We start from the raw sequence: 56775 nt of genomic DNA on the forward strand, positions 1-56775 counted from the left end.
AACGGACTTGTCCCCGCGGGGACAACCCGAAAATCCGGCGGCGCAGGTGCGGGTCAAAAACGCACCTCCAACCGCCGCGGCCGCCCCTTGCCCGCGCGCCCCGGACGGCTCGACGGCACGTCTCGCATCGACCTCATCTCAACCCTCCGCGCCGCCGCCCCCTGGCAGCCCCTGCGGCGCCAACAGCAACCCAACCGCACGAGCCTCCTCATCCGCCCCTCCGACATCCGACTCAAACGCTACGCGGAGCAATCCGACCGCCTGCTGATCTTCGCCGTAGACGCCTCCGGCTCCGCCGCCATGTCCCGCCTGAACGAAGCCAAAGGCGCCATCGAACTCCTCCTCGCCGACGCCTACGCCAGCCGCGATCACGTCGCCCTCATCGCCTTCCGCGGCAGCGAAGCCGAAACCCTCTTGCCCCCCACCCGCTCGCTCGTGCAGACCAAACGCCGCCTTTCCGCCTTACCCGGCGGGGGCGGCACACCGCTCGCCTCGGGCCTGCAACACGCCCTGCTCCTCGCCCAGCAAAGCGGCACTAAAGGGCTCACACCAACGATCATCCTGATCACCGACGGGCGTAGCAACATCGCCCTCGACGGCAGCGCCAACCGCGCCCAAGCGGCTGAGGACGCCACCGCCATGGGCACCGCGATCCGGGCCTCCGGCACAGCCGCTTTGGTCATCGACATGTCTAACCGCCCACAACGCGCGCTGCAGGATCTCAGCCGCGCTCTGAATGCCCCTTACGTCCCCTTGCCACGTGCCGATGCGCAGCGTCTCAGTGGCGCTGTGACGTCGGCTCTGGATGGCTAAAACATGGACTGGGCGCAGATCGACACCTGGCCAAACGCCCACCTGTCCCGGCGGGGACAAGGGCCGGTTCACCGCTGGCATATCCAGGAAGCGGGACGAGGCGAAACCTTGCTGTTGCTCCATGGCGCAGGCGCCTCATCGCACAGCTACCGCGACGTGATCCCCCAACTTGCGAAAAACTTCCACGTGGTGGCCCTCGACCTCCCCGGCCACGGCTTCACCCAACTGGGCGCGCGGCATCGCTGTGGCTTGGACACCATGGCACAGGACATCGCCAAACTGTGCGTGCATGAAGGATGGAACCCCGCCGCGATCATCGGCCATTCGGCAGGCGGCGCGGTGTCGCTAAGACTCGCCGAAAACGATCTGTCCCCGCGGGGACAAGCACCTGTCGTCATCGGAATCAACGCTGCTTTGGAACCGTTCAAGGGGCTCGCCGGGATGATGTTCCCAGCGATGGCGAAGGCTCTAGCCTCGGTGCCATTTACTGCTGCGCTTTTCTCTGGCACGTCTTCAAAACCGGACCGGATCCGGGCGCTGATTAGCGCGTCGGGTTCCCAACTGGACACCGAGGGTCTGGACCTGTACCGCCGTCTTGTAGCCGATCGAAACCACGTCGACGGCACGCTTTTAATGATGGCGCAATGGCAGTTGAACCCGCTGCTTAAGAGGCTGGGAGATCATCCGTCGCGGATGCACTTCATCATTGGGGACAGGGACAAGACGGTGCGCCCGGATGTGTCCGTCAAAGCTGCTGCGCTATTACACAGCGCGCAGGTGCATCAACTGCCGGGTCTGGGGCATCTAGCGCATGAAGAGCAACCGGCAGAAACCGCCGCGCTGATCCGAGATATTCTGCAGAGAGAATAGTGTGAAAGATGGTTTGTCCCCGCGGGGACAGACCAGAATTCAGAGGTCGAGTTGGTCCAGCAAGGCACGCACGGCAGCTTCGAGCTTGCGCGGATCGACAGCGCCGAAGTCGCGGTTCATTTGAAGTTCGATCTTACCCTTCGAGCCGATGACCTTCGCCGCGCCGGACTTGCGATTGAGCTTGATGGTGGTCTTGGAGGACGTAGAGGGAGCGGCCTGTTCGCTGACAGGCTTGGGAGCGACGACCTTGTTCAGGACGGCAAGCTCGGCGACCGCATCGTTGGGCTTTTGGTGCTCAAGTAGGGCGCTCAGATGTTGGGCCGCGCGGGGTTGATCTTCGAGCGTCTTGACGAGCTTCAGGCCGAGGGCGCGAGGGATCGCTTCGGGGTATTGGAGCAGATGGCCCAGTTTGTCCATTAAGAGACTGAAACTGCCTATGTAGTGACGCTTTTGCCGTCCAGCAGAGGCGAAGAGAACGGCGATGGCGTCATTCACTTCGAGGTCCATCTGGCGGGCGTAACTGGCGGCGAGTTGGCCCATTTCCGCAAAGGAGATGTCACGGCGGACCATGTTTTCGTCGACCATGCGGCGGTAGAGTTTTTCGAGAGCTTCACCCTTGGCGACCAGAACGGCGGGGATGGTCGCGTAGCGCTCGTCTCCGGTTTCCTTGAACAGGGACTTGTAGGCACTGAGGCGGCGGAAGCCTTGGATGAGTTCGTAGCCGTCGCCGGTGTCTTCGACCTGGATCGGGTTCGACAGGCCGAGGTCGCGGATCGAGGTCTTGAGTTCTTCGAGGTCCGGGTCGCGGGTGGTGCTGCGATCGCGGGTGAGTTTGCGCATGGCCACGTCCCCGAGGGGAACGCGGGCAACGATGGCACCATCCCTTTTTAGAGACACATATTCGTGCGCGAGCCGGTCGTTTTCGGCGCGGATTTCCGCCTCGGCAGACTGGCGTTCGGTGAGCGCGTCGGCGTTTTCCGAGATGGCGGCGGCCATAGGGCCTCGTCGCGTTTGCTCCTCGGCTGGGGCAGGGGCTTCGCTGGTTTCTTCGGGCTCGAAATTGATGTCGAATACGCGGCGCTTGCTCATGCCTCATCCTCCAGTTTGTCCCAGGCCTCGCCCAGATTTGTTTTGAATTCTTCGTAAGCCCGGTCGAAGGACGCGCGGGCGCGGCGCCAGGTTTCACGGGTCATATCTCGGTAATCTATTTCGTAGATGCTGCTGAGGAATCGCCCGGATTGTTCGACGGCCCGGGTCATTTCGATGGGGTGTTCGCACACGCGGTCGCCGAAGACTTTTTGGAAGGCGCCCTGCATGGCGCGGTGCAGGTCATTGCCCGGCTCGAACCGGGTGAGCAGGAAGCGGAGGTCGAGGAAGGACTTGGGAAGCGTCATTGTCCCCGCGGGGACAAGTCCGTTGAAGCGGCTGAGGTCTTCGAGCGCTTCGGAGAGTTGGCCGATGAAGGACGTGGTCGAGTCGTATTCCCAATAACCGGGGCCGGAGGGGATGTAGAGCACGTCGGCGGCAAAGACGGCGTTCATGGACTGGTAGCCGATGGCGGGCGGGCAGTCGAAGAGGATCAGGTCGTAGGTGTCGGGCGCGATCTGGTCAAGGAAGCGCGAGACGGCGGCGAAGAAGGACCATTCGGGGTTGATGTGCCGGTATTGGGCCGAGGCGAATTCGACAAAGGCGGCATTGGCGCAGCTGGGCACGATGTCGATGGTGGGCCAGTTCGTGGGCTTGATGAAGTCGCTGGCGCGCAGGTCATTGAGGCCCATGTCGGTGATCGCGGCGGGCAGTTTGCGTTGGGGCAGGGCGGTGCCGGATTCAGCACCCCGCAGGGCGGAGTTCATACGGTCGGTTTCATGCCCTAGATCGCGGGCCATGATGCCCCAGACGGTGTATTCCTCGGCCACGTCGGAAAGGCCCATGGAGTGGCTGAGCGTGGCCTGCGGGTCGAAGTCGACGCAGAGGACGCGGTAGCCGTCGAGGGCGGCGGCGTGGGCGAAGTGGAGGGCGGTGGTGGATTTGCCTGCGCCCCCTTTGAAATTGGCGATGGCGGCGCGGATCGCGCGCTTGTTTGCCGGGCGGTAGGGCATCAGGGACTTGCGGTTCACCTTGATGCGGCGGCGCAGCTCGTTGATCTCTTCGAGGGAGTACCAGCGTTGGCGGCCGTCTTCTTCGACCGTGCCCTGGGGCAGGGAAGGATCGGCGGCGAGGCGGCCGCGCAGGGTGCTTTGGTTGGCTTTGAAGATGAGTTCCGCCACCTCCCAGCTTGAGAAGCGACGGAGCGTCTTTTCGCTTTCGGGGGAGTAGGTTTGCTGGCGGATGAAGGCCTGCATCTTGAGGGATTGCGCCTGAAGCTGGGCGAGGTCTGTGTGCGTGAACATGCGCTGCCTGTGGTTTGTCCCCGCGGGGACAGTTGGTGTTTTTGTCCCCGCGGGGACGTTAATTCTGCTCATTTCCAGATTTACGCTGATTTTGCGGAAAAAGCAAAAGCGGATTAATGTTGTCCCCGCGGGGACAGATCAGGGTCAGTGGGCGCGATCAGACGTGAATGGTTGTGATTCTGTGAACGCGGTGTGCGTTGAGGCATAGGCCCAGATTTAGGGGGACAGTTTTTCCGACACCCCCATCTATTGGGTGACAGAACTGCCGAAATAGGGGACACACAAGCTGTCCCCCAATACCATATCTACCTGCTTTTCTTTTGATTTGGGTTTGGGTCTGGCAGGTTATCCACATCTACCCTTGACAGAATCGCGGCTTGGGACGCAAATCGGGGGCAGAGACGAAAAAGCGGCCAGAACCGCACAAAACAACCGTCGGCAGGTGATGTTCGGACTTCCGGACAGTTTCGAGAAAATGAGGGCAGGGATGCAAACGCTGAGGCCGGTGGGCCGGGGCGCGTCTGCGCGCAAATACGATATTTTGACAGCCTTGGGTGCGTTCGCTCTGGCGCAGGGCAAGCATGAGCAGCGGCGGGTGCTGCGCCTGATAACGCTGATCACAGCGCGCTACAATTGGGCGCGGGACGAGCTGGCCGTGGGGCAGCGCGAGATTGCGCGGCTGTGGTCGGTGGATGAACGGACTGTGAAGCGGGAGATGGCGCTGCTGCGGGCGCGGGGTTGGCTTGTGGTTAAGCGGCAGGGTGCGCGAGGGCGTGTGTCCGAGCATGGGTTGGACCTGGAACGGGTGCTAATCGATACGGAGGCGTATTGGGCAGCTGTGGGGCCGGATTTCGAGTTGCGCATGGGGGCCAGTGAGGCGGAGGCGCCGAAGGTCGTGCCTTTGCCAGTGAAGGGGGCTGTTGTCGCGCCGGATGTGTCCGAGGGGACGGAGTGGGCTTTGGCTCAGGCGATTTTGCATGCTGAGGATGCGGGGATCTATGCGTCTTGGTTGGCTGGGCTGGAGCGCGTGGAGCGGGCAGGGGGGCGGTTGACGTTGAAGGCGCCGTCGCGGTTTCACGGGGCCTATGTGCAGACGCATCTGGAGCGGCGGGTGCTGGCGGCGTGCCGTGAGGTAGATGGGGATGTGACCGAGGTGCGGATTGTTGTGTGAGCGCCGGTGCGCAGTGAATGCGCACCCTACGGGTCGGTGGGCAGGTGGTCGGTGAAACCGGCCTCGACCAGCAGATCGAAGGCGTCCTGGACGGTGTGGGGCAGCGGCACGGCGATTTGAAAGCCGCGGGCGGCGTAGGTGGGCATGCGTGCGATGTCGGCGACCATTTCGCAGATGAGCGCGCGTGCGTCGTGATGCGTAAGGGGCTGGTCATCGAAAGAGGTGGCCGGGGCAGTGACCAGTGGTTTGATGCCCGACCATTGACCGAGGGCCGTGGCCTGGCAGCGGCGTTGGGTCTGGGGTTTTGTGACAAGGATGACCTGTTTCGCGTCCGGCAGGCGGGCGGCGGAGAGGCGCATGTTTTCGCCGATATTGGTCGCGTGCGGCTCGAGCGTGATGGCGTTTGGGGGGACGCCGTTTTGGATGGCGTGGTCTTTGAACGCTTCGGCTTCGGTGGTCTGGAACATGTCGCGCGTCCAATTGCCTGACGCGCCGGTGAAGAGGATGCGGGGGGCGAGGCCCCGGTGGTAGAGGTCGGCGCAGTGGCTGGCCACGCGCAGGTCATAGGAGCCGAGGCCGACGATGGCGTCGGAGGGGCTGAGGTCATCGTAGACGCAGTGAAACTGCCAAAGCGTCAGGGCTGCGTCGCGTGTGTCGGTCATTGTGGCTCTCCGATTTCGAGGATGTGCCTGTCGGGATCGAAGAGGCGAAAGACGCGCTGGCCCCAGGGTTCGCACCGGATGGGGTGGATCAGATCGACCTGGGGTGCGATCCGGGTGAAGGCGGCGTCGAGGTCCACCTCTTCGAAGTAAAGCACGAGGTTTTCGCGTCCGTAGGGCGGTGCGCTGGTGTCGTCCGTGCCGAAGGTCGTTCGAAAGAGCGATGCGCCGTCGTGGAGCGCGAAGCCGCCGGTGAAGGTGACGAAATTGCCGTGGTCTTCGGTGATCGAGAGGCCCAGGATCGTGGTGTAGAATGCCTTGGACCGGTTGATGTCGGTCACGAAGGGGAGGGGGTTCACAAATCGCATGGGTTTAGGACATCACAGATTTTAGTCGATGTCTTGGTGTGGGTGGCCCTCCGGTGGCGGTTTTAGAGCGGTTTGGTTGAGTGCCGGATTTTCGCTTGGGGTTGGTGCGCAGTGAATGCGCACCCTACGGGCTTTGCCAAGATATGTTGGGCCGCGTTTGGATAGGCGCATGTCGGGTGGGGGCGCTGCCCCCGGCCTGCGGCCTCCCCCAAGGTATTTTCAGCCAGAAGAAAGAGGGGAGGGGCGTCAGGTGGGTGCGGTGTTGCGTAGCCATTGGTAGAGCCAGGTTTCTGACAGCCGGGTCGTGCCGTCGGTGATGTGGGCGGTGAGTTCGATCAGATCGTGATCGCCGCCGTCGATGTCGATGAAGAGCCGCCAGGTGGGCTTTGCCGCGCCCTCGACCTTGTGGAGGACGTGGCCTGCGATCTCGCCTGCGGAGTGGGTGATGACGGGGATGAGGTCGGTGTCTGGGTCCATGTCGCCCAAAGCGCCACCTTCGAAGTCGATGACGAATTTGCGCAGGTTGGGGTTTTCGAGCGGCACGCCCGAGGGGCCGCCGACGCCTGCGAGCGTGCCCTGGACCCATGCCAGATCACCGGAGGGGGGCAGGGCGCCCCAATGCATGCGCCAGGCGTAGGTGCGGCTTGTCCCCGCTTGTGGCGCGTCTTTGGGCACCCAGAAGGCGACGATGTTGTCGTCGATTTCGAGCTCAGCCGGGATTTCGACCAGACGGACGGTGCCGGGGCCCCAGTCGTTCAGCGGCTCGACCATCACCGAGGGGCGGTCGTGGTAGCGCGCGCCTGCGTCGAGGTAATCCTCGTACCGACGATCGCGCTGGATCAGGCCGAATTGGGCCATGTTGGGTTCGTTGAAGTACGAGCTTGAGACCCGGTGCGGGTTGTTGAGCGGGCGGAAGAGCGTGTTGCCGTCCTTGCGGATGATTTGCAGCCCCTCGCTGTCGTGGACCTGGGGGCGGAAGTCGTCGAAATCGCGTTCGGTGTGTTCGGCGAAATAGAACATGGAGGTGAGCGGGCCGAGCCCCAGTTGCGGAACGCTGTCGCGGAAGAAGAGCGTCGCCTCGACATCCATGGTGGTGTCGTCGCCGGGGGTGATCGTGATCTTGTAGGCCCCGGTGACGGACGCGCTGTCGAGGGCGGCGTAGAGGGTGAGGGACGTGTCGAGCGCCTGTGGCCGTTCGACCCAGAATGCGGAGAAGCGGGGGAACTCTTCGGGCCCTTGCAGCCACGTGTTGATGGCAAGGCCGCGGGCCGAGAGGCCGTAGCTGTTGCCGCGCCCAAGCGCGCGGAAGTAGCTGGCGCCGAGGAAGGTGACGACTTCGTCGAACTTGTCGGGGCGGTTGAGGGGGTGCGTGAGTTTCAGCCCCGCGATGCCCGGCAGTTCCGCATTGTCGGGGACGCGGTCGCCTACATCGTTACGGTATTCGAAATCATCCGTGGTGAAGCTGATGGGGGCAGCTTGGCCGTTGTGGACTTCGTGGATCTGGACCGGATCTTTGAACAGCCAGCCAGGGTGGAAGGGGGAGGCGTGGAAGGGCAGGGTGGTGTCGGACCAGTGCGCTGCGACAGGCCGGAAGTAGATGTTGCGGTAGTCGTCGTAGGTCAGGTTTTGCAGGAAGCTTTCCAGCGGCGCGGGGGGCGCATCGGGCGACTTGGCGCGGGTTTCCATCGTGGCCTTGAGCCAGTCGAACGAGAACGGTTGCGTGAGGCCTTGGGCCAGTGCGGTGCGGGGCAGGGCGGCGCTGGCCAGAAGCGTTGCAAGGGCGCTGCGGCGGGTGATGGGGGCGGAGAGGGGCATGGGCGTCCTTGGGCGTGCGTGTCAGCCCCAGAGATGCGGGTTCCGTGCGTGTGCGTCCAGTGCCGGGATGTCACTTTTGCGCTGGAATCTTGACATATTGGGGAGTTGTTCAACGAAAAAGGCCGCCGGAATGTCCGACGGCCCTGATCGCGTGTGACTGCGAATGGGTTAGCTGCCGCTGTCCGCCTGAAGCGAGGCGAGGTAGGCAAAGAGGTTCACGGCGTCTTCTTCCTTGCGGACCTTGTAGGTCATCTTGGAGCGGCCGTTGTCGCCTGTCAGCTCACGCAGGTAGCCCGTGGGGTCCTGGACGTAGGCCACGAACACCTCTTCGGTGATGGTGGTGTCGGCGTCTGCGGCCAGTTGGTTGATGTCGGAATAGCGGAAGTCTTCGACCTGGCCGAACTTGCCGCCCACAATACCGTATAGGTTCGGGCCGGTGCGGGCGTTGCGGCCTGCCAGCGTGTCGCCTGCTTCGTTTTGGACGACGTGGCACGAGACGCATTGGCGGAATGCCTTTTCCCCTTCGGCGGGGTCACCGGAGGCGGCGTGGCCGTCGGCGAATGCGGGCACGGCCAGCGTGGCGGTCGCTGCTGCGATGGCAAATGTGCGGAACATGTGGGTCTCCTTCCTGAGTTCTTGGCACAGAACGTAGTGGGTTCGCGGTCAAGTCAACAGTAACTTTGACTTGACCTGCATGTCGGCGGGAAATGCTTGGGTGTTTTCCCCTGTTCAGGCAACCGCGTGGGCAATAGCGCACTGTTTCCATAGGTCTTTCAGTGCCGTGACGAGGTGCTCGATATCCTCTGTCGTGTGGAGCGGTGAGGGGGTGAAGCGCAGCCGTTCGGTGCCTTTGGGCACGGTCGGGTAGTTGATCGGTTGGACGTAGATTCCGTATTGCTGCATCAGGTAATCCGACAGCATCCGGCATTTGACCGGGTCCTTGATCATCACGGGGATGATGTGGCTGGGGTTGTCCATGTGCGGGATCCCCTCCTGGTCCAGCCGCTTGCGCAGGTAGGCGACGCGCTCGCGCTGTTGCATCCGTTCCTGGTCCGACTGTTTGAGGTGCCGGATGGAGGTGCGGGCCGCAGCCGCCACTGCCGGGGGCAGGGCGGTGGTGAAGATGAAGCCGGAGGCGAAGGAGCGGATGAAGTCGCAGAGCGCTTCGGAGCCGGTGACGTAGCCGCCGACGACGCCGTAGGCTTTGCCGAGCGTCCCTTCGATCAGGGTGATGCGGTCCATCAGACCCAACTCTTCCGCGACGCCGCCGCCGCGGGGGCCATACATTCCGACTGCGTGCACTTCGTCGATATAGCTCATTGCGCCGTGCTTTTCGCAGACGTCGATGATTTCGGCGATGGGGGCAATGTCGCCGTCCATGGAGTAGACGGATTCAAAGGCCACGATCTTGGGCGCGTTGGCAGGCAGGGCCGCCAGCTTGCGGTCGAGGTCTTCGGGATCGTTGTGTTTCCAGATGACCTTGGACGCGCGGCTGTGCCGGATGCCTTCGATCATGGAGGCATGGTTCAGCTCGTCCGACAGGATCACTGCGTCGGGGAGGCGGGAGCCAAGGGTGGAGAGTGCCGCCCAGTTTGAGACGTAGCCGGAGGTGAAGAGGAGGGCCGACTCTTTGCCGTGGAGGTCGGCGAGTTCTTGTTCCAGCAGCTTGTGGGCGTGGTTTGTTCCGCTGATGTTGCGCGTGCCGCCTGCACCTGCGCCGCATTCGTCGATGGTGTCCTTCATCGCCTTGGTCACTGACGGGTGCTGACCCATGCCGAGGTAGTCGTTGGAGCACCAGACCGTCACCTGGTCAGGGGCGTCGTCGTCATGGCATTTGGCCCGTGGGAAAGCGCCGGATTGGCGTTCCAGTTCGGCGAATATGCGGTAGTTCCCTTCCTCTTTCAGTGCGTCGAGTTGGGTTTGGAACAAAGCATCAAAGTCCATGATGTCCCCCTGTTGGTGTCGTGTTCTTGGTTGGTTTTGCTTCTGGCAGCATCCAGCGCCAGAGCCGTTCGTCGGGGATGGGGAGAACCATCACCCAGTGTTCGAGGGCCGCGAGGGCCGTGAGGGCGGTGAGAAGCGCAAAGCCCGTCACTGCGCCTGCGGTGTCTGCGGCATAGAGCCGTTCGAGCCAGCAGGCGGCGGCGAAGGTGAGTGCGGTCACGGAGATCGGGAAGAGCCAGTTCATGCCAGCGATGCGGAAGTGGCTGGGCAGGTGTGCCAGTGCTTCGGGCAGGAAGTCGACATTGATGCGGGGGACGCCGAAGAAGAGGTTCAGCTTGGCCGAGATGCGGGCGAAGAAAAGGACGGCGAAGGTGTAGAACGCGAAGGGGTTGTCTGCGGTCCAGAGCACGATGCCGAGGATCATCAGTGTCACGGTCAGCAGCATCTCGTGATAGGCGACGGTGCCCCAGGCGCGGATGAACCGTTCCCATTCGGGGCGGTGGGGCGGCAGGGCGCGGCGGTTGGGGCCGGTGATCATGCCCGTCAGGAATGCCAGTTCGATCCAGCCCCAGAGGGCGAGAGCGGACAGGAAGGCCACGTAAATGCCCATGATGTCGGTCTGTGTCATGGACCAGTATGTGCCGTAGGCGCCGAGGATTATGAGTGGAAGGCCCGCCCATGTGGTGGTGCGCCGCGCCCGTTCGCCCGCGCGGTCGGCGTATTTGACCGCCATCAGGATGGTGCCGGTGGAGAACCACCAGATGAAGAGGGCGATGAGGGCGGCGATCCAGGGGGTCATTTTGGCCCCCCGGTTGCCGGAAACCGGCACGGTTTCCGGGGATTTTCCGACGCGGAAAATGGGCACTGTCCTGAGGACGGTGCCCCTGGACCGCGCGTCGCGGTCCAGACGTTTTCTGCGTCAGAAAACGGCATCAGTAGGCAGGCTCGAGACGGGTCGAGGCAGGCACCACGTGCTTTTTCGCCGGGATTGTGTAGAGCGACACGAAAGCCGCCGCTGCCCGGATTTGAGCGCCGAGCTTTTTCAGCCCCTTCGCCTCTGCCATGTCGACATTGGCCTTTTGCAGCCGTTCCAGCCCGCGCTGCCAGCGGGGGTGGTCGATGTCGAGCGTGATCGGGAAGATCTGTTCCGACAGCTTGGAGGTCTTGGTGAAGACCTCGTGCGCGTACCAGTCGGGATCAACGCCAAGGGCCTTGTGGAAGGCCGGGCGCTGGTGGTCGCGGACGTACATCGTGGCATAGACCGCCGTGAGGAAGAACTTGATCCAGTAGACGTTGAGACCGGAGGTCAGTTTCGGATCGGTCTTCATCAGCAAGGCGAAGGCCTCGCCATGGCTGAACTCGTCATTGCACCACTCTTCGAACCATTTGAAGATCGGGTGGAAGCGGTGTTCGGGGTTCGCCTCAAGGTGCCGGAAGATGGTGATGTAGCGGGCATAGCCGATCTTTTCCGACAGGTAGGTCGCGTAGTAGATGAACTTGGGCCGGAAGTAGGTGTATTTCTTTTTCTGTGTCAGGAAGCCGAGGTTCACGCGCAGACCGGCCTCGCGCAGGGCGTCGTTGATGAAGCCCGCGTGCCGTGCTTCATCCCGTGCCATGAGCTGGAAGAGTTGCGTGATGTCCTTGTTGGCGCCGCGGCGTTTCATTTCCTTGTAGAGGACGCAGCCCGAGAACTCAGCTGTGCAGGAGCTGATCAGGAAGTCGATGAATTCCTTTTTCAACTCCGGCTCCATCCCGTCCCAATCAACGTGATCCCAGTCTTCGTTTTTCTTGAAATGCCCCTTGTTCGGGTCGCTTTCCATCTGGTCGATCAGCTTGTCCCAGTCTTCGCGCACGCTTGAGACGTCGATGGCGTCAAGCTCGTCAAAGTCGGTGGTGTAGAAGCGCGGGGTCAGCAGAGTGTTCTGCATCGCCGTTTCGGTGGCGAACTCGGACGTGAACTTTTCGTCCTGGGCCTGGGCGATGGCCAGCCCTTCTTCGACTGATGTTGCGTCTGCCGTGTGTTTGTCTGTGTTCTGGATATTCATAGCGTCACCTCTTCGGAGAAGGAGAATTCGCAGAGTTCCATGACTTCGAAATCGCCGGTGAGGCGGGTCCAGAGCCGTTCGAGTTTCGAGGCGCGGACAATCACGGCCTCGCGGTCTTCGGTCACGATTTCACCGAAAGGGGCCATAATTTCGGGGCCCTGTACCTGCACTTCGTCACCCGGATAGACGACGGCGCCGTTGTTGAACCTCACATGCGCGTGCAGGCTTTCGAACTTGTGGCTTATTTCGACCGTGCAGGGGGCACGTTCGACGTCCTTAGTCAGTAGTCCCATGGTGGCTTCCTCCCTGGGTCTGGTTGGGGGCCGAAGTGTTGGCCCGGGGTGGCTCCAGCAACCTGGCGAAGGTGCGGAGATTGTCGGCGCCAAAGCCCATAAGCTCGGCTGACCAATTGGTTTCGGGGTCGTAGATCGACAGGCGATTGCCTGCGCGCAGGCGCAGGATCACCGGGGCTGTCGCGTCTATGCGCGCCTTGGCCCGTTCGCGGGCGATCACCCGTTCGATGCCGGCGACAAAGCCGCCCTTGTCGGACGGGAAGTCGGCGAGGATTGCGCCGTTGAGGTCCATCACCCGCGCCGCGCCCGAGGCGTCGCCGGAGAGGAAAATGGCGCGTTCGGCAATCACTTCGGTTTGTGGTGGCGTGCTTTCCAACGGGCGGTCCGTGAGCGTGGCGATGGTCACAAGCGACAGGACAATCAGCAGGAGGGCGAGGACCGCGCGGATGAGGACGCGGGGGACGAGCTCGTCTTCCTTGGCGTGGATGCGGGGGCTGTGTGCGTCGGACATCTGCTTACTCCGCCGCCACAGGGTCGGTTGTGGGCACCCGGGTCACTTCGGGCATGTTGATCCGCGCCTCTGCCGCGTCGGCGAGGATTTGGGCCACGTTTTCGGCGTCCGGGATGCAGCGCAGAGCCGGTTGGGTTTTGCCGAAGGTCCAGGGGCGGGCATGTGGCCAGAGGACCAGATAGCTGATCTTGGTCTTGCCCGTTGTGTCGAGTGCGATGGTGCCAGTGCCGTTCTTGCGCAGGTCGAGCGCTGCGTTGCCCAGCTCTTTGTACGGCAGATTGATGGTCATCGTGAGCGCCGCGCCGATCCGCATGGCGATGCGCGATGTGGTGATCGTGTAGACCGTGGCGCGTGCTTGGATCAGTGCAATGGCGTAGAGCAAGGCGCAGACGACCGCGCCCAGGATGAAGAAGGGAAGGGTGGCGCCGATCGCTTGCCCGATCGGCATCAGGTCCACCACCGAGATGAAGCGCCACGCGGCCAGGACCGCGAAGTAGCCGATGACCCAATTGATGTTCAGCGCCTCGCGCGCCAGCGCGCGGGTGTCTGGCCTGCCTTGCCACAGGATCTGTTCGCCCTCGGGCGGGGCTTCGGGGAGCCCTTTGACCGGCTCGACTGCGAAATCATCATGGGACATGGCGCACGTTCCCTTTCCTTCGGTTTCGGATCATGCGGGGCGAACCATTGGGCCCGCCCCGCGGTTCATCAGAGTTTCGGCTCTTGCCGTTTGCTGTCGGCGTAGAGGACGCCGCCGCCGTAGTAGGCGCTGATCTTTTCCTCTTCGAGCATGGTCACCTGGGTGGCGCTGGCGTGTTGCGGCACGGTGGCGAAGTGCTTGCCATAGAGCGTGCGCACCACGACGCGGTCGGATTTGATCCGTGCGAGCGTCAGCGGCACCAGCCGGTTGCCTGTGCCCCATTTGGCGTCGAGCGTGTATTCTAGGTAGCGGACCAATTGTTCCGGCTCGTCGATCCACATGTCGACGACCTTGCCCACAACTTCCCCGTCACCGGACACCAGCGGCAGCCCGCGCGGGTCGCGGCCCGTGGCGAAGCGGAAGCTGTCATTGGCCGACATGGGGATGATCTTGGGGTGGCCGTGGCCGTCCAGTTCCGGCACGTCGCGGCGGGGTGCCCAGCTGGCCGGGCCAACGCCGTCAAGCATCGGATCGCCTGTGGGCTCCAGCGGGTAGCCGTTTCCGGGGCCGGTGCGTTTCATCGGGATGTCTTCGCGCTCGGGCACCTGGCCGGAGGGCACTGTCACTTCGCCGCGGCCGTGCGGCAGCTTGAACGTCTTGTCCTCGGGCAGCGGGAAGAGGCTGGGGTTGGACGATTTGTTCCCCTCGTCATCTTCGAGCGGGTAGCCTTCGCGCATGTTCTCGCGCTGGATCCAGACCACGAGGGCGAAGAAAAAGAAGTAGAACAACCAGAGCGACAGGGACGCGAGGTCGAATTCGCCAAAGAATGTTGAGGTCATGACGGGTGTCCTTTCCAAAGAGCGGTCATGTGGGGAAATCCGCGAGGCCCAGAGGCTTCGTTTCTTTCCGTTCGGTGAGAGGACCCGAAGTGCGCACGAGCGGTCCCAGGATGGCGAGAGTGACGAAGAGGAGGCCAATCTCGAGATGGTAGACGAAGGAGTATCCGGTGGCGGGCGTGGCGAGCCCTTCGCCCCAGGCCCCGGACATGGCGATGGCATCGACCCAGTCGCGCAACGTACCGCCAAGGGCGATGGCGACGCCTGCTGCTGTCGCTTGGGCCGCGCCCCACGCCCCGAGGGCCAGCCCGCGCCCGGCGACCCCTTGGGCGGGCATTGCCATCGCGGCTGTGAGGGTTGAGACGGCGAAGAGGCCGCCGCCGAAGCCGATCAGGGTGGCGCCTGCGTAGAACAGTATGTTGGCTTGCATTGGTGCTGCGAAGATCACCAGTGAAAAGGCCCAGATGCCCGCGAGGATGCCGCCCCCTGCGAGGCGGTAGGAGTTGGAGCCTTTGGCGAGGCGGCGGCCAGCCCAGATAAACCCGGCCAGTGCCCCTGCGGCCCAGAGGGCGGTGAGGACCGTGGTGGCCGAGACAGACAGTCCGAGGATTTCGCCGCCATAGGGTTCCAGCAGCACGTCCTGCATGTTGAAGGCCATGGTGCCGACAAAGACGCAGGCGAGGAGCCGTCCGGCCTTGCCGCCGCTTGCGTAGTCGTTCCAGGCGTCGCGGAAGAGCGGGCGGGGTGCCTCGCGTTCTTCGCGGCTCATTGGGGTCACGCTTTCCTGCTTCCAGAGCGCGATGAAAGTGAGGATGGCGCCCACAACGGCGGAGCCTTGCACCACGCGGATCAGGGTCAAGCTGCTGTAATTGCTGAGTAAACCGCCAATGATGAGGGCCGAGATGCCCATGCCGACGAGGAACATGACATAGAGCATTGCCACCACGCGCGGGCGGGTTTCGTCGGTGGCCCGGTCGCTAGCCAGCGCAAGGCCTGCGGTCTGCGTCATGTGGATGCCGAGGCCGGTCATGAGGAAGGCGAGCCCTGCGAGGACTTCGCCCGCGAAGGGGACGTCGTGGACTGTGTCGCCCGACAGCACGAGCAGGGCGAAGGGCATGATGGCGAGCCCGCCAAACTGCCAGAGCGCGCCGAACCAGATGTAGGGGATGCGCTTCCACCCGATGGCGGAGCGGTAGGTGTCGGAGCGGAAGCCCAGAAGGGCGCGGAAGGGGGCCGAGAGCACCGGCAGCGCGATCATCACCGCAACGATCATCGCAGGCACCGACAGTTCCACGATCATCACACGGTTGAGCGTGCCCAAGAGCATGACCGTTGCCATACCGACCGATACCTGGAAGAGCGACAGGCGCAGAAGCTGGCCCATGGGCAAGTCTTCGGACGCTGCATCCGAGAAGGGCAACGCCTTCAGCGAGAGATGCTTGAGCGCGTTCACGGGCGCAACTCCATCGCTTCGGAGATGTAGAAACCCGAGGTGATCCGGTCGATGGGGCGCAAGAGGCGGTGCGTGCCTGCGGCTTTGGCGGCTTGGGCCAGTTTTGGGTGCGCGTGCGGGATCATCACGGGCGAACGGTCGGAGCGGGGGAACGCCTTGCCCGCGTACCACATGGCCATGAGCGCAGGGGTGCGCGGGGCCACGGTGAAGACGATGGGGCCACCGACACGGGGTTCCAGTTTGGCCAGCGCGTCCCCGATGTCTGGCGCGGTGTAGTAGATCAGGCTGTCCATCGCGATGACCGCGTCAAAGGTGCCAAGTTCGGGGTCGAGCATATCGCCCGCGTGGAAGGTCACCTGTTTTTGCAGGTCATGCGGCAGGCGCAGTTGCGCGATGTCGATCAGTTGGGGCGAGATATCGGCGGCCACGACCTGTGCGCCGCGTTTGGCGAGTTCGATGGTTGCCATGCCCGGCCCGCAGCCCGCGTCGAGGATGCGTGCGCCGGTCAGGTCATCGGGCAGACGGCTGAGCATCAGGTCACGCATCTGGTCCCGCCCCGCGCGCACGGTTTCCCGAATGCGCGACACCGGCGCGTCCGAGGTCAGACGCTCCCATGTCTGGGTCGCCGTACGGTCGAAATAGTCTTCGACCCGGGCGCGGGTTTGGTCATATTGCATCAATCAAAGCCCAAGAGTTCAAAGATATCGCGGTCTTCCATAGGTGCGGGGGCGAGCCCCTCGGTCCCGTTCCAGAGGGTTTCCGCGAGGCGGATGTACTCGGCGCGGCAGCGCACGATGTCTTCCTCATCATCCATCTCGAACAGGGTCTTTTTCTTCAGCCGCGAGCGCCGGATGGCGTCCACGTCGGGCATGTGCGCGATGCGGTTGAAGCCGACGGTTTTGCAGTAGCGGTCAACCTCGTCCGTCTCGCGGCTTCGGTTGGCGACGCAGCCGGCGAGCCGCACCTTGTAGTTGTTCGATTTGGCCTGCACCGCGGCGATGATGCGGTTCATCGCGTAGATGCTGTCAAAATCGTTGGCCGTGACGATCAGCGCCCGGTCGGCATGTTGCAGCGGGGCCGCAAAGCCACCGCAGACCACGTCACCCAGCACGTCAAAGATCACCACATCGGTTTCTTCGAGCAGGTGGTGCTGTTTCAGCAGCTTGACCGTCTGGCCCACGACGTAACCACCGCAGCCGGTGCCCGCGGGCGGACCGCCTGCCTCGACACACATTACCCCGTTGAAGCCGGTGGTAACGAAATCTTCGGGGCGCAGCTCTTCGGGGTGGAAATCGACCTCCTTCAGGATGTCGATCACCGTGGGTTGCAGGTGGCCGGTCAGCGTAAAGGTGCTGTCATGCTTCGGGTCGCACCCGATCTGCAGCACACGTTTGCCCAGCTTTGAAAAGGCTGCCGACAGGTTCGACGAGGTGGTCGACTTGCCGATCCCGCCTTTGCCGTAGACGGAAAACACCTTGGCCCCTTCGATCTTGGCGTCGGCGTCCTGATGCACTTGAACCGATCCTTCGCCGTCTTGCCCGCGCAGGATGGGTGGATTTCTGTCCAGTGGGCTCATGCGCCCCTCCTTTCGAATGGGGAGAGATCCCCTGCTTCATTTCGCAAAGAAAACCGCCGCCGGAGGCTCCTGTCGTATGTGTTTGCGGAACGGATCATTCGGCTGCGATCCCTTCGAGCTTGTCCTCAAGCGCATCGGCGGCGTCTTGCAGGGCCGCCAGAGTTTCGGCATCGGGCGCCCAGTAGTCGCGGTCCGAGGCTTCCAGCAGGCGGTTGGCCATGCGGCTCGAAGCCGTCGGGTTCAGGTCCGCGATGCGCTTGCGCATCTCTTCGTCCAGCACAAAGGTTTCTGAGATGCGCTGGTAGACCCAGTCGTCCACCTGGCCGGTCGTGGCCGACCAACCGAGGGTGTTGGTGACAGTTGCCTCGATCTGGCGAACCCCTTCGGCGCCGTGTTTCAGCAGTCCTTCGAAGAACTTGGGGTTTAGCGCGCGGCTGCGGGTTTCGAGCGCCACCTGGTCCTTGAGCGTGCGCACCTTGGCGTTGCCGCGCGTCTGGTCGCCGATATAGACCGACGCTTCGGACCCGCGGGCGCGTTTGACGGCGCGGGCGATGCCCCCCAGCGTGTCGAAGTAGTGGTCGACTGTGGTGACACCCAGTTCGACGGATTCGAGGTTCTGGTAGGCCACCTCCACATCCGCGAGCGCCTTTTGCAGGAGCGCCGGGTTGGCGGCGGACTTGCCATCGACGCCGTAGGCAAAGCTTTTGCGCGTCTCGTAGGCGTCGGCCAGTTCGTCCTCGTCCCCGAAGGCGGAGCTGTCGACCAGTTGGTTCACGTTTGAGCCATAGGCGCCTTCGGCGTTCGAGAACACGCGCAGGGCGGCGGTAGCGAGGTCGACGCCTTGCGCGTCGGCATAGGCCAGCGCGTGGGCGCGGATGTAGTTCTGGTCGAGCGGCTCGTCGGCTTCGGCGCATTTGAGTGCCGCCTCGGCCAGCATGCGGGTTTGCAGGGGCAGGAGGTCGCGGAAGATGCCCGAGAGGGTCATGACCACGTCAATGCGGGGACGACCGAGTTCGGAGAGCGGGATCAGGTCGGCACCGGCAAGGCGGCCGAAGCTGTCGAAGCGTGGGGTGCAGCCCATGAGAGCGAGCGCCTGGGCGATGGGAACGCCGTCGGATTTGATGTTGTCCGAGCCCCAGAGCACCAGTGCGATTGAGCGCGGCAGCGTGGGGTGCGTGTCGAGCAGCAGTTGCGCTTGTTTCATCCCGTCGCGGCAGGCAAAGGCCGTGGGCATGCGGAAGGGGTCAAAGGCGTGGATGTTGCGGCCTGTGGGCAGGATCTCTGTCGACCGGATGAGGTCGCCGCCGGGAACGGGGCGGATATAGCGCGCGTCGAGCGCTGTCATCAGGGCGGCGAGTTCGGTTTCATTGCGCAGCAACTCTTCCACGCGGGCCCGCGTGTCATCGTCCGCGTGGGGCATGAGGTTCAGGTACTCTTCGCGCGCCGCATCGCTGAGCGGTTGGCCCACGATATGCAGACCGTCGGGGATCAGCGCGTCTTCGGTTTCCAGCAGCTTCAGCCACAGTGTATCTGGTGGCGTGCCGCCCATATCAACCGCGTCGGCCTGTTCGGCGATCAGCTCTTCGAGGTCGGCCCGTGCCTCATCGCTGTCGTCCATCTCGCGCCAGCGGGTGAGCGAGTCTTTCAGCTCCGCGAGCCCCTTGTAGAGACCGGATTGCGCCAAGGGCGGCGTCAGGTGCGTGACCGTCACAGCGTTCGAGCGGCGCTTGGCGAGCGAGGCTTCGGACGGGTTGTTGGCGGCGTAGAGGTAGATGTTCGGCATCTCGCCGATCAGCCGGTCGGGCCAGTCGCGCGCGCCGAGACCCGCCTGTTTGCCCGGCATGAATTCGAGCGCACCGTGCATGCCGAAGTGGATCACCGCGTCGGCCTGATAGCTGTTGCGGAGCCAGAGGTAGAAGGTGGTGAAGGCGTGGGTGGGCGCGAAGCCTTTTTCAAAGAGCAGCCGCATCGGGTCGCCTTCGTAGCCGAAGGCGGGTTGGACGCCGATGAAGACATTACCCATTTCCTTGCCCAGCACGAACACGCCGCGCCCGTCGGACTGTATGCGACCCGGCGCGGGCCCCCAGACGGCTTCGATGGCGTGAAGCGGAGGGGTGGTGCGGACGATGGTGTCGGCGTCCACATGGGCCGCCACGTTGGCTTCCTGCCCGTATTGGGAGGCGTTGCCTTGAAGGACTTGTGCGCGCAGGGCGTCGACGCTTTCGGGCAGATCGACCTGGTAGCCGCGCGCCTGCATTGCTTTCAACGTATTGAAAAGGCTTTCGAAAACAGAGAGATAGGCGGCTGTGCCAACGGCGCCTGCATTCGGTGGAAAGCCGAAGAGGACGATGGCGACTTTCTTGTCTGCATTCTCCTTCCGGCGAAGGCGACCCAGGCGCAGCGCTTTCTCGGCCAGGCTGTCGATACGCTCCTGACATGGCACCATCGCTTTTGGCTCACCCGCGGCACAGGTGTGGGCGCAGCCATCGCAGCCTTCTGGCCCAAGCCGACCGCCAAAGACAGTGGGGCAGGTGGCGCCGTCAAGTTCGGGCAGGGCTACGAGCATTGTTGTTTCGATGGGGCCGAGGCCACCCGTGCTGCCTGCCCATTGCCCCAGCGTCTGGAATTCGAGCGCGTGAGCGGCGAGGTAGGGCACGTCGAGGTCGGCCAGTACGTCGATGGCCGCCTCGTTGTCATTATATGCGGGGCCGCCAACGAGGCTGAAGCCGGTCAGGGACACAAGCGCGTCCACTTGATCCTTGAAGTAAGCGTCAATGGCCGGGCGGGCGTCGAGGCCGCCGGAAAAGGCGGGCAGGACACGCATACCGCGCGCCTCGAACGCGCGGATCACGCCATCGTAGTGGGCGGTGTCACCGGCCAAGACGTAAGAGCGCAGCATGACAATGCCGACGGTCATCTCGGCGCCTTTCGGGCCGGGGATGTCGGCGGCATCTGTGGTGATGCGCTGGGGTAGATCGGGGTGGTAGAGGCCGACATCGGGGTAGTCGATGGGTAGGGCTGCTTCGGGCCGCACGCTCCAGTCGGCGGAGGTGGCGTAGCGGTTCAGCAGGAACTGGATCATCGCCCGCACGTTATCGTCCGAGCCACCCAGCCAGTATTGCATGACAAGGAACCAGGCGCGCAGGTCTTGCGCCTTGCCGGGAATGAACTTGAGGATCTTGGGCAGGCGGCGCAGCATCGCCATCTTCTTGGCCCCATCCTCGGTCGAGGGCTTTGACGATCCGCGCAGGCGCTTCATCAGCTTGCCCATGGTCGAGGGCGGTTGTGCCATGTCGAGCGTGCCCATGCGGGTCAGCTTGACCACCTCGGCATCAGCTACAACGCCGATCATGGCGTCACAGTCGTCGCGGCGCGCGCGCAGGGCGGGCAGGATGCGAGAGACGTGCTCTTCCAGGAAGAGGAGGTTTGCAATGATGATGTCGGCGTTCATCACCGCGTCTTCTGCTGCCTCGAAGCTGCCGGGGGTCTCACCCCATTCAGCGGCGGCGTGGATTTGCAGGTCGAGGCCGGGATAATCGACCGCCAGCGCATCCATGGCCCGCCGAGCGGGGCCGGCGGCGTGGCTGTCCAGCGTGATGATGACCACGCGATAGCCGGGCAGGCGCCCTTTTATGTGCATATCATCGCGCATAGTGGGCCTTGGCTTCATAGAGGGTGTCGACCGAGATTTCGGCCACGCCACGTTCGGCGGCAAAGGTTTCGGTGTTTCGGCGCGCCTTGCCGCGGACAAAGAATGGGATCTTCTTCAGCTCTTTCTCAGCATCTGCGAGCCAGATCACTGATCCTTCATTCATCTTGCCAGATAAACTCCGGGGGGAAGCCGCAGGCTGGGGGGCTGGCCCCCCTCCGTCCTCGGGTTTGGGCGCGTGGCCGCCGTGGTGGGAGGGGCCGGCGGCATCGTGGAATTCGAAATCCTCGCGGAACATGTGCAAGAGGTGCTCTTCGAGCCCCATGACCAGCGGGTGAACCCAGGTGTCGAAGATGACGTTGGCGCCCTCGATCCCCATCTGGGGGGAGTAGCGCGCCGGGAAGTCCTGCACGTGCACCGGCGCTGAGATCACGGCGCAGGGGATGCCGAGGCGTTTGCCGATATGGCGTTCCATCTGGGTGCCGAGGATCATTTCGGGTTGGAGCTGTTCGATCACCCGTTCAACTTCGAGGTAGTCGTCGGTGATCGTGGCTGTGAGGTCCATTTCCTTGGCCTTGGCCCGGATGGGGCGGGCCATTTCGCGGTTGTAGCAGCCGAGGCCCACCACTTCGAAGCCCATCTCGTCCTGCGCGATGCGCGCGGCGGCCAGCACGTGGGTGCCGTCGCCGAAGAGGAAGACGCGCTTGCCCGTGAGATACGTGCTGTCGACGGATTTGGAGTACCAGGGCAGGCGGAGGCGAGAGGTGTCGAGATATGCCTCATTGCCGCTGATCGCGGCCACTTCGGCGATGAAGTCGCGGGTGGCGCCGACGCCGATGGGCACGGTTCTGGTGTAGGGCTGGCCCAGTTCGCGTTCCATCCAGCGCGCGGCGCTTTCGGCGGTTTCGGGATACATGAGTACGTTGAAATGGGCAGCCCCCATCTGGGCAATGTCTTGGGGAGACGATGTCATGGGGGCCACCACATTGACGCTGATGCCCATATCAGACAGCAGCGTTGTCACTTCCTGGATGTCGTCGCGATGACGGAAACCCAGGGCAGTAGGACCGATCAGATTGGCGGTTACTTGTTTCGTGCGCTCCATCGGTTTCGCCAGCGCTTTGACGATCTGGAAGAACGTCTCGTCCGCGCCGAAGTTTTCCTTGCGCTGGTAGCTGGGCAGTTCGAGCGGGATGGTCGGCACCGGCAGGCCCATGGTTTCGGCCATGCCGCCGGGGTCGTCCTGGATCAGTTCGGCGGTGCAGGAGGCACCCACGATGATCGCCTGCGGTTTGAACCGGTCGTAGGCGTCCTGTGCCGCTGTCTTGAACAGATTGGCTGTGTCTGCGCCCAGATCGCGGGCCTGGAAGGTGGTGTAGGTCACCGGCGGGCGGTGGTCGCGCCGTTCGATCATGGTGAAGAGCAGGTCGGCGTAGGTGTCGCCTTGGGGGGCGTGCAGCACGTAGTGCAGGTCGCGCATGCCTGTGGCGACGCGCATGGCGCCGACATGGGGCGGGCCCTCATATGTCCAGACGGTGAGCTTCATGGCTGGCCGCTGGGGCTCTGCCCCAGACCCTGGAGTTTAGTTGGCAAGATGAAGGGGATCTTCATTGGGTACCCTCCAGCTTCAGGAGGTCCGCGCGGCGGAGGGGGCGGGAGAAGAGGCCCGCGAGGTCGCCTGCCTGTTCGTAGAAGTGGACAGGGGTGAACACGAGTTCGATGGCCCATTTTGTGGCGAGCCCTTCGGACTCCAGCGGGTTGGCGAGGCCGAGGCCGCAGACGGTGAGGTCGGGTTTGGCGGACTTGGCGCGGTCAAGTTGGAGGTCGACGTCCTGCCCTTCGGAGATGGTGGGGCCTGCGGCGAGGAGGTCCAGATCTGGGCCGACGAGGCCCTTGTGGATGAAGGGGGCGCCCACCTCGATCGCGTCCATGCCGCATTCGCGGGTCAGGAACCGGGCCAGTGGGATTTCGAGCTGGCTGTCGGGGAAGAAGAAGATGGTCTTGCCATGCAGCGCCTCGGCTGCTTGCGCGATGGCCTTGCGGGCGCGGGCGCGGGGGGCGGCGGTGACCTTTTCGAAGAGGTCGGGGGTGACGCCGAATTCGGTGGCGATGGCGGCGAGCCACTGTGTTGTGCCCTCTTCGCCGAAGGGGAAAGGGGCGGGCAGGTGCCGTGCGCCGCGACGGGTGAGTGCGTCATGCGTATCGCCGAGGAAAGGTTGGGTGAGAGCGTAGACTGTGTTTTCGCCGATGCCGAGGTCGTCGCCTGCGCGGGGGGCGGGCAGCACCTTGATCGGGCCTATGCCCATGGCTTCTAGGAGGCCAATCGCTTGCTCCTCGACCACGTCGGGGAGCGCGCCGACCAGCAGGAGTTGGCGGTCGTCCGTTTTGGGCAGGACGGGAACCATGGAGGCGAGGCAGGCGTCTTCGCCTTGGGTGAAGGTCGTCTCGATGCCGGAGCCGGAGAAATTGAGCACGCGGACAGAAGGCGCGTGGCGCTGTGTCATCCGCTCGGCTGCCTTGGCGAGGTCTAGTTTGATCACCTCGGACGGGCAGGAGCCGACGAGGAAGAGCTGCTTGATGTCGGGGCGTCGGACGAGGAGTTCGTCCACGACCTTGTCGAGCTCGTCCTGGGCATCGGCCAGACCGGCGAGGTCGGTTTCTTCGAGAATCGCGGTGCCGAAGCGGGGTTCGGCGAAAATCATCACGCCTGCCGCCGATTGCAGAAGGTGCGCACAGGTGCGGCTGCCGACGACGAGGAAGAACGCGTCTTGCATCTTGCGGTGCAGCCAGATGATTCCTGTCAGGCCGCAGAACACCTCGCGCTGGCCGCGCTGCTTGAGAATCGGTGTGTTTCGGCAACCACCTGAGGTGGGGAGACGGGGAAGTTCGGTCATGCGGGGGCCTCCTGCGGAGCGGCGGCCTGCAACCGGGCGGCGCGCAGTTTGAGGACGAACTGCACCGCGTTTATGACGTAGGTGCCGTAGGCAGCGAGCGCCAGCCACATGAGTTGGACGGGGTCCAGAGCGGCTGTGAAGAGCGCCCAGAGATAGGCGGTGTGCAGCGCGATCACGAGGAAGGAAAACACGTCTTCCCAGAAAAAGGCGGGGGCCAGAAGGTATTGGCCAAAAACAACTTTTTCCCAAATCGCGCCGGTGACCATGATGATGTAGAGCACGCCGGTTTTGATCACAATGGACCAGGTGGCGATCAGGTAGCCTTCACCGGTCATCAGGTAGCGGATGACCAATGCGAGGGAGATGAGAAACACCACGAATTGCAACGGCGCCAGGACTCCCTGAACCGGGGTCCAGATCGTGGCATCGCGGCGTGCGCGTTCCTCGGGCGTATAGAGCCCAAGCGGTGCGGTCTGTGGGGATGTCCGGGTGGACATGTGCCTGAGCCTCTCCCTTTTGCTGTCCATGACCAGCGTATCGGTTGCAGGTAAAAAGTGTCAATTAGAACTTACACTATGCCTGTCAGCCGGAGAGGCGTTGATTTGAATCAAGTGCTCAAAAAATCCCATAAACGTTTTGTATACGGCAAGAATTTGCGGGATATGCCTTGGATTGTTGGCTGTGGCCTCTTTAAAGTGTCAAACAGAGTTGACATATTTGCTGTTCGCGCCGACACTTTGGCATCCCACGGCTCTGACGCGCCAGAACCGTTCAATGCGTTTTCACGGATCGAGGTAATCCATGACGCAGGACGACCCATTTGGCCCGACCCGCCACCCGTCCGGGCGCGCATGCGAGCATGCCGCGCTTGCCAGTGAGGTGATTTCGATTCTGAACGATCGCCAGGGTGTCAGTTCCTCTGGCGCGCGACAGGTGGCCTTGGACTATCTGGTGCGTGCGGTGATCAAGCGTGTGGAGTTTGATGCGCGCCTTGTTCTGGATGAGATGGGCGCTTATCGGCTAACCCATGATGCCTTGATCGACATCTATATCCCGAAGGCGGCTGAGCATTTGGGCGCGTTGTGGATGACGTCGGACCTCGACTTTGCTGCCGTGACCATTGGCGCGCTGCGATTGCAGGCCTTGTTGGGAGAAGCGGCGCAGTCCGTATCCCGCGGTCAGGTTGATATGACAAATATCCTGCACGCGCTGGTCGTCGTTCCAGAATCCGAGCAGCATTTTCTGGGGGCGAGCGTCGTGGCTGCGCAACTTCGGCGTCTGGGTTGCGATGTGCGTGTCAGTATCAACGAGTCGCAACAGCAGGTTGTAGATCGTGTGGTGCATGACCATCCCGATATGGTGCTGTTTTCCTGCGCGCGTGCCGTGGGCCTTGAAACCGTATGCGGAACAGTTAAAAAGATCAGGCATAATGGTGATCCGGTACCTGTGCTTGCCCTGGGGGGCGCATTTTCCGGTTTGACCGACGGTATAAAAAAACAAACAGGCGTCGATCTGGTGACGAATACGGCCAAGGATGTTGTCGGTTTTACGACAAAGCGCCAGAAGGCGTTGGGCCCTAGATGACAACTGGTGGCAGCAGTTTCTGGACAAGCGGCGCTGTTCCGCTCATTGAGCCTGAGTTTCTAAGCAGCATTATCGCGGCCGCATCTGACATCGCGCTTGTGGTGTCGGCCGAAGGCATGATCCTGTCGGTGTTGTTGAACACCCAGGATGACAGTTTTGGCAATCTCAAGCACTGGGAAGGGCGCCCGGTCGTCGAGTTTCTGACCGACGAGAGCATTGAGAAGTTTCAGGTTGCTCATGATGCCTATATGGCCGGGCAGCTGCCCAAGAAGCCGCTGGAGCTGAACCACTCTGACAATGCTGTCTGGCAGTATCCCGTGCGCTACACCTTTCACCGCTTCGGGCAGGAGAATGCCGTTCTGCTGCTGGGTCGTGATCTGCGCCCGATTGCCGAGACGCAGCAGCAGCTTGTGCAGGCGCAGATCGCGCTGGAGCAGGGGTATGAGGCGCGGCGGGAGTTTGATGCGCGCTACCGCGTGGTCATGTCAAATGTCGATGATGCTGTCGTGTTCGTTTCGGTCCAGAGTGGCCGGATTGAGGATGCCAACAAGCAAGCGGCGGCGCTGCTGGGTTTGAAGCCCGACGCCTTGACTGGTGTTGCGCTGGCCAGCCTGTTTTCCGACCGGTCCGTGGCCGAGCTGACCGAGAGCCTGATGAACGCGACCCTGTCGGATGACAGCGCGCCGGTGAATGTTGTCACGTCACGCACCCGTCAGGAGATCGGGCTTTATCCTGTCCTGTTCCGGGCGTCCGGTCAGCGTGTGTTGATGTGTCGGTTGATCGGGTCGGGTGCGGTGCCTGTTTCGGACGGGGCCAACAATCATGCGTCGGCGCTGTTCCGGGCGACGACCGATGCCATCGTATTTATGGACCCGCGAGGCACCACGCTGTCGGTCAATGATGCTTTTCTGGATCTCGTGGGCGCCACGCATTTGTCGGACGTGGTGGGTCAGTCCTTGGCCGAGTATCTGGCCCGCGGTCAGATTGATCTGGGTGTACTGCTCGAAAACGCGGCCCGGAGCGGTCAGATGCGTGTCTATGCGACCCGCCTGGTGAATGACCTTGGCACCCGTGTCCCGGTTGAGGTGTCCGCGACTGCGTTGCAGGATGTGGACAACCCCGCCGTGGCCTTGATCATCCGCGATGTCAGCCGGTTGGAAGGTGTGCGCAAGGCCGAGAACGGCAGCGCCAGCAAGCCAGAGCCCGGACGCAATGTGATGGACTTGGTTGGGTCGGCGTCGCTGAAGGAAATTGTGGCCGAGACCACCGATGTGGTTGAGAAGATGTGTATTGAGACGGCTGTCAACTTGACCCGCAACAATCGCGTTGCAGCCGCCGAGATGTTGGGTCTATCGCGGCAGTCGCTTTACGTTAAGCTGCGCAAGTACGGGCTGCTGAGCAAGAACGGGTAGCGACATCGCGCCACCCTTGCGCCGACTCAAAGTGTCAGCCATAGTTGACACATGGATGTCAGCCCTTCTTTACCTGCGCGCCGATTTCCCGAGCCTGCCGCCGCCCTGCGCCTGATCAAACCGATCACGTGGTTCCCGCCGATGTGGGCCTACGTCTGCGGCGTCATTTCGTCCGGCGCGTCGCCTGCGGGCCAATGGCATCTGGTGCTTTTGGGTGTGCTGTTGGCCGGTCCCATCGTGTGTGGGATGAGCCAGGCCGCCAATGATTGGTGCGACCGGCATGTGGATGCCATCAACGAGCCTGACCGTCCGATCCCGTCGGGCCGCATTCCGGGCCGGTGGGGGTTGTGGATTGCGCTGGCGATGTCTGCCCTGTCCCTGTTTGTCGGTTGGCAGCTTGGCCCTTGGGGTTTTGCCGCGACCATTGCGGGTGTCTTGGCGGCTTGGGCCTATTCCGCCGAGCCGGTTCGTCTGAAGCGGTCGGGCTGGTGGGGTCCGGGGCTGGTTGGTCTGAGTTACGAGACGTTGCCGTGGATCACAGGCGCTGCCGTGCTGGCTGCCGGTGCGCCGCGGTGGGAGGTGCTGCTGGTAGCGCTGCTCTACGGTTTGGGCGCGCATGGCATTATGACATTGAATGATTTCAAGGCTTTGGAGGGCGACCGGAAGATGGGTGTGAACTCACTGCCGGTCACTCTTGGTCCATGTCGGGCGGCGCAGGTGGCCTGTGTTGTCATGGCGGTGCCTCAGGCGCTTGTGATCGCCTTGCTGGCCCTGTGGGACCGGCCCGCGCATGCGGCAGGCGTTGCGATTGTTCTGCTGCTGCAGTTCTGGGCCATGACGATCATGTTCCGTGATCCGAAGGCGAAGGCGCCGTGGTACAACGGCACGGGCGTGCTGCTTTACGTATCTGGCATGATGGTCGCCGCCTTTGCGCTGAGGGGGCTGGCATGACGGCGGGGTGGGGCATGTTGGTGCGCCTGTGCCTAGTGAATGCTGCCATCGGGGGCCTCGCGGCCTTGCCCGTGAACCTGTTCAACCGGTTGATGACGGTCGAGCTGGCCTTGCCTGCGTTGCTGCCCGGTTTGCTGGTGGCGCTGCACTACGGTGTGCAGTTGACACGGCCCGTTTGGGGGCATCGGTCGGATGTGAAGGGTGGGCGGACACCTTTTATCCTCGGTGGTATAGCGCTGGTGGGCCTTGGTGTTCTAGGCGCGGCCTGGGGCATTTTGCTGGCCGAGACGTCTGTGACAATGGCACTGACCGTTTGGCTGTTTGCCTATATCGCCATCGGGCTGGGCATTGGGGCTGCCGGCACCTCGTTCCTGGCCTTGCTCGCCTGCGTGACTGGTCCGCGCAAGGGTGCCGCGGCGACGCTGGCGTGGCTTTTGCTGATTGCGGGTGCGATCTTTGCTTCCGTTGGCACGGGTATCGCGCTTGAACCCTACAGCCCGGAGCGGCTCGTGTGGGTGGTGGCCGCAGTGTGCTGCATTGCGTTCCTGCTGTGTGTCATCGCGACGGTGGGTGTGGAAAGCCATGCGGAGTTTGAGCATGTCGTTGATGACACACCGCTGGTGGCGGCGTTGAAGCATACATGGGCCGATCCAGTCGCATGGCGGTTCACAGGATTTGTTTTCCTGTCGATCCTCGCTTTCTACCTGTCAGAACTGATTTTCGAGCCCTTTGCGGGGCACGTCCACGGGCTGAGCCCCGAGGACAGCACCAAGCTTTCGGGGGGCAAAGATGGCGCGGCGCTGATGGGTATGATCGGGGCCGGGGTGCTATCGCATCTGCGGATCGGCAGCCTGCGGTTCTGGGCGGTGACGGGTTGTGTGATTTCTGCGCTTGGGCTGCTCGGCCTTGGGGCCGGGATGCCGCTGGTGCCCTCCACGGTCGCCCTCGGTCTGGGCAACGGGCTGTTTGTGGTCGGCGCTGTCGGTTCGATGATGCAGCTTGCGGCGGCGCATGCACGCTCCACCGGCGTGCGCATGGGTGTCTTTGGCGCAGCACAGGCGATTGCGGCCGGTCTGGCCGGTCTGGTCGCCACTGGCATGCTTGATGTGACCCGTATGATCCTGCCCGACGCGGCCGCCTATGGCACCGTATTTACGATCGAGGCGGCGCTGTTTCTATGCGCGGCATTCGTTGCTTCCCGCGTGATGCGGGCGGCTGAGACTTCTGATGCAACCCTGGTTCCGGGAGAATGATCTGATGATGTATGACGTCGTTGTTGTGGGCGGGGGGCCGTCCGGCGCCACCGCTGCCGAAGATCTGGTGCGGTCGGGCCATAATGTCGCCCTGTTGGACCGCGAGGGGCGGATCAAGCCCTGTGGCGGAGCGATCCCGCCGCGGCTGATGCGGGACTTTCACATCGGTGAAGAGCAGTTGCTGACCAAGGTCACGACCGCCCGCATGATCTCGCCCACCGGGCGGCGCGTCGATATTCCAATTGAGAACGGCTATGTCGGGATGGTGGATCGCAAGGACTTTGACCCGTTCCTACGCCAGCGCGCGGTCGATGCGGGGGCTGCGTATTTCACCGGTACATTCGTGCGGATCGAGCGGCCCGATGGGCATCCGGTGGTGATCTACCGCGATAAGGCCACGCAAGAGGAACGCGAACTGCCCTGCAAGCTGTTGATTGGGGCCGACGGGGCGAAGTCTCGCGTCGGGCAGGCCGAGGTTGAGGGTGCGGACAAGGTGCCGCTCGTCTTTGCCTATCACGAGATCATCAAGGCGCCCGAGGCCACCGATACCTACGATCCGATGCGCTGTGACGTGATCTATGACGGCGCGATCTCGCCCGATTTCTATGGCTGGGTGTTCCCGCATGGGGGTACGACGAGTGTTGGGATGGGGTCTGAGCAATCTTCGGTGAATTTGAAGGAGGCGACGGCGGCCTTGCGCGTAGCCTCGGGCCTGAGCGAGTGTGAAACGCTGCGGAAAGAGGGCGCTCCTATTCCGCTGAAGCCCATGGATCGCTGGGACAACGGCAAGGATGTCGTGCTGGCCGGTGATGCGGCCGGTGTTGTGGCGCCATCCTCGGGCGAAGGTATTTATTATGCCATGGTCGGGGGCCGTGTGGCGGCGACCGCATGTGCGGCAACGTTGGCGTCGGGCCGGGTCAAGGACCTGAAACTGGCCCGCAAGCTGTTCATGCGCGAGCACAAGACGGTGTTCCGGGTGCTCGCCTCGATGCAGAACGCCTATTACCGCAGCGACGACCGGCGCGAACGCTTTGTGTCACTATGTCACGACATTGATGTGCAGCGTCTGACCTTCGAGGCGTATATGAACAAGAAGTTGGTCAAGGCGCGGCCCATGGCGCACCTCAAGATCGGCATCAAGAACCTGGCGCATCTGACCGGGTTGGTGAAGGCGGAACACGTATGAGTATCATGATCCCCGCCTGGGTCGACGGTGAGTTGACCCCGGTGGAAAAGCTGGAAGCGCATCAGCGCGGGCTGAAGCACAAGGCGGTGTCCGTCTTTCTCATTCGGGGCACAGAGGTGCTGATGCAGCAGCGCGCGATGGGCAAGTACCATACGCCCGGTCTGTGGGCGAACACCTGCTGCACGCATCCGGACTGGGACGAAGCGCCATCCGTTTGCGCGGCCCGGCGTTTGAATGAAGAGCTTGGGATCACCGGTGTGCCGCTTGAGCATCGTCACCACCTGGAATACCGCGCTGATGTCGGCAACGACCTGATCGAACACGAGGTGGTTGATGTCTATCTGGGCCACGTACGCGGGACGCTGTCCATCACGCCGAACCCGGATGAGGTGATGGCCCATGAATGGGTCGATTATCATGACCTGATGGCGACGGTGCAGCGGCATCCCAAACGCTTTACGCCGTGGCTGCGTATCTATCTAGCTGAGCATTCCGGCACGATCTTTGGCGCCGATCTGGCGCAGGCCGCGCGCGTGTGACGACCGAGATCTATCTTGTCTATCTGGCCGCCGTTGCAGTGTTCTTTGCAACACCACCAGATACCAGCCAGCTTTTGATCATTGCAAATTCCATGAGACACGGGCTGCGCCGCAGCCTGTGGGTGGTCGCGGGTGATCTGAGTGCCAACGTGCTGCAAATGACTGCGGCGGCGTTTGGGTTGGCCGCCGTGATTGCCACATCTGCTACTGCGTTCAGTGTCATCAAGTGGCTGGGCGTCGCCTATCTGGTCTGGATCGGGCTGCGGATGATGATGTCAAAAGGCACTTCGGGGCGCGGACAGACAGCGGCCGGGCGGCCTGCGCGTTTGTTCCGTCTTGGTTTTGTCACCTCGATGACCAATCCGTTCGCTGTCGTGTTCTTTGCCGCGCTGTTCCCGCAGTTCATCGTGGTGGATGCGGCTTTTCTGCCGCAACTTCTGATCCTCGGAGCGACATATCTGGTTGTGGATGGCGCGACCCTGCTGCTTTGGGGCTGGACGGGGGACCGGGTGGCCGCGCGGTTGAACGCGTCGCTGGCCACCATCAATAGGATCTGTGGCGGGCTGATGATCGGTGCCGCCGCGCTGCTGGGCCTCAAGGACATCACGCCGCAACGTTAACGCTAACGATTGATATGCTGCTACTATGCTTTTAAGACGTCCACATATTGAACGCGGAGGACGCTGTATTGGCCGACGAAAAAGTCTTTGATCTGTTCGTGATTGGCGGCGGGATCAACGGTGCAGGGATTGCCCGCGATGCGTCTGGCCGGGGCCTGAGTGTTGCCATGGCCGAGGCTGGCGATCTGGGTGGCGCGACTTCCAGCGCGTCAACCAAGCTGTTCCATGGCGGATTGCGCTATCTTGAGTTCTTTGAATTCGGCCTTGTGAAATCGGCGCTCAAAGAGCGTGAGGTGCTGCTCAAGGCCATGCCGCATATCAGCTGGCCTATGCGCTTTGTCCTACCCTACGCCCCCGACATGCGGTTCGACAGTGATACGCCGACGTCGCGTCTGCTGCGCGTGACCATGCCCTGGATCGAAAAGGGGCGGCGGCCTGCATGGCTCGTCCGTCTTGGTCTGTTTCTTTATGACAATCTGGGTGGGCGCGAGATACTGCCCGGGACCAAGACGCTGGATTTGACCAAAGCACCCGAAGGTGCGGGCCTTAAATCGCGTTTCAAGATGGCCTATGAATACAGTGACGCCTGGGTCGAGGACTCACGGCTTGTGATGCTGAACGCCCGCGATGCTGAGGCGCGTGGTGCGACGATCCTGACCCGCTGTGCCGTGAAGGAGGCGGCGCGGGATGGCGACACCTGGCGGATTGAAACCGAGAAGGGGACGTTCCGGGCCAAGGCGCTGGTGAATGCAGGCGGCCCTTGGGTGGCGGATATCCTGACCGGGGTGATGCGCCAGAACTCGCAACACAACATCCGGCTGGTGCGTGGCTCGCATATCGTGACCAAGCGGCTTTACGATCACGATAAGGCGTATTTCTTTCAAGGTACGGATGGGCGCATCATCTTTGCTATTCCGTACGAGCAGGATTTCACCCTGATCGGGACCACGGATGCCGAACATACGGATGCGGATACAAAGCCCGCGATCACGGATGAAGAGCGGGATTATCTCTGCGCTTTTGCGTCTGAGTATTTCGAAAAGCCGGTGACGGCTGAGGACGTGGTCTGGACCTATTCCGGGGTGCGCCCGCTTTATGACGATGGTGCGTCCTCGGCGACGGCTGCGACGCGCGACTATGTGCTGGCGCTGGATGAGAACGGCCCGCCGGTGCTGAGCGTCTTTGGCGGCAAGATCACGACCTATCGGAAGCTGGCAGAACAAGCGCTGGCAAAGATGGGCTTGGGCGAGGCGTGGACCGCGGGAGTTGCGCTGCCCGGCGGGGATTTCAAAGTGTGCGAGGTGGCGTCGCTGACTAAGAAGCTGGAGGCGGACTACCCGTTTCTGGATGCAAAGTGGGCCGGTCGCATGATCCGGGCATACGGTACCGAAGCGTGGGATGTGCTGGGCGATGCCAAGACGGCCGATGACCTCGGCCCGGATTTTGGCGCCACATTGACCGGCGCGGAACTCAAATGGATGATGGCGCGAGAATACGCGGTGGCGGGCGATGACGCGCTGTGGCGGCGGACCAAACTTGGTCTGCGCCTCAGTGCGGAAGAGCGTGCGGCCGTGGATACTTGGATGAAGGAACACGCCGCATGACCCATATTCTCGCCATCGATCAGGGCACCACGTCGTCCCGCGCGATTGTGTTTGACGGGGACATGCAGCCTGTGGCTTCGGCGCAGGAGGAGTTCACGCAGCATTTCCCCAACAGCGGTTGGGTCGAACACGAGCCTGGGGACCTGTGGACAACGGTGCAATCGACCTGCAAGACGGCTATGGACAAGGCAGGGTTGGGCGCGAAGGATATCGCCGCCATCGGCATCACCAACCAGCGCGAAACGACCGTGATCTGGGACGCGGAGACGGGTGAGCCGCTGCACAACGCAATTGTCTGGCAGGATCGCCGCACCGCGCAGATGTGCGAAGCGCTGCGAGCCGATGGGCATGGTGATCAGGTGACGGCCATCACCGGCTTGCTGCTTGATCCCTACTTCTCAGCCACGAAGGTGAAGTGGATCCTGGACCAACATGAAGGATCGCGGGACCGGGCGAAGGCGGGCAAGCTGCTTTTCGGTACGGTCGACAGCTTCTTGATCTGGCATATGACAGGGCGCGCGGCCCATGTGACGGATGCCACCAATGCGGCGCGGACGATGCTCTATGACATCCACACGGGCGCCTGGAGCCCCGAGATGTGCGCCATGTTGGACATCCCGATGGAGATGTTGCCCGAGGTCCGCGACTGTGCTTCTGATTTTGGTGTGACCGATTTGCTTGGTGGCGAGACGCCGATTTATGGCGTGGCAGGTGATCAGCAGGCCGCAACTATCGGTCAGGCGTGCTTTGAGCCGGGTATGCTGAAGTCGACCTACGGGACGGGGTGCTTTGCGCTGTTGAACACGGGCGATGCACCGGTGACATCGCAGAACCGTTTGCTGACGACGGTGGCCTATCAGCTTGACGGCAAGCCGACATACGCGCTTGAAGGATCGATCTTTATTGCCGGGGCCGTGGTGCAGTGGTTGCGTGATGGGCTGGGTATCATCACGACTGCCGCAGAGACGCAAGCGCTTGCCGAAAAGGGCAGTGGTAACGTCACTCTCGTGCCCGCGTTCACTGGTCTTGGTGCGCCGTACTGGAACCCGGATTGTCGGGGCGCCACCTTTGGGCTGACCCGCGACACGGGGCCGGCGGATATGGCGCGGGCCGCCTTGGAAAGCATCGGATTTCAAACCCGTGATCTGTGGGAAGCCATGCGCGCCGACTGGTCCGAAGGGGACGAGGCCGTGTTGCGCGTGGACGGCGGTCTGAGTGCCAACGATTGGGCGATGCAGTTCCTGTCGGACATGCTGGGTGCGCCGGTTGATCGTCCTGCCGGTGTGGAAACGACCGCTCTTGGCGCCGCTTGGCTGGCGGGTATGCGTGCGGGTCTTTATCCGGATATGGAGGGTTTCGCAGCCACTTGGGCGCGCGAGGCACGGTTTGATCCGAAGATGTCCGAAGAAGATCGCGCGGACGGTTATGCCCGGTGGCAACGGGCGATTGCGGCGACGCAAAGCGTCTAGCCGCGGTCGCTGATCGTCACCTCGATCTCTCCGATCCCGTCCACGCCCCCGGTCATCACGTCACCGGGCCGCACCGCGCCGACACCGGCGGGTGTACCGGTCATGATCAGGTCTCCGGGCGCGAGGGTCATGGCTCGCGAGAGATAGGCCACGTGATCGCGTACCGGCCAGATCAGGTCCGCGATGTCCGCGTCCTGCCGTATTTCGTCATTCACGGCCAGCCAAATGCGCCCGGTCTCAAGACTGGGCACATCGATCAGCGGCACAATCGGGGACATGGGTGCGGAGAGGTCGAACGCTTTGGCCCAGTCCCAGGGACGGCCCATCTTCTTGGCCTCGGCCTGTAGGTCGCGGCGGGTGAGATCGATCCCGACACCCGCACCCCAGATGTGATCCATGACTGCATCCGGGGCGATATCCGCGCCGCCCTTGCCGATGGCGACAACCAGCTCGATTTCATAGTGCAGGTCCTGAGTGAGCGGGGGATAGGGTACGGTGCAGGGGCTGTCGATCACAGCGTCTGCGGGTTTGGTAAAGAAGAACGGGGGTTCGCGATCCGGGTCATTTCCCATCTCCCGCGCATGGGCTGCATAGTTGCGGCCGACGCAGAAGATGCGGCGTACGGGAAAGCGGACGGAGGATTGGGCAACGGCAACGCTTGCCTGTGGTGGTGGGTCGAAGACAAACGACATCGGTTGAGCCTTTCTGCGTGTTTTGCGCAGATCACAGGAGATATGGGGCAAGGTCCAGCGCTTTTGTATGCTCCTAACGGCGCGAGACTTGTATGAAAGGTTTGGATGGACTAACTTAGCTAAGTAGACTTGGAGATTGCCATGCAATTCAGCGTTCACGCCGCGAAAACTCAGTTGAGCAAGTTGATTGATGCGGCTTTGTCCGGTGAGGAGGTCGTGATCGCCAAGGGCGCGCGCCCGGTTGTGCGCCTGGTGCCGATCCGCCAGTCGGGTTTCGCCCTTGGAACGCATCGAGGTGCGTTGGGTGATGTGCCGGACTTTCTGGAACCGGTCGAGGACGCGGATCTTGATCTGTGGGAGGGACGCGGACCTGCGCCTGCCGAATGACTGCGGTTCTGCTAGATACCCATGCGTGGGTTTGGTCATTTGCCGACGATCATTTGCTGTCCGATCCGGCTCGGAAAGCCATCGGGGCCGCCGATGCCGTCTTTGTCAGTCCGATCAGTTTTTTCGAGATCGGGCAAAAGGTGCGCATCGGTAAATGGCCGGAAATGGCGCCGATGATTGATGATCTGCCGCGCATCCTATCGGATCAAGGTGGTCTGGTCGCGCCAATGACCCCACAGATCTGTTTACGCGCGGCAACCTGGGAGTGGACGCATCGCGATCCGTTTGACCGATTGATCGCCGCAACGGCAGAGCAATCAGAACTGACGCTTGTAACGGTTGATGCAGCCTTTGATCAGCTGCCCGGCATTCGTATCGCTTGGTAAAATATTACATAATACAGATTATAATTTCTCTGTGTGGTAGGCTATCAGAGACGTCTCGCTTAAATGATACTCGGTTCGCTGACTTGATTGCGACGCCAGTATTCATGCGCGCCCCTTAAACTCTACTGCACTTTCGAAAGCTCGCTGCGACACAAGGCTTCGACGGCCGGGATAGCGTGCCGACGGTCCGGAAACCGCGCGGCGATTGCAATATGACGCGCCAGAGATATCCAGCGAAACGAATTCACACGCTGCATGTCCGGCAGCGAGGCAAGGTCGCTGTATCCCTGTAGGAATGCGTCCTGCAGTGCTGCAAAATGGCTCGGGTCCTCCCCGTGCCTCAATGCAAGCTCGTCCAAATGCGCCAGAAAATTTCCAAGGTCGATTGCGGCGTCACCTACTGCATACAGATCCAGATCCACGAGCCAGATCGTATCCGGCGTGACCAGGACCTGATCGAAGTAAAAGTCACGGTGTAGGCCAACATGAGGCGCTCTTGGAAGCCCGTCCAAGCGCGCCTTTGCAAGCGACAACAGATCATCATGGGGACCGCCGGAGAGCGCCTTTTCAAGGACCGCCCATTCATCTGCGTGGGTCCATTGCCGCGTCGTTTGGACTGGCGTGCCATGAAGTTTCGCCAGCGCACGCCCGGTGCGCCGCATCGCGTCCCGCTTCGCAGGTGCTGAACCATCTTGCACATCGATAAGTGCATGCCCCGGGACCTGCTCCTGCAACCAGATTGCAGGGTCATCTACCGTGCCCGTGACAGCGGCTACCCCTACTCCGTCACACCCATCAAGGCCCGCAGCTCGCAGCTTCGACTGAAAGTGTGGCGCGTTTCGATCAGCCCCTTTTGCTCGCAACTTGCCCAACAAGACTTGGCCATCCGGAAGGACATACTGCACCATCGCGCGGCGCCCGGGCTTCAGCCTTGTGAGCGTGATCGCTTTCGGCTTCTTCCCGAAACCCGTACGCATGTGTTCCGGTTCCAACGCCTTGGCCAGACCGGGAATGGTGCCCTTTGTCGCCGGTATCGGTGGGTTTTGACAGATTTCTTCAACCCGACCGAGGACAGAGCGCATCTGTTGGTCCCAGTCAGCACTGCGGGCACGAAATGCCTCAACGGCCAGAGCAAAAAGTGCGTGTGCGCGATGTGCGGCGATGACCTTGCCCGGCGGAAGTGTTCTGACGGCCCCGTATCCTTCCAAGAGCGCTGTGCGGGCCTCTCCCGTCTCGAAACCCTCAATTTCGTCCAGATCAAGCCGTGCCAGCGCGCTGCCAAGATCGCGGGCAGCGGGACCTCTTGCTGCGCGGTCCCAATCCAGGATCACGGTGACGTGCCCGTCGCGTATCACTTGGTCAGCTGAAAAATCACCGTGAAGCGCCACCAGCTCGGACGCGTCCAACTCAGGCAATTGGCTGGCCAGGCGCTGTGCCTGTGTCTCAAGCTCGGGCATGAGGGTAGAGACCGTCTGGACTGTCTGGTGCAAAGCGGGCGGCTTCCAGTCGGACAGCTTGTCTTTGGGGCCCATCACGTGGTGTTGCGCGAGCATTGCGCCAGCCAAGTTGAAGTCACGTGGCGCGGATTGCGGTGACAGGGCGTGACCTGGGGTCCATGCCGTGGCAATGGCCAGATCATCCGGTGCTGTTCCGATCACCGCGGGGCCGCCCATGGCATTTGCATAGACAGCCCCGGCAAAAGCGCGGTCATACGTGGCCCGATCGGCATGCATCTTGATGACAGCAATGGGCCCATGCGGCCCATCGGCGCGCAATACAATCCTGCGACCGGGTTTGTACCTGAGGATTCGAAGGGGGTGATTGGCAAGTCCAAGGCGGCTCAGCAATGCCGTCCGGGATGTGTCGTCAGACAACTGGCGCGCCTTCCGCAAGCGCCGCTCCAAGGCCAGCGGCACAAAAACGGTACAAGCATCGTCGAGATAGACCGCTTTCTGTGGACCATTGTTCCATTTCGGCCGGTTCCGGATTTCGGGCCAACGCGAACGCGGGTATGTCATCGCGACCCACGCGCCAAGGCTGCCGTCCACAGGAACAAGTCCGGCGACGCAGTTCGTCCTGGGTTTGTAGTTCAGGTAGCTGTGGCGGAAGTTACCCAGATCGATTGTTCGGGAGACGGACGACGCATTTAAAACCGCGCCAAGACCCGGCAGATCGGTATCCCGCGCGCACAGTGCTGCATCAGCTGGCACTAGATCACCTGTCGAAGGCATAATTGGCCGCTCCTGGTTAACTTGCTTCAGCCGTCGCGAGCCATCCGCCCGCCGCGCGCAGAGATGATGCGTTTCCGGTTTCTGCAACGGCGCCGCCGGAAATCGTGGCAATGCGATCACATCGCGCTGCCAGCTCCAGGTCGTGCGTGATCAACAGGGTCGTACGGCCCTCGGACACTGAATCGATGGCTGCGATCACCGATGCGGCGCTTTCACGGTCCAGCCCGGTGGTTGGCTCGTCCAGGATCAGCACCGGCGTGCGCCGCAGAAAGGCCCGCGCAAGTGAAAGGCGCTGACGCTGACCGCCCGACAGGGTGGCACCACGCTCGGCAAGATGCGTGTCGTAGCCGTCCGGCAGAGACGTGATGAAGTCATGCAAAACCGCACGGCGGGCCGCCTCCTCCAGTTCGTCATCGCTTGCATCTCGATCCAGGCCGAGGGCGAGGTTGTCGCGGATCGTGCCTGACATGATCAACGGTTCTTGGGGCACGAATGCGACGCTGGCGCGCAGGGATTGAAGCGTGAGGTCGCGGATGTCCATGCCGTCCAGCTTGATCTGGCCCTTCTCAACGTCGTGAAGACGTAAGGCGAGCGCGGCGAGTGTGGATTTGCCTGCGCCGGACGGCCCGATCACTGCGACGCGCTCTTCTTCATAAACCGTCAGATCGAGCCCATCGAAAACCTTGGCCCCGTCCTGATGAGCAAAGTGGACGTTCTCGAATGTCAGGCGGCCTTGCAGATCGGCCGGAGCAGGCTGCGCACCGGGCCGGTCGCGCACGGCATCGTCCCGGTCGAGCAGGTCAACGACCCGTTCTGCCGCTGCCAACGCCTTGGCCAGCCGTGCGGCGTATTTGGCGTAGCCGCGAATGGGCCGATAGGTGTGCTTGAGATAGCTGACAAAGATCAGCAGGTCGCCCGGGGTGATCCGCGCGTCGAGCACTTGGAGCGTGCCATAGAACAGCACTCCGACCAGGCCGAGACCCGCCAGCACATCGACGGATCGTTCAAGCCCCGCGGTCAGCCGGGCGCCTTTGACACCCTCGCGCATCTCTTTTTCGTTGGCACCGGAAAAGGCCTTGTTCGTGTGCTCTTCCAGACCGAGCGTCTGCACCGATGCGATCCCGGCCAGCACCTCGGACGAGGTGGAGGCGAGCGCCCCCTGCCGTTTGCGTTGTGTGCGGCTGACCTTGCGGATGCGCAGGGTCAACAGGCGCGACAGGATCCAGAGCACAGGCAGCGGTGCCAAAGCGACCAGCGCCAATCGCCAGTCGAGCCAAAGCATGACGCCGATCATGCCCCCGAAGATCAGCACATTGGCAAGAAGCGGCATCGCGGCGGTGACCAGCGCGTCCTTCAGCATGCCGACGTCGCTGACCAGCCTGATGGTTAGATCGCCAGTGCGTGATTTGGCATGAAAGCCGATGGAAAGCGATTGAAGATGCCGGAAAAGGTCGGACCGCACGCGCGCCAGCATCCGATTGCCGACCCCTGCAAAGACAACCGTTGCAATGTAGTGGAACGCCGCCCGAAGAAGGACAGCAAGCAACAGTCCCCCGGCGCAGAGCGCGAGTAACAGCATCGGGTCGATCTGCGTGGCCGCCGGAGCCTGCGCGTCCGGCACGGGGACAACAGCGTCAATGACAAATTTCAATGGCCAGGGTTCGGCCAGACGCATGAGCGTCGACAGGATGAGGGCGCACACCGCGCCACAGAGCGCCAGGATGTGTCCCCGCACATAGGGCCGGAAGCGGCGCAAGACCGCAATGAGGCCGAGCCCCGTCTGCGCAGGTTCTGCTGGGGTGCTCATGCGGCACGCACTTTGCGGCTAAGTGCGCGGGTCAGGACACGCTCCGCCGTCGCATCCCATGTGTGATGCGCCAGAACATGGGCGCGTCCGGCTGCCCCCATCGCCTGCGCCCGTGGCAGGTCCGAAGACAATTGAGCAAGGGCCCGGGTCAGGGCATCGGCGTCGCCGGGCGACGTGACAAGACCTGTTTTACCATCGTGCACAAGCTCGTTGAGGTTGCCGGTTCGCGTGGTAACGACAGGCAACGCCGCAGCCATGTATTCGTAGATCTTGAGCGGCGAGAAATAGAAATCAGCCATAGCGTGATAGGGGGCTGTTCCTACATCCATCCGCGCGAGGGCCTCGGGCACAGCGGCGGCGGGCAAGAGCCCGGTGATTTCAAGTGCGTCTGACAGGCCGCTCTTTGCGAACTCTTCTTCGATCCGCGCGCGTTCCGGGCCGTCCCCCACGATCAAGAGCCTCGCGTCGGGTACCGCGCGCCTTAGTTGGAAGAAGGCCTGAACAAGTGTCGGCAAGCCGTGCCATGGTTTCATCGAACCCAGGAAACCTACCGTAAAGGGGCGATCAGGGCGCGGCTCTGGCGCGGGAAAACGCGCCGGGTTCACGGCATTTGGCACAACGATCACGTTCTTGCCCCCGATGGTCCGCGCGTATTGCGCAACCGGTCCGGTGACTGCGCAAACCAGCCCCGCGGCGCGCATGGACCGCCGGGCAGCGTTATCTGCCTCGTGCGGCAAGGCGAGCTTTCGGTGCGCTGCCTGTTCGGCAATGAGCGGTGCATTGATTTCCAGAACGGCGGGTCGGTCCGCCTGAGTTGCCCATTCCATGGCGGCGTAGGACATCAGCGCGTGGCGTTCGTAGACAAGATCGGGTTGCAGGTCATCCAGAGCCTTCGTCAGCGCGTCATTTGCCGCCAAAAGCGCCCGTGCCCGGCGTGTTGGTTCGCCTTTGGGTGCGGGCGGCAACGGGTGGACCTGAACCTGCGTCAGGTCGGAGGGACGCTCACCTTCAGGACGCGGTGTCAGTAGCGTGACTTGTGCCCCTCGCTTCACAAAAGCGCGCAGGATTTCCTGAACGTGGATCGATGCGCCCTTGGCGCCCCAGACGGGAATGCCGGGATCGGTACAGACATAGGCAATATGCATTATGCCACCTGCTTGCGGTTCCGCCGTTCGATCGACTTGGCAAAGATGGCGCGCAGAGCCCCTGCACTTTTGGTGATATCGAAATCACGTTCAATCAATGCGCGGGCACGCTGCGACAGATCTTGCCGAAGGTCGGGATCACCAATCACCTCAACCAGGGCGGTTGCCAGCGCGTCTGCATCCCCTTCGGGAACAAGAAGACCGGTATCCCGATTCCGGACCAGTTCTGGAATGCCAACAACGTCGGTCGAGATAACTGGCAGACCGATCGCCATTGCCTCAAGCAAGACGGTTGGCAAGCCATCGCGATTTCCATCAGAGCCAACCACGCAGGGACACGCAAGAACGGCCGCGTTGCGCATCAATTCGATGACTTCAGCCTGCGGGCGCGGACCTTCCAGCTGGATGTAATCGGCCAAATCGGACTCCGCGATCTGGGCGCGCAGATGATCTTCTTCGTCACCGGCGCCCACGATACGGCAGGTCACATCCCGCCCTTCACTGCGCATGATACGCAGTGCTTCGATTAGGAAATGGAAGCCCTTCTTTTCTACCAGCCTGCCGACGGCGAGGATTTCTGCCGCATGTGCTTTGGGCGGGGTCCAGGAAAACCGTTCAAGGTCCAATCCGTTATACACCCGGACAGCGCGCGGGGCAGCGAAGGTGTCGCGCAAATACTTCAGGTTATAGTCCGACACAGTAACGGCCATATCGGCATCCCTGAATTTCAGGTCGAGATGCTGTGGCGCGCTATATTCGTGGTAGATGTCCTTTGCATGCGCCGTAAAGGAATAGCCTATCCCAGCCATGGCAGCAGCCAGCCGCGCGACCGACGTCGCAACTGTCCCGAAATGGGCATGCAAGTGCGTCACACCGCGCTGCCGGACCTCGACGGCCAAATCTAGCGCTTGGGCGACATCCTGGCCCGACACAATCCCGTCAAGCTTGGACAGGACATTCAGCGCTGCAGGCTGTTCCTCGCACGCTGCCGACAATCGTTGCCAGAACGGTTCTGGCCCTGAAAACCTGTCGCGCAAGCGTGTGACGGGCGCGCGCACTTTTCCGAGCTGATCCTGAAAATGCGTTTCTTCGACCGGCCGCAGGGCAAAGATTTCAATCTCTTGGCCCACCGCTTCATGCGCTAGAATTTCGTTCACAATAAAGGTTTCCGAATACCGCGGATAGCGTTTCAGCACATACCCAACACGCGACGTAGGTGGATAGTTTGATGTCAATGACATTGCAGTGATCCTTTCTCCGAGGTTTTGATGTCAGGCGGCCGAAATGAAATGCTCGGCCTCGGGCTTGTGGTTGCGCTGTATGGCCGCGTCTATCGGTCTGTCGAAAAGGGCTGCGTGCGCCATGTCCTGAACACGAGCCAGTCCGGCCATGTCCGGCATTGTTCCAGTTTGTGACACTGGTTTGGCGAGCCAGTCACCGATGGAGGCCGGGGACAGTTCTTCGGGTTTCAACATTGATACCAACCCGCGGGCAGCGAGGCGCGTTGTGCGCATGACCTGCTCCCGACGAGGCTTGCAGCGCGGGACGATCAAAGCGGGTGCTTCTATTGCCAGAAATTCCATGGTGGTGTTGTAGCCACCCATCCCGACAAGGCGCGTTGCTCCGGCCATGACACCGAAAGGTTCGTGCACAAATGGCAGAACGACCATGTCTTCGCGCGCTTCAGCGTGTTTCAGAACGCTGTCGCGCAACGTTTCCGGCATTTGTGTCCCGGTCACCAGCACACCGCGGTGACCTTTAGGCATCGGTGCGCGCGCAAATGCCTCGCATAGATCGGCACCGTCTCGTCCCCCGCCCACTGCACAAAACACGTAGGGGCGCTGGTCATTCCCGGCGATCGTTTCCAGATCCAACGCGGCTTGCTTTGTCTCACCACGTGCCGTGGGGTCGAGCAGGCCCAGATAGTGCGCACGGGATCCGAACCGCTCGCCCATGCTGCAATCGCTGAGAATGTCGTAGAGTTGCGGATCGCCGTAGATCCAAACCTGATCGTAGTACCTGCGCACGGTTTCGAAGTTGCGCTGCCGCAGCCACTGCCGCCGTACGACCTGACTGTCGTCAATCACGTCACGTAGGCCCAGTACGATCCGGCAGTTCCCTCGGCGTGACAAAGCCGCCAGCGTGTCGTCCAGTTCGAACTGTGCACCGCGTGGGACGTTGTCGACAATCAGCAGATCAGGGTCAAAACCCGCGGCGACGCTTTTGATGATGCGGCTGCGCATGCGTGCGAGTCGGGCAATATCGTCTCCCAACTCACGGGGCCGGTAGCTGCCGTCGCTCTGTTTGGCGTAGGCGGGCAGTGTCACACAATCGGTGCCGGAAGGAAGAGCAAAGGCTCCTGCTTCGCGCATACCGCCAATCAGCAGGATCTCGGGTTTCGGATCAAGCTCGGACAGAGCTTTTGCGATCAGCAAATTGCGGCGCAGGTGTCCGTAGCCCAGCGTGTCGTGCGAATACAGCATGATACGCGGCGCACGTTTGGACAGAGTTTTGATTGATCGCGGCATGCTCAGATCCTTCCAGTAAACGGTGGAGATTCGCCCCGGTTGCGGAGAAAACCAAGGTTCGGCAGACGTCTTTTGAAGCGCGGTTTTTCGCCGGGCCCCGTCACAAAACCTTCACGGTGGTAGCTATGTCCGCACCCCCGTTCCGTAAAATTAGAATTCACTAAGAGAGCCCTGAAGGCGGTGGTTTTGGCAGTTTTTAGCCATAAACTAATGGTATGCTAACCAGAACCAGCCCGACCGATGTGGCGACCGATGACATTCTAACCAATTGCGAGCGCCAACTGCGCATGAGGTTTGGCACAAAGCTGGCTTTGAGCCTCGCCGTCGTTGTCCTGTCAGCAGGAATTGTTGCGCTGAGCCTTCTCGCATTCCTGCGCATCAATGATGCGGCCCTCACGGAAATGCGTGCGTCCTATGATCAGACGCTTGCCATCAAGACAATTGAGAGTGCTGCGAATGATTATTCGGAGCAGATCGCCGAGTTGTTGATCCTTGGCCCTGAGCTGTCGTCGGTTGAAGCTTCCCGCGATGCTCTGCTTGACGCCATCGGCACGATGGAGGCGTCCATTGAAGCCGAGATGGAAGCATTCATGCAGGTCGGCGACCTTGCCGAAGTACGCGACGAAGAGACCGAGCTTTTGGTCATGGCTGATTTGCGCAGCATCATCGAAAAGATCGAGCGGATGCGTATCAAGGTGGGTATCGCGTTGTTCAATGATGACCGGGAGGAAGCGCGACGTATTTATCGCGACGATGTCGAGCATCGTTTGGATGACGCGCTGGACTATCTCCTAGCAACCAGCGTTCAGCGAGAGATTCAGGAAGTCGGTGGTGCCATTGCATCCATGGATGTCCTGATCGAACGGATGCGCGTGTCTGCTTACGGTCTGGTTGCGGTGATGGCCGTACTGGTCATCTTGCTTGGGGTCTTTTTCTTCCGCAGTGTTCTGCGTCCGGTCGAAGCATTGTCCAAGGGGACAGACGCGGTTGCGAATGGCGACCTTGGGTATCGTGTGCAAATCAAGCAACGGGACGAACTTGGTCGATTGGCTGATCAGTTCAATGCCATGACGGCCAAGATCGCGCAGCAAAGACACGCATTGCTCACTGCAAAATCTGGTCTCGAGGCAGAAGTGGCGGCCCGGACTGTTGAGCTGGAGGAAGCGGCCACACGGCATAAAGAGCTTGCCGAAGGCCGCGCGCGGGTCCTGGCTGACCTGAGCCACGAACTGCGTACACCTTTGACCGTGATACGCGGAAAGGCGGAAATTGCACTCACCGACCCGGACACGACCGCGGAATATATGCGCACCGCATTGGAGCGCGTCCGGGTTAAGGCTGAGCAGATGAGCCGGTTGGTGGATGACATGCTGTTTGTCGCCCGCACCGAGGCCGGCGCCATACCCATCGAAAGGCAACGCATCAACATGCAGGACGTTTTGGCCGACACCCTTCTGGACAGCGAAGAGCTTTCTCGCCGCAAGGACATTACAATACGTCCCCATCAACCGACTGAACCTATCGTGGTGCAAGGCGATGCAGAGCGGTTGAGGCAAGCCATCCTAATCCCGCTCGACAATGCTGTTCGGATCGCACCCGCTGGAAGTGTGGTGCATGTGGATCTGACCTGCGAACAAGGTCGGGCTGTCGTCAAGGTGTCCGATTGCGGGCCCGGATTTGCAGCCGAGGAAACCGAACGCGCATTCAGCCGCTTTTGGCGGGGGCCAGCGCGCAGCGGAAAGTCAGCACGTGGCAGTGGTCTGGGCCTGGCGATCGCACGCTGGATCATGGAGCAGCACGACGGCACCATCACAATCGAAAACCATACCGAAGGTGGTGCCACAGTACGATTGGACATGCCTGTCGATGCCGAAGGTATGCAAAGCAAAGAGGTGACGCCATGAGCGCTGCACGTATTTTGGTTGTCGAGGATGATCCGGAGATCAGCGAAATGATTGCTGATACGTTGCAACGGCGGGGTCATACAATTGATGTGACCCACTCGGGCGCGGAATTTGCACAGCAACTCAAGACCGAGGACTACGCGCTTGTCATACTTGACCGGCTTTTACCCGATGCCGAGGGCGCGGAGTTGTGCAGATCTTTGCGTCAGACAGGCGATGACATCCTCGTGTTCATGATCACGGCACAAGATGCGTTGGAGGACAAGCTCGAAGGGCTTGAAGCCGGGGCGGACGACTATTTGACCAAACCCTTTGCTTTTGCGGAAATGGCCATGCGGGTCGAGACATTGTTGCGGCGCGCGGATCGCACCGCCGGAACACAAGAAGAAGAGCTTTGCACTGGGCCACTGCGCCTGGATCGCGCGCGGAAGAAAGTCACCGTCGACGGGGCGCCAATTGCGCTTACTGCAACAGAGTTTTCCTTGCTTGCACACTTGATGCAACACACAGATCGGCCTGTCGACCGGATGGAACTTCTCAACGCAGTATGGGGGTACGACTTCGACCCCGAAACCAATGTGGTAGAGGTCTACATCCTATATCTTCGGCGCAAGCTGTCCCAAGCGACAACGGATGTCACGCTAAGGAATGTCCGAGGCTTCGGCTATCTTTTGGAAACCACGGACAATGTGCTGGAGGAACAGTCGACTTAGGTGGCAAGGCTGTTTTCCGTTGCTTGACGCAAACAAAGGATCGGACGCGATACGGGACAAGCAACGAACGGATCGTCACCGCAATCCCAGCTTGATAAGCAACCGATCCCGCTTCATCAACCACCAGCCCGCTTCGATTGGCCAGAGGCTGTGATTGTCTGTGGCCCCAAGTTGCGCGGCCGCGTGTAAGGGCCAGTTCGGATCATCAAGCAACTCGCGTGCCAGCGCGATCATATCCGCCTGTTGCGACCCAAGCAGATCTTCGCAGAACCTCGCATCCCACAGAAAACCGACGGCCATCGTCGCGATATCGGCATGCGTCCGGACTTCAGCAGCAAACGGCGTTTGAAACCCTTCGGTGATTGTCATGCGCTTCGGTCGTTCCTTTCCTCCGATCCCGCCAGACGAACAGTCGATCATATCCACGCCTTCCGCCTTGAGCCGCCGGGCAATCTCAACTGTATCGTGGACCTCCAGTCCGCCGTCCACCCAATCAGTGGCAGACAGCCGGAAGGCCAGCGGGTAAGCCTCCGGCCAATGTGCGCGAATGGATTTCGCGACTTCGACGGCGAACCGCATGCGGTTTTTAAACGAACCACCCCACCGATCCGTGCGCGTGTTCGACAACGGCGACAGGAACTGATGCACAAGGAACCCGTGCGCTGCATAGACCTCGATAATCTTGAACCCGGCTTGAGCAGCGCGCCGTGCGGATGCACCAAAGCTATCGACGACACGCAGAATGTCCGCTTCGGACATTTCCATAGGCGTGGGCCAGCCATCAGCATATGGAATGGCGGACGGCGCGCATGCAGGCCAAGGCGCTTCATCGCGCGTTGCCATATCTTCGGCATCCACTGGCGTTTCGCCATGCCAAGGCCTCCGTTCAGAGGCTTTGCGTCCGGCGTGGCTGAGTTGAATGCCGGGCACCGCACCCTCATCCTCCAGAAATGCCGTGATGCGTTTTAGATCGTCGATCTGTCCATCTTCCCAAAGACCGAGGTCGCCATGGGTGCGGCGCCCATGTTCCTCAACCGCCGTTGCTTCGATGTAGACGAGCCCGGCACCCCCCATGGCGAAACGACCAAGATGCACGAGGTGCCAGTCATTTGCATAGCCATCACGTGCCCGATATTGGCTCATGGGTGAAACGGCGATGCGATTTTTGAATGTGATCCCCCGCAGGGTGAAGGGCGTAGACAGGGTCGACACGGTCATGTGGTCCTTGCGTTTGGTCTGCACCGAGACCTATCAAGCGGGTCCGAAAGCATGAAGGTTTTTGTTCCAACGGTTATTGTTGGCGCAAATGTTTGAGACCAAAGAGCGCAGTGTCTCAAACCACCTCGGGCCGATCCAGCGTCTTTTCGCAAAGCTTGTTTACACCAGTGTGCAACAGCACTGTCAGCACAGCAAGCACAATGAGGGCCGCAAACATAAGGTCAGTTTTGGCGCGGCCATTGGCAAGAAGCATAAGGTAGCCGAGCCCTTTGGACGCACCGACCCATTCCCCGATGATGGCCCCGATGGGCGCATAGACCGCGGCCAGACGCAGGCCAGACGCAAAACCGGGCAGAGCCGCCGGCACGCGGATATGCCACATGATGCGCGCAGGGCTCGCCCCCATGACGCGGGCCATCCCCAGCCAATCGCGATTGGTCCGCATCAATGCGTCAAAGAAGGACGATGTAACCGGAAAGTAGATGATGATCAGTGCCATGGCGATCTTGGACCACAGCCCAAAGCCCAGCCACAACGTCAGGATCGGCGCCAGCGCAAAGACCGGTATCGCCTGACTGAACACCAGCATCGGGCGCACCAGCGCCCGCGCCATGGGCGACGCAACGAGTGCGATGGCCGACACGAAGCCAAGAGCGGCGCCAAGTGCGAGGCCAATCAGCACTTCGGCCATCGTGATCGCGGCGTGTTCGGCCAAGAGCGCGCGGCTGTCCCAGATGGTCTGCGCGACCAGCGCAGGCGGCGGCAGGATGAAGCGGGCCACGCCAGTGGTCCAGATCACCATCTGCCATAGCGTCACCGCCAGAAGCGCAGCCGCGATCCCTGCCCGCCATCCTGTCATCTGGCGACTGGAAAGCCGGACCATGCCGCATCGAAAAAGGCGCGTTCGAACGCTACTGCGCGGCTGAAGGTTTCTTTCACCTCCATTCGGGCCGCATCATCCAGGGTTTCCCACGTCGCGTCGAGCTGTCCGCGCAAGTAAGCAACGACACCGGCAAAACCCGCGCCGGAATGGAGCGTAATCCATTCCCCCAACCAAAACGGCAGATCATCCGCGCGGTCCTCAAACGGTGTAGCCCAGTCGAGGTAGAGCCATTCGGCGACCACCAGCACGGACAGCATGATCTCGTATCGGCCCGAATGGCGTGCATCGTCCATGAGTTGCTGGAACGCTTGCGTTTCTGGCGCCGCTTCATCCGCCTGCGGCACTTCGAGTGCCTCGAGCGCACGCAGGAAATAGGTGTTCTCTGCCCCACAGATCAGTCCCAGAAATTGTGCGCCCGGTACGGCGTCTGCCAAAGTTGGCGCATGCGCCACGGCGGATGCCAGAAGCCTGACAAAGCTTTCGACAAACAGGTAGTCCTGCTGCAGATAGCCGGCCATTTTGTCTTTGCTGAGCGTGCCATCTGCCAGCGCGTCAGTGAAGGCGTGGGTGGTCGCAGCATGCCAGTCGTCAGCGACATGCGCCTTGAGGTGTTCGGTTGCACTCATCTTGGTCTCCGCAGTTGGTTGAGAAGGCTGGCTTGGGTGTGCAAAACATCCCTCGCGTCAATCGGACGTGGGATCGGACCATCAGGTGCAGCGACCTTGATAAGTTCCGAACGGGTCATAATGAGGATCGTCTGACCTAGCCTTGCGGCTTCGCCCGGATCGTGGGTCACCAAAAGCACGGTGCGATCCTTGAGAAGCTCTGCTGTCAGATCCTGCATCTGCGCGCGGGTCAGTGCGTCGAGAGCGGAGAAGGGTTCGTCCAGTAGAACGACTGGACGGTCCTCCATCAAGGTACGAGCAAGTGCGACCCTCTGGCGTTGCCCGCCCGACAGAGCTGTTGGGTGTTTGGTCGCATGGTCTGCAAGACCGACCTGCGCAAGTGTCTCTTCGGCGCGCGCTTTATCAGGGGTCTCCCCCCGCAACCGGGCGCCGACCGATACGTTATCAATCACGCTGAGCCACGGCAACAAAAGGTCCTGTTGCGCCATCAAGGCCACGCCGCCCGTATCGGTCATTTGGCCCTTAAAGCTAACCTCTTCCGCAAGTCCGGCGAAAAGCCGCAGGACGGTGGATTTCCCCACACCGCTCGCCCCAAGCAGGCAGGTCCAGGTGCCGGGCTCCAGCGTCAAATCAAGCTCAGAGAAGATCGGCGTACTCTGGATCATCGCCGACCCGGTGAGGCGCAGGGCCTTGGTCACGGATCAAGCCCCATGTCCCAAAACCCAACCTCCAACCGCGTGGCTGTGGCGAAGCGTGTCTGAAGTTTATCCCAACGTGGGCTGGACATTGGGTCATCCCCAATTCGGCGTGCGACGGCCCCGTCGATCAGTGCGCCGACATCGTGGCACACTTTCTGATAGTCGGGCCCGGCATAGGTGCCGATCCAATCGGCGTATGTGTCCGATGTTTGCTTAGCTTCCAGATGCGCCCCGATCTCACCATAGCCCAGCACGCACGGTGCCAATGCAGCCAGCAAGTCGAGCAGATCGCCCGAATGGCCAGCATCCAGCACATAACGCGTATAGGCGAGGTTTGCCTGCTGTTCCTCCGTCGCGAAAACCGTGGCTTCGTCAATTCCGGCCTCTGCACAGGTCTTGATATGCAGCGCGATCTCTTCGTTGATCAGGCCGTTTACGGTGCCCGCAGCCAGCCGCATTTCATCGACCGTGTCCGCCTTGGTCACCGCCAGCGCCCAAGCGCGGGAGAAGTGGATCAGGAAGACATAGTCCTGTTTGAGATAATGCAGGAACGCTGCGCGCGGCAGGCTGCCGTCCCCGAGACCTTGGACAAATCTGTGGCCCGTGTAGGCAGGCCAGGCGGGTGTCGCATCCCGCCAAGCCGTGAATGTGTCCCCGTAGCTCATTCCGCCCCCAGATCCACGGCCAGTGCCGACACGGGGCGCGTCCCTTCGACCAGACCACTTTCGGCCAGGAATTGTTCGAACCGGGTGTAGCGGCCTTCGTCCAAGGCTTCGGGGCGCAGAGCAAAGCGGGGCAATGTGTCGACCCATGCCTTTGCATTCAGGGCATCGTCCAGTTCAGGCGAATACCCTTTGAACAGCTCCCACGAGGCCTCTGGGTTGTTGACAATGTACTGCGTTGCCAACTCCGTTGCGCGTAGGAAGCGGCGGATTTGGTCCTTGTCCATCCGTTCGGGGTTCGCGACATAGATCAATTCGTCATAGGTCGGCACGCCCTCTTCCTCGACATAGAAACAGCGGCCTTCGACGCCTTCGATCTCCATCTGGTTCAGCTCGAAATTGCGGTAGGCGCCGATAACGGCATCGACCTGACCAGACATCAACGACGGGCTGAGCGAGAAGTTCACGTTCACCATCTCGACGTCGTCAAGGCTGACACCATGCTTGCCAAGCATCGCCGTTAGAACCGCCTCTTCCACGCCTGCAACGGAAAATCCGATCTTGGCGCCTTTGAGTTGGCTGATCTCTTGAATGGGACCGTCTTTGAGCACCAGAAGGCAGTTCAGCGGTGTAGCCACCAGCGTGCCCACTCGGATCAGCGGCAGACCTTCGGCCACCTGCAAGTGCTGGTTCGGCTGGTAGCTGACTGCGATGTCACCCTGTCCGGCTGCAACCAGCTTGGGCGGCGCGGAGGGATCGGCAGGCGGAATGATTTCGATCTCCAGCCCTTGGTCGGCGAAGTAACCAAGCTCTTCGGCCACGATGATCGGCCCGTGGTCAGGGTTTATGAACCAGTCCAGAAGCAGGGTCATCTTGTCCTGCGCCATGGCCTGCGTGCCGATCAGCAGGGCAGCGGCAGTTGTCATTAGAAATTTCATAGGGGTCTCCTCAGTCTCCCAGGGCAAGGAGTTTGATCTCGCCTGCCCAGTGTTGTGAAAGCCGCTCTGCCGCCTGCCAGGCCCGAAGGCCCGACCGGCAGGCCAGAACGGCGCGTTGATCTTGTTTTGGTTGCGGGCCGTTCGGCCCGAAATCGGTAACCGAGTGGCGCAGGGCGTGTGGCAACGCCGGGCCCTGTTCGGCGGCCGCCCGCAGGTCGATCAGAAAATCACTCGGCTTGATGTCCATGGGCGCGATGAAGCCCGGATCTGGCGCTGGATCGCGTGCTGTGTCGAAGCGGAACCCGCCAAAGCGCAGCGTCTGTGCGTCATAGGTGACCAACTGGCCGAGGGATGTGTCGTCTCCGGTCAGGATCGCCATTGCCATCTGTACCTGAAGGCTGCCGATCACCCCGACGCTTGGGCCCAGGACACCGTCCGCATCGCAAGAGCCAAGCTGGTCCGGCAGATCGGGAAAGACCGCCCTAAGCCCGGGCTGGCCGCCACAGAACCCGCCGACATACCCGGCGGTGCCCACAACGCTCGCGCTGACAAGTGGCTGGCCGGTTTTGAGGCAGTAATCCGACGCCATATAGCTAGCCGCAAAGCTGTCAGCACAATCAAGGATCAGATCCATACCACGACACAATACCACAAGGTTGGCCGGATCAAGCCGCTGACGTATGGGCTCCAAGGTCGTTTCAGGATTGAGTGCTGCCATGGTGCGTGCCGCTACATCGACTTTGGGTTGCCCGATGTCCGCCTCGCGAAAAAGCGTCTGGCGGTGCAGGTTCGACAGGCTGACCACATCCTTGTCTACGAGACGGATATGACCCACACCTGCGCCGACAAGGTATTGTAGCACCGGTGCCGCCAATCCACCGGCTCCGATGATCAGAACCGATGCCTCGCCAAGGTGCGCTTGTGCACCGTCGCCCAGAACGGCAATCTGGCGGGCATACCTGCTCATGCGCAGGCCTCCAACCATTGCCGCACGCGCTCTTCCGGGTTGTCATGCAAGGTGATGTCCGTAACCGCTGAGACGATGTCGGCGCCCGCCGCGAATGCGCCTTCGGCGCGAGCGACGCTCATGCCACCGATGGCAACCAGAGGAATGTCGCCAATCCGCCCTTTCCAGATCGTCAGCTTTTCGACGCCCTGCTGGTGCCACTTCATCTTTTTCAGAATAGTGGGGTAGACCGGGCCAAGCGCAATGTAGTCGGGCGCAAGCGCTAGGGCGCGCTCAAGCTCTGCATCATCATGGGTCGAAATCCCCAGCTTGAGGCCCGCCGCGCGGATCGCGTCCACATCGGCTGCGTCCAGGTCTTCTTGTCCCAAATGAAGCCAGTCGCATCCCAGTTCTATGGCCAGCTTCCAGTGATCGTTGACCACCAGAACCGCGCCGTGCGCGCGACACAGATCGCGCGCTTCGGTCAGCTGCGACCGCAGAATGTCTTCGGGCTGCTCCTTGATCCGAAGCTGCACGAGCTTGACGCCCAGGGGCAGCATCCGATGCAGCCATGCGACGTCGTCAAAGATCGGGTAGAACGGGTGCAATGTCATAGGAATGCCTTTCCGAACACGGGCGTGGAAGGGGCAGCCATATCGCGTGCCTCCATCGGGTCGGCCTTGTACGCGAGGGCACCCGCCTCGACCGCGCAAGCGAACCCTTTGGCCATTGCAACAGGGTCGCCCGCCTTGGCCACGGCGGTGTTTAACAGCACGGCGTCGTAGCCCAATTCAATCGCGTGAGCGGCCTGCGATGGCAGGCCAAGGCCGGCATCAATCACCAGCGGGATATCCGGGAAGTGCGCGCGCAGACTGCGCAGCCCGTAGATGTTGTTAAGCCCAAGACCCGTGCCGATGGGCGCGCCCCAGGGCATCAGCACTTTGCAGCCCACTTCGATCAGTCGTTCGCACAGAACCAGATCTTCGGTGCAATAGGGAAAGACCTCGAACCCGTCTTCGGTCAGTTGCGCGGCGGCGTCGACTAGACCGAAAGGGTCCGGTTGCAGGGTGTCTGCGTGGCCGATGACTTCAAGCTTGATCCAGTTGGTATCGAAAAGCTCGCGCGCCATCTGCGCTGTTGTTATCGCCTCCCGGACCGAATGACAGCCAGCCGTATTGGGCAAGACGGCGACACCCAGCTCCTGAATCAGCGCCCAGAAATCCTGCCCTGCCTGATCGCCGCCTGCCTCGCGGCGTACCGAGACTGTTGCGATACCCGCGCCTGACTGGCGGAACGCCTCGGCGAGAATGGCAGGCGATGGGTATTGCGCGGTGCCAAGCATCAGACGCGATTCAATCTCTGTGCCGTAAAATGTCGGCATCTCACCCTCCCTGCCGGGGGGCGACGATTTCGATCCGGTCGCCATCATGCAGGGCGTGGCCACTGCGCATGGTCTTGGGCACGAACGCCTCATTCACCGAGGTGGCGACTTTGGCCTCGCTTTTGCCAAGCTCGACGAGCAGCGCGGCCAGATCAGGCGCGTCGCTGATCACTGTCTCACCGTTCACGATGATCTTCATACCAAACCTCCGGTGTTTTGCCCTCCAGCACCAGATCCGCCGTCATCCGCGCAAGGGCGGGAGCCAGCAGAAATCCGTGCCGAAAAAGTCCATTTGCATAGATCCGTTCGCCGATCTGGCGGATGCGCGGCTGGTTGTCCGGGAACGCGGGACGCGCATCGACGCCGATTTCCAGCAGCTCTGCCTCACCAAATGCAGGATGCAGGGCGTAGGCCGCGTTCATCAATTCCATCACCGAGCGCAGGGTAGCGCGACGGCGCTCCCCACTTTCGATCTGGGTGGCCCCCAGCATGTAAACACCAGCCCCGCGTGGAACGATGTACAGGGGAAATCGGGGGTGCAGGAGGCGAACAGGTCGCGACAAGGCCACGTCAGGGCAACGCACAACCAGCATTTCACCTTTGACCCCGCGTAGATCGGAAAGCGTATCGCGCGCCGCAAGACCACGGCAGTCAATGATCTGTCCCTTCGGATCATCACCAAAGATCACACCGTTTTGCCCAAGGCGTTTATGCAGTTCCGTCAGCGTAGCGCGTGGATCAAGATGTGCTTCCTCCTCGAGGTACAGGGCCTTTGAAAACTGCTCTGCCAAGTGCGGTTCAAGTTCTGCCAACGCTGCGCGGTCCAGCGTTGCCGTTGTCGGCGCACGTCTGGCAAAGGTCGTCAACTCGCTCTGATCACGACCAAGGGCAACGACCAGCGTGCCGCGTCGTGTCAATGCTGCGCCATGATTTTCCCACCATGCAGCGGCTTTACGACCTTGAACAACCACTTCCTGTTCGGCACTCACGCCTTCGCATTCCGGTGCCAACATGCCACCCGCCCACCACGAACACGCATGTTCACCGGGTGCCCCATTGCGCTCGATGACTATGACCTGCGCGCCACGGGCTGAAAGCTCTGCCGCCATCGCAAGGCCGCAGACGCCACCGCCAATAATCGAAAACAAACTGCTCATCTTGATAATCCACCGCGCACTCGCGTCGACCAACCAACAGCGCCAAAATCATCGACCAGCAAAACGTGTGCGCGCCGCATGTCTATGCCCCCTTTCATAAGGAACAAGACAGCGAACGGGGGGCAAGCAGAGACGGCGTGCGTCTTCATGAACTGTTTCCTCCGCCGGTCCTAACCGGTTCAGGTTCAATGGGTTCACGCGCAGCGCATCTCAGCCCCAAAGGGGCACCCCAACAGGTGTTGCTGGATGATTACGATCTTCGCGCCGGTTCGTCAAACAGATGTGCGAAGGTCACCTCTGATTGAATGAACGATGTCTTTTGACGCTCTGAAGGGGATGTCGGTCATCGAACGGCGACATAATGCTTAGCTCGGTGTCTCAACCAGCCTGAATGACCATTGCGGTGCGATTTCAACGCATTGCGTTTCACCGAAGTTCAAGGCACAAGCTTTACCAAGGCAGCTCTGAACTTCGTCTAGCCACCTGATAAGCTAGACGAGGGAACTAAAATGCCATCCACCTTTACAAAGGTGTGCTTCACCTTTGCGTTGATACCAACCGCGACCATTGCACAAAATCAGTCAGAACCAAACACGCCACCAGAAACGGGCGATGAAGCCTTTCTTGGAACAATTGTTTTGTCCGCGCCGGACAATCCGATGGCGGAGGACGGGATTTCCGTCACCAGCGAAGGGCTGGCGCTGAGCAATCCGGCGGATTTGTCAGAGCTGTTCGTGGCCGAGCCCACAATCGCGGTCGGCGGGTCCATCCCAATGTCGCAGAAGGTTTATGTGAACGGGATTGAGGAGAACAATCTGGCCATCTCGATCGATGGGGCGCGGCAAAACAACAAAGTGTTTCATCACAATACGACGACGCTGATTGATCCCGCTTTGCTCAAGGCGGTGCGGATTGAACCTGGCGTCGCGTCAGCGGATGCAGGACCGGGCGCACTCGCCGGTGCGCTGGCTTATGAGACAAAGGACGTAGATGATTTACTGGATCCCGGAGACACCTTTGGCGGGCGCTATAAGCTTGAGTATGACAGCAACGGCGATTTGTTTTCGAACAGCCTGAGCCTGTACGGACGCGACGGCGGTTTCGAGTATTTGCTGTTCGGAAAGTCTGCCACCGGCAACAACCGAGAAGACGGCGACAGCAATGACATCCTTGCTTCCGGCACCGATTTGAACAGCTTCTTGGGCAAGATCGCATATGAAACCGAAGGCGGACATCGTTTTGAGTTTTCTGCTGAGAACGTGTCCGATGATGAAGTGCGCCCATTCCGTGCCAATATCGGTCTGGTTATCCCTGAGGAGGGGCGGCTGCCGTCGCCATTGACGCGCCCCTACGAGCTAGAGCGGGAAAACTACTCATTCACATACACCCGTGCCAATCCAACTGGCGCGTGGAACCCGACCATCCGCCTGAGTTATAGCGGGACCGAAGTGTTTGTTGATGACACAGACACAAGACTTCGAGAACTCAATACCGGTGAAACAACCAGCATAAGCGGAGAAATCTCGAACCGCTTTACACTGAGTTGGGGTGAAGTGAATGCCGGGATCGATTTTTACAAAGACGAAGCAGAAATCGATAGCTTCAGCGTCGCGACGTCATCGCCTCTGTATAGCCTTAAGGAAGATTTGCGTAACGTTGGTGTCTTTGCCCAGGTCCGGATGGAACCAACCGCTAGTACTCGTCTGTCGTTCGGCGCCAGAGCAGACTTTCAGCAGCTCGAAGCCCAAAATGGCTTCAAGCAATCTGAAAGTGGCTTGTCTGGCAATGTATCGGGCGAGTGGGATGTCACAGATCGGTTCACGGTAGGTGCAGGCTACTCGCATGTTTGGGGTGGGCTTGAACTGGCCGAGAATTTCATCATGTCACCAATATGGATCTACCCAACCGGTGGTTTGGGCACAGTTACCGCC

General features: G+C 61.5%; 54 protein-coding genes and 1 riboswitch (1 of these 55 only partly in view). Of the genes, 17 read left to right on the forward strand and 37 right to left on the reverse strand.

Annotation, left to right across the window (positions count from 1 at the left end; translation table 11 throughout):
- Both RA29_RS18275 and bchO read left to right on the forward strand, forming a co-directional pair.
- On the forward strand, positions 1-813 hold an 813-nt coding region (locus tag RA29_RS18275; RefSeq protein WP_039688730.1), incomplete at its 5' end, for a VWA domain-containing protein.
- Between the two features lie 3 nt (positions 814-816).
- Positions 817-1683, forward strand: coding sequence for an alpha/beta fold hydrolase BchO (bchO, locus tag RA29_RS18280; RefSeq protein ID WP_039688732.1), 867 nt, complete (start codon positions 817-819; stop codon positions 1681-1683).
- A 39-nt stretch (positions 1684-1722) separates the two neighbouring features.
- Here the strand turns inward: bchO and RA29_RS18285 are convergent, their stop codons facing one another.
- Together RA29_RS18285 and RA29_RS18290 are read right to left on the reverse strand one after the other, a co-directional pair.
- Complete coding sequence (locus tag RA29_RS18285; RefSeq protein ID WP_039688734.1) at positions 1723-2772, reverse strand: ParB N-terminal domain-containing protein; 1050 nt, start codon at positions 2770-2772, stop codon at positions 1723-1725.
- Entirely contained in the window at positions 2769-4073 is a 1305-nt protein-coding gene (locus RA29_RS18290; protein ID WP_039688736.1) for an AAA family ATPase, read from the reverse strand. Before RA29_RS18290 ends, RA29_RS18285 begins: the two co-directional genes overlap by 4 nt.
- 487 nt (positions 4074-4560) lie before the next feature.
- On the opposite strand from RA29_RS18290, the gene RA29_RS18295 reads away from it, so the two are divergent.
- Positions 4561-5244 carry a hypothetical protein gene (locus RA29_RS18295; RefSeq protein WP_039688924.1) on the forward strand — a complete coding sequence of 228 codons (684 nt, stop codon included), beginning with the start codon at positions 4561-4563 and terminating at the stop codon, positions 5242-5244.
- A gap of 26 nt (positions 5245-5270) precedes the next feature.
- On the opposite strand, the gene RA29_RS18300 is transcribed toward RA29_RS18295, so the two are convergent.
- The 18 genes from RA29_RS18300 to bchF all read right to left on the reverse strand — a co-directional run bounded on the left by RA29_RS18300 (position 5271) and on the right by bchF (position 24421).
- Positions 5271-5906, reverse strand: coding sequence for a YdcF family protein (locus RA29_RS18300; RefSeq protein ID WP_039688737.1), 636 nt, complete (start codon positions 5904-5906; stop codon positions 5271-5273).
- Positions 5903-6271: a VOC family protein gene (locus RA29_RS18305; protein WP_039688740.1), complete on the reverse strand. Its 369-nt coding sequence runs from the start codon at positions 6269-6271 to the stop codon at positions 5903-5905. Before RA29_RS18305 ends, RA29_RS18300 begins: the two co-directional genes overlap by 4 nt.
- A 246-nt stretch (positions 6272-6517) precedes the next feature.
- Positions 6518-8086, reverse strand: a complete 1569-nt coding sequence (locus RA29_RS18310) for a glucan biosynthesis protein G (RefSeq protein WP_039688742.1) — start codon at positions 8084-8086, stop codon at positions 6518-6520.
- 168 nt (positions 8087-8254) lie between these two features.
- Positions 8255-8701 (reverse strand): c-type cytochrome, encoded by a 447-nt coding sequence (locus RA29_RS18315; protein WP_039688744.1) that lies wholly within the window; start codon positions 8699-8701, stop codon positions 8255-8257.
- Positions 8702-8815: 114 nt separating this feature from the next.
- Positions 8816-10030: a 5-aminolevulinate synthase gene (hemA, locus tag RA29_RS18320; protein WP_039688746.1), complete on the reverse strand. Its 1215-nt coding sequence runs from the start codon at positions 10028-10030 to the stop codon at positions 8816-8818.
- Positions 10020-10829, reverse strand: coding sequence for a putative photosynthetic complex assembly protein PuhE (gene puhE / locus RA29_RS18325; protein WP_039688926.1), 810 nt, complete (start codon positions 10827-10829; stop codon positions 10020-10022). Before puhE ends, hemA begins: the two co-directional genes overlap by 11 nt.
- A gap of 133 nt (positions 10830-10962) precedes the next feature.
- Positions 10963-12075 carry a magnesium-protoporphyrin IX monomethyl ester (oxidative) cyclase gene (acsF, locus tag RA29_RS18330; RefSeq protein ID WP_039688748.1) on the reverse strand — a complete coding sequence of 371 codons (1113 nt, stop codon included), beginning with the start codon at positions 12073-12075 and terminating at the stop codon, positions 10963-10965.
- The gene (locus tag RA29_RS18335; protein ID WP_039688750.1) at positions 12072-12368 is read right to left on the reverse strand and encodes a hypothetical protein; all 297 of its coding nucleotides are present in this window, start codon (positions 12366-12368) and stop codon (positions 12072-12074) included. Before RA29_RS18335 ends, acsF begins: the two co-directional genes overlap by 4 nt.
- On the reverse strand, positions 12352-12879 hold the full coding sequence (gene puhC / locus RA29_RS18340; RefSeq protein WP_082029607.1) for a photosynthetic complex assembly protein PuhC: 528 nt from the start codon (positions 12877-12879) through the stop codon (positions 12352-12354). Before puhC ends, RA29_RS18335 begins: the two co-directional genes overlap by 17 nt.
- Positions 12880-12883: 4 nt before the next feature.
- Entirely contained in the window at positions 12884-13516 is a 633-nt protein-coding gene (puhB, locus tag RA29_RS18345) for a photosynthetic complex putative assembly protein PuhB (protein WP_039688752.1), read from the reverse strand.
- Between the two features lie 68 nt (positions 13517-13584).
- Positions 13585-14355, reverse strand: a complete 771-nt coding sequence (puhA, locus tag RA29_RS18350) for a photosynthetic reaction center subunit H (protein ID WP_039688753.1) — start codon at positions 14353-14355, stop codon at positions 13585-13587.
- 25 nt (positions 14356-14380) lie between these two features.
- Positions 14381-15736 (reverse strand): PucC family protein, encoded by a 1356-nt coding sequence (locus RA29_RS18355; RefSeq protein ID WP_082029617.1) that lies wholly within the window; start codon positions 15734-15736, stop codon positions 14381-14383.
- 65 nt (positions 15737-15801) lie between these two features.
- Positions 15802-16482 carry a magnesium protoporphyrin IX methyltransferase gene (gene bchM / locus RA29_RS18360; RefSeq protein WP_039688757.1) on the reverse strand — a complete coding sequence of 227 codons (681 nt, stop codon included), beginning with the start codon at positions 16480-16482 and terminating at the stop codon, positions 15802-15804.
- On the reverse strand, positions 16482-17381 hold the full coding sequence (gene bchL / locus RA29_RS18365; protein ID WP_039688759.1) for a ferredoxin:protochlorophyllide reductase (ATP-dependent) iron-sulfur ATP-binding protein: 900 nt from the start codon (positions 17379-17381) through the stop codon (positions 16482-16484). Before bchL ends, bchM begins: the two co-directional genes overlap by 1 nt.
- A gap of 94 nt (positions 17382-17475) precedes the next feature.
- Entirely contained in the window at positions 17476-21033 is a 3558-nt protein-coding gene (locus RA29_RS18370) for a magnesium chelatase subunit H (RefSeq protein ID WP_039688761.1), read from the reverse strand.
- On the reverse strand, positions 21023-22576 hold the full coding sequence (bchB, locus tag RA29_RS18375; protein WP_039688763.1) for a ferredoxin:protochlorophyllide reductase (ATP-dependent) subunit B: 1554 nt from the start codon (positions 22574-22576) through the stop codon (positions 21023-21025). Before bchB ends, RA29_RS18370 begins: the two co-directional genes overlap by 11 nt.
- A gap of 61 nt (positions 22577-22637) precedes the next feature.
- Positions 22638-23924, reverse strand: coding sequence for a ferredoxin:protochlorophyllide reductase (ATP-dependent) subunit N (locus RA29_RS18380; protein WP_039688765.1), 1287 nt, complete (start codon positions 23922-23924; stop codon positions 22638-22640).
- Entirely contained in the window at positions 23921-24421 is a 501-nt protein-coding gene (gene bchF, locus RA29_RS18385) for a 2-vinyl bacteriochlorophyllide hydratase (RefSeq protein ID WP_039688767.1), read from the reverse strand. Before bchF ends, RA29_RS18380 begins: the two co-directional genes overlap by 4 nt.
- Before the next feature lie 304 nt (positions 24422-24725).
- Between bchF and RA29_RS18390 the strand changes: the two genes are divergently transcribed.
- The 9 genes from RA29_RS18390 (at position 24726) to glpK (ending at position 34542) form a co-directional block, all read left to right on the forward strand.
- Entirely contained in the window at positions 24726-25508 is a 783-nt protein-coding gene (locus RA29_RS18390) for a cobalamin-dependent protein (RefSeq protein ID WP_052249768.1), read from the forward strand.
- Positions 25505-26920: a transcriptional regulator PpsR gene (gene ppsR, locus RA29_RS18395; protein WP_039688769.1), complete on the forward strand. Its 1416-nt coding sequence runs from the start codon at positions 25505-25507 to the stop codon at positions 26918-26920. Before RA29_RS18390 ends, ppsR begins: the two co-directional genes overlap by 4 nt.
- Positions 26921-26971: 51 nt before the next feature.
- Positions 26972-27871 carry a chlorophyll synthase ChlG gene (gene chlG / locus RA29_RS18400; protein ID WP_039688771.1) on the forward strand — a complete coding sequence of 300 codons (900 nt, stop codon included), beginning with the start codon at positions 26972-26974 and terminating at the stop codon, positions 27869-27871.
- A complete protein-coding gene (locus RA29_RS18405; RefSeq protein ID WP_039688773.1) occupies positions 27868-29124 on the forward strand; it encodes an MFS transporter in 1257 nt (418 codons plus the stop codon). The genes chlG and RA29_RS18405 overlap by 4 nt, the downstream gene beginning before the upstream one ends.
- Positions 29125-29131: 7 nt before the next feature.
- Positions 29132-30310, forward strand: a complete 1179-nt coding sequence (locus RA29_RS18410; RefSeq protein WP_039688932.1) for a geranylgeranyl diphosphate reductase — start codon at positions 29132-29134, stop codon at positions 30308-30310.
- Positions 30307-30849, forward strand: coding sequence for an isopentenyl-diphosphate delta-isomerase (idi, locus tag RA29_RS18415; RefSeq protein WP_039688775.1), 543 nt, complete (start codon positions 30307-30309; stop codon positions 30847-30849). The genes RA29_RS18410 and idi overlap by 4 nt, the downstream gene beginning before the upstream one ends.
- Entirely contained in the window at positions 30846-31469 is a 624-nt protein-coding gene (locus tag RA29_RS18420) for a LysE family translocator (protein WP_039688777.1), read from the forward strand. The genes idi and RA29_RS18420 overlap by 4 nt, the downstream gene beginning before the upstream one ends.
- Before the next feature lie 68 nt (positions 31470-31537).
- The gene (gene glpD / locus RA29_RS18425) at positions 31538-33073 is read left to right on the forward strand and encodes a glycerol-3-phosphate dehydrogenase (RefSeq protein WP_039688933.1); all 1536 of its coding nucleotides are present in this window, start codon (positions 31538-31540) and stop codon (positions 33071-33073) included.
- Positions 33070-34542 carry a glycerol kinase GlpK gene (glpK, locus tag RA29_RS18430; RefSeq protein WP_039688779.1) on the forward strand — a complete coding sequence of 491 codons (1473 nt, stop codon included), beginning with the start codon at positions 33070-33072 and terminating at the stop codon, positions 34540-34542. The genes glpD and glpK overlap by 4 nt, the downstream gene beginning before the upstream one ends.
- On the opposite strand, the gene RA29_RS18435 is transcribed toward glpK, so the two are convergent.
- The gene (locus RA29_RS18435; RefSeq protein ID WP_039688781.1) at positions 34539-35234 is read right to left on the reverse strand and encodes a fumarylacetoacetate hydrolase family protein; all 696 of its coding nucleotides are present in this window, start codon (positions 35232-35234) and stop codon (positions 34539-34541) included. The genes glpK and RA29_RS18435 overlap by 4 nt on opposite strands.
- A 141-nt stretch (positions 35235-35375) precedes the next feature.
- Here RA29_RS18435 and RA29_RS18440 point away from each other — a divergent pair, with 141 nt between their 5' ends.
- Together RA29_RS18440 and RA29_RS18445 are read left to right on the forward strand one after the other, a co-directional pair.
- Complete coding sequence (locus RA29_RS18440) at positions 35376-35621, forward strand: type II toxin-antitoxin system prevent-host-death family antitoxin (protein WP_039688783.1); 246 nt, start codon at positions 35376-35378, stop codon at positions 35619-35621.
- Complete coding sequence (locus RA29_RS18445; RefSeq protein WP_039688786.1) at positions 35618-36007, forward strand: type II toxin-antitoxin system VapC family toxin; 390 nt, start codon at positions 35618-35620, stop codon at positions 36005-36007. Before RA29_RS18440 ends, RA29_RS18445 begins: the two co-directional genes overlap by 4 nt.
- A 122-nt stretch (positions 36008-36129) precedes the next feature.
- On the opposite strand, the gene RA29_RS18450 is transcribed toward RA29_RS18445, so the two are convergent.
- Genes RA29_RS18450 through RA29_RS18470 form a run of 5 tightly spaced genes read right to left on the reverse strand, consistent with a single transcriptional unit; the run spans position 36130 to position 43718 of the window.
- Positions 36130-38238, reverse strand: coding sequence for a phosphotransferase (locus tag RA29_RS18450; protein WP_082029608.1), 2109 nt, complete (start codon positions 38236-38238; stop codon positions 36130-36132).
- A 16-nt stretch (positions 38239-38254) separates the two neighbouring features.
- Positions 38255-40045, reverse strand: a complete 1791-nt coding sequence (locus tag RA29_RS18455) for an ABC transporter ATP-binding protein (RefSeq protein ID WP_052249769.1) — start codon at positions 40043-40045, stop codon at positions 38255-38257.
- Positions 40042-41190: a glycosyltransferase family 4 protein gene (locus RA29_RS18460; protein ID WP_039688790.1), complete on the reverse strand. Its 1149-nt coding sequence runs from the start codon at positions 41188-41190 to the stop codon at positions 40042-40044. The genes RA29_RS18455 and RA29_RS18460 overlap by 4 nt, the downstream gene beginning before the upstream one ends.
- Positions 41190-42431: a glycosyltransferase gene (locus RA29_RS18465; RefSeq protein ID WP_039688792.1), complete on the reverse strand. Its 1242-nt coding sequence runs from the start codon at positions 42429-42431 to the stop codon at positions 41190-41192. The genes RA29_RS18460 and RA29_RS18465 overlap by 1 nt, the downstream gene beginning before the upstream one ends.
- Positions 42432-42461: 30 nt before the next feature.
- Positions 42462-43718, reverse strand: a complete 1257-nt coding sequence (locus tag RA29_RS18470; RefSeq protein WP_052249770.1) for a hypothetical protein — start codon at positions 43716-43718, stop codon at positions 42462-42464.
- Positions 43719-43933: 215 nt separating this feature from the next.
- Here RA29_RS18470 and RA29_RS18475 point away from each other — a divergent pair, with 215 nt between their 5' ends.
- Positions 43934-45622: a HAMP domain-containing histidine kinase gene (locus tag RA29_RS18475; protein WP_039688793.1), complete on the forward strand. Its 1689-nt coding sequence runs from the start codon at positions 43934-43936 to the stop codon at positions 45620-45622.
- Complete coding sequence (locus tag RA29_RS18480) at positions 45619-46335, forward strand: response regulator transcription factor (RefSeq protein WP_039688796.1); 717 nt, start codon at positions 45619-45621, stop codon at positions 46333-46335. Before RA29_RS18475 ends, RA29_RS18480 begins: the two co-directional genes overlap by 4 nt.
- 75 nt (positions 46336-46410) lie before the next feature.
- Here RA29_RS18480 and RA29_RS18485 read toward each other — a convergent pair whose 3' ends face one another.
- From RA29_RS18485 to RA29_RS18535, 11 genes are all read right to left on the reverse strand, one after another.
- Positions 46411-47553 carry an NADH:flavin oxidoreductase/NADH oxidase gene (locus tag RA29_RS18485; protein ID WP_039688939.1) on the reverse strand — a complete coding sequence of 381 codons (1143 nt, stop codon included), beginning with the start codon at positions 47551-47553 and terminating at the stop codon, positions 46411-46413.
- Positions 47554-47668: 115 nt separating this feature from the next.
- Positions 47669-48412, reverse strand: coding sequence for an ABC transporter permease (locus RA29_RS18490; protein ID WP_039688798.1), 744 nt, complete (start codon positions 48410-48412; stop codon positions 47669-47671).
- Positions 48409-49062 carry a TenA family protein gene (locus RA29_RS18495; RefSeq protein WP_039688800.1) on the reverse strand — a complete coding sequence of 218 codons (654 nt, stop codon included), beginning with the start codon at positions 49060-49062 and terminating at the stop codon, positions 48409-48411. Before RA29_RS18495 ends, RA29_RS18490 begins: the two co-directional genes overlap by 4 nt.
- Complete coding sequence (locus tag RA29_RS18500; protein ID WP_039688802.1) at positions 49059-49760, reverse strand: ABC transporter ATP-binding protein; 702 nt, start codon at positions 49758-49760, stop codon at positions 49059-49061. Before RA29_RS18500 ends, RA29_RS18495 begins: the two co-directional genes overlap by 4 nt.
- Positions 49757-50425, reverse strand: a complete 669-nt coding sequence (gene tenA / locus RA29_RS18505) for a thiaminase II (RefSeq protein ID WP_039688804.1) — start codon at positions 50423-50425, stop codon at positions 49757-49759. The genes RA29_RS18500 and tenA overlap by 4 nt, the downstream gene beginning before the upstream one ends.
- A complete protein-coding gene (locus tag RA29_RS18510; protein WP_039688806.1) occupies positions 50422-51360 on the reverse strand; it encodes an ABC transporter substrate-binding protein in 939 nt (312 codons plus the stop codon). The genes tenA and RA29_RS18510 overlap by 4 nt, the downstream gene beginning before the upstream one ends.
- Before the next feature lie 10 nt (positions 51361-51370).
- Positions 51371-52327 (reverse strand): HesA/MoeB/ThiF family protein, encoded by a 957-nt coding sequence (locus RA29_RS18515; protein ID WP_039688941.1) that lies wholly within the window; start codon positions 52325-52327, stop codon positions 51371-51373.
- The gene (locus tag RA29_RS18520) at positions 52324-52920 is read right to left on the reverse strand and encodes a thiamine phosphate synthase (protein WP_039688808.1); all 597 of its coding nucleotides are present in this window, start codon (positions 52918-52920) and stop codon (positions 52324-52326) included. The genes RA29_RS18515 and RA29_RS18520 overlap by 4 nt, the downstream gene beginning before the upstream one ends.
- Positions 52917-53687: a thiazole synthase gene (locus tag RA29_RS18525; protein WP_039688810.1), complete on the reverse strand. Its 771-nt coding sequence runs from the start codon at positions 53685-53687 to the stop codon at positions 52917-52919. Before RA29_RS18525 ends, RA29_RS18520 begins: the two co-directional genes overlap by 4 nt.
- A gap of 1 nt (position 53688) precedes the next feature.
- Positions 53689-53886, reverse strand: coding sequence for a sulfur carrier protein ThiS (thiS, locus tag RA29_RS18530; protein WP_039688813.1), 198 nt, complete (start codon positions 53884-53886; stop codon positions 53689-53691).
- Entirely contained in the window at positions 53864-54844 is a 981-nt protein-coding gene (locus RA29_RS18535; protein WP_039688943.1) for an FAD-dependent oxidoreductase, read from the reverse strand. Before RA29_RS18535 ends, thiS begins: the two co-directional genes overlap by 23 nt.
- Positions 54845-54983: 139 nt before the next feature.
- Positions 54984-55086, reverse strand: a riboswitch (TPP riboswitch).
- A gap of 267 nt (positions 55087-55353) precedes the next feature.
- Between RA29_RS18535 and RA29_RS18540 the strand changes: the two genes are divergently transcribed.
- Positions 55354-56775 carry the 5' portion of a TonB-dependent receptor gene (locus RA29_RS18540; RefSeq protein ID WP_052249771.1) on the forward strand. The gene runs 591 nt beyond the window's last position, so the window shows 1422 of its 2013 coding nt (coding positions 1-1422); the start codon lies at positions 55354-55356; the stop codon falls past the right edge of the window.

Origin of the sequence: Tateyamaria sp. ANG-S1 (genome assembly GCF_000814025.1) — a bacterium.
Lineage (GTDB): Bacteria > Pseudomonadota > Alphaproteobacteria > Rhodobacterales > Rhodobacteraceae > Tateyamaria.

Coding starts and splice junctions, on each gene's coding strand:
- puhB (WP_039688752.1), bottom strand. CDS start 13,516: ATGTCCCATGATGATTTCGCAGTCGAGCCGGTCAAAGGGCTCCCCGAA.
- hemA (WP_039688746.1), bottom strand. CDS start 10,030: ATGGACTTTGATGCTTTGTTCCAAACCCAACTCGACGCACTGAAAGAG.
- RA29_RS18295 (WP_039688924.1), top strand. CDS start 4,561: ATGCAAACGCTGAGGCCGGTGGGCCGGGGCGCGTCTGCGCGCAAATAC.
- RA29_RS18515 (WP_039688941.1), bottom strand. CDS start 52,327: ATGAGCAGGTATGCCCGCCAGATTGCCGTTCTGGGCGACGGTGCACAA.
- thiS (WP_039688813.1), bottom strand. CDS start 53,886: ATGAAGATCATCGTGAACGGTGAGACAGTGATCAGCGACGCGCCTGAT.
- RA29_RS18300 (WP_039688737.1), bottom strand. CDS start 5,906: ATGACCGACACACGCGACGCAGCCCTGACGCTTTGGCAGTTTCACTGC.
- bchB (WP_039688763.1), bottom strand. CDS start 22,576: ATGAAGCTCACCGTCTGGACATATGAGGGCCCGCCCCATGTCGGCGCC.
- RA29_RS18465 (WP_039688792.1), bottom strand. CDS start 42,431: ATGTCATTGACATCAAACTATCCACCTACGTCGCGTGTTGGGTATGTG.
- bchM (WP_039688757.1), bottom strand. CDS start 16,482: ATGCAATATGACCAAACCCGCGCCCGGGTCGAAGACTATTTCGACCGT.
- bchL (WP_039688759.1), bottom strand. CDS start 17,381: ATGAGCCCACTGGACAGAAATCCACCCATCCTGCGCGGGCAAGACGGC.
- puhC (WP_082029607.1), bottom strand. CDS start 12,879: ATGTCCGACGCACACAGCCCCCGCATCCACGCCAAGGAAGACGAGCTC.
- RA29_RS18495 (WP_039688800.1), bottom strand. CDS start 49,062: ATGAGTGCAACCGAACACCTCAAGGCGCATGTCGCTGACGACTGGCAT.
- glpK (WP_039688779.1), top strand. CDS start 33,070: ATGACCCATATTCTCGCCATCGATCAGGGCACCACGTCGTCCCGCGCG.
- chlG (WP_039688771.1), top strand. CDS start 26,972: ATGGATGTCAGCCCTTCTTTACCTGCGCGCCGATTTCCCGAGCCTGCC.
- RA29_RS18405 (WP_039688773.1), top strand. CDS start 27,868: ATGACGGCGGGGTGGGGCATGTTGGTGCGCCTGTGCCTAGTGAATGCT.
- RA29_RS18410 (WP_039688932.1), top strand. CDS start 29,132: ATGTATGACGTCGTTGTTGTGGGCGGGGGGCCGTCCGGCGCCACCGCT.
- RA29_RS18510 (WP_039688806.1), bottom strand. CDS start 51,360: ATGAAATTTCTAATGACAACTGCCGCTGCCCTGCTGATCGGCACGCAG.
- idi (WP_039688775.1), top strand. CDS start 30,307: ATGAGTATCATGATCCCCGCCTGGGTCGACGGTGAGTTGACCCCGGTG.
- RA29_RS18525 (WP_039688810.1), bottom strand. CDS start 53,687: ATGCCGACATTTTACGGCACAGAGATTGAATCGCGTCTGATGCTTGGC.
- RA29_RS18305 (WP_039688740.1), bottom strand. CDS start 6,271: ATGCGATTTGTGAACCCCCTCCCCTTCGTGACCGACATCAACCGGTCC.
- RA29_RS18440 (WP_039688783.1), top strand. CDS start 35,376: ATGCAATTCAGCGTTCACGCCGCGAAAACTCAGTTGAGCAAGTTGATT.
- ppsR (WP_039688769.1), top strand. CDS start 25,505: ATGACAACTGGTGGCAGCAGTTTCTGGACAAGCGGCGCTGTTCCGCTC.
- RA29_RS18290 (WP_039688736.1), bottom strand. CDS start 4,073: ATGTTCACGCACACAGACCTCGCCCAGCTTCAGGCGCAATCCCTCAAG.
- tenA (WP_039688804.1), bottom strand. CDS start 50,425: ATGAGCTACGGGGACACATTCACGGCTTGGCGGGATGCGACACCCGCC.
- bchF (WP_039688767.1), bottom strand. CDS start 24,421: ATGTCCACCCGGACATCCCCACAGACCGCACCGCTTGGGCTCTATACG.
- puhA (WP_039688753.1), bottom strand. CDS start 14,355: ATGACCTCAACATTCTTTGGCGAATTCGACCTCGCGTCCCTGTCGCTC.
- RA29_RS18460 (WP_039688790.1), bottom strand. CDS start 41,190: ATGCATATTGCCTATGTCTGTACCGATCCCGGCATTCCCGTCTGGGGC.
- RA29_RS18450 (WP_082029608.1), bottom strand. CDS start 38,238: ATGCCTTCGACAGGTGATCTAGTGCCAGCTGATGCAGCACTGTGCGCG.
- RA29_RS18435 (WP_039688781.1), bottom strand. CDS start 35,234: ATGTCGTTTGTCTTCGACCCACCACCACAGGCAAGCGTTGCCGTTGCC.
- RA29_RS18445 (WP_039688786.1), top strand. CDS start 35,618: ATGACTGCGGTTCTGCTAGATACCCATGCGTGGGTTTGGTCATTTGCC.
- RA29_RS18335 (WP_039688750.1), bottom strand. CDS start 12,368: ATGGGACTACTGACTAAGGACGTCGAACGTGCCCCCTGCACGGTCGAA.
- RA29_RS18470 (WP_052249770.1), bottom strand. CDS start 43,718: ATGCCGCGATCAATCAAAACTCTGTCCAAACGTGCGCCGCGTATCATG.
- RA29_RS18285 (WP_039688734.1), bottom strand. CDS start 2,772: ATGAGCAAGCGCCGCGTATTCGACATCAATTTCGAGCCCGAAGAAACC.
- RA29_RS18475 (WP_039688793.1), top strand. CDS start 43,934: ATGCTAACCAGAACCAGCCCGACCGATGTGGCGACCGATGACATTCTA.
- puhE (WP_039688926.1), bottom strand. CDS start 10,829: ATGACCCCCTGGATCGCCGCCCTCATCGCCCTCTTCATCTGGTGGTTC.
- RA29_RS18490 (WP_039688798.1), bottom strand. CDS start 48,412: ATGACAGGATGGCGGGCAGGGATCGCGGCTGCGCTTCTGGCGGTGACG.
- RA29_RS18315 (WP_039688744.1), bottom strand. CDS start 8,701: ATGTTCCGCACATTTGCCATCGCAGCAGCGACCGCCACGCTGGCCGTG.
- RA29_RS18455 (WP_052249769.1), bottom strand. CDS start 40,045: ATGAGCACCCCAGCAGAACCTGCGCAGACGGGGCTCGGCCTCATTGCG.
- RA29_RS18520 (WP_039688808.1), bottom strand. CDS start 52,920: ATGACATTGCACCCGTTCTACCCGATCTTTGACGACGTCGCATGGCTG.
- RA29_RS18480 (WP_039688796.1), top strand. CDS start 45,619: ATGAGCGCTGCACGTATTTTGGTTGTCGAGGATGATCCGGAGATCAGC.
- RA29_RS18535 (WP_039688943.1), bottom strand. CDS start 54,844: ATGAGCAGTTTGTTTTCGATTATTGGCGGTGGCGTCTGCGGCCTTGCG.
- RA29_RS18390 (WP_052249768.1), top strand. CDS start 24,726: ATGACGCAGGACGACCCATTTGGCCCGACCCGCCACCCGTCCGGGCGC.
- RA29_RS18310 (WP_039688742.1), bottom strand. CDS start 8,086: ATGCCCCTCTCCGCCCCCATCACCCGCCGCAGCGCCCTTGCAACGCTT.
- bchO (WP_039688732.1), top strand. CDS start 817: ATGGACTGGGCGCAGATCGACACCTGGCCAAACGCCCACCTGTCCCGG.
- RA29_RS18485 (WP_039688939.1), bottom strand. CDS start 47,553: ATGACCGTGTCGACCCTGTCTACGCCCTTCACCCTGCGGGGGATCACA.
- acsF (WP_039688748.1), bottom strand. CDS start 12,075: ATGAATATCCAGAACACAGACAAACACACGGCAGACGCAACATCAGTC.
- RA29_RS18370 (WP_039688761.1), bottom strand. CDS start 21,033: ATGCGCGATGATATGCACATAAAAGGGCGCCTGCCCGGCTATCGCGTG.
- RA29_RS18380 (WP_039688765.1), bottom strand. CDS start 23,924: ATGACCGAACTTCCCCGTCTCCCCACCTCAGGTGGTTGCCGAAACACA.
- RA29_RS18355 (WP_082029617.1), bottom strand. CDS start 15,736: ATGGGCCAGCTTCTGCGCCTGTCGCTCTTCCAGGTATCGGTCGGTATG.